A 57,671-nucleotide genomic window follows, 5' to 3' on the forward strand; every position below is an offset into this window, starting at 1 on the left:
AAAGTCTCCGCCCCCGAAGAAGTCGCCTGGCGCCGCGGCTTCCTCACCGACGACCAACTCCGCCGCGTCGCCGAACCCCTCGTCAAAAGCGGCTACGGAACCTACCTGCTCGGCTTGCTCGAGCAAGAGCGGGACGTCACTGAGCTCGGCCTCCGGGCGGCGTCCTGAGCGTCGGCTCGTTCAGGACAGAACTCGCTACGCCTCCAAAGCCTCGGCCTGGGCGTGGATGCTGTTCGCCGCAGCAAGGACGTGTTGGAACTCGTCGTCGTCCAGAGTCGGCAGGGCGGCTTCGAATTCACCATCCTGGGTCAACCTCGTCGGCAGTGACACGTAGGTCTCGGGCAGAGTGTCGATGCCCCGGGTCCAGACCGTGGTGGTCACCGTGTTGCCGGCCTCGAGTTCCCGGACCAGCTTCATCACGCCGAAACCGGTGGCCCAGCCGGACTTGCGCCCGGACTTCAGGGCGAGCCAGCGGGCGAACCACGTCTCCAAGTGATTTTCGAGCCGCTGCCGCGCCTCGCCCTCCCAGGTGACCAGTTCGCCGTCGATCTTCACGGTGGAGAAGATCGGCACCTGGCCCTGGCCGTGTTCGCCGAGGACCAGGGCCTCCACGCGCGAGGTCTCCACACCGAACTCGCGGGCAATGGCGGACTGGAAACGGGCGGTGTCGTTGAGCGCGTAGCCGATCAACCGGCGTGGGTCGAAGCCGTGGGTGCGGCTGAGCCAGTCGGCCAGGATGTCCACGGGGTTGGTTAGCAGCAGCACCAGTCCGGTCGGCGAGAGCTGTTCATGGATGGACTCAGCGAGCTTCCGCAGCAGCCCGGCGTTCGCATCCAGGAACTCCCGGCGGTCGCCCTCGGGGTTCTCCGGAATGGACGCGGCCACGACCACCAGGTCGGCGGTCCCCTCCGGCGCAGGCCCGTTGATCAGTTCCGGTGTGTCCAGTCCCAAGACGGTCTGGGCATCGGTCAGGTCGATGCGGTGGCTCTCCACCAGGTTCTCCTGCAGATCCTGCAGGTACAGTTCCTGACCGACCCCGTTGCCGGCCAACTGGGCCACCACGGAGGAGCCGACCATGCCGGCCGCTCCGATGACCGCGATTCTCTCCATCATGCGTTCTGCCCTTCCGTGCTGGTGGTGAAATCAGCGCTGGTGCGGATGAGGATCTTGGATCCGGAGCCCTGGGCGAGTCGGTCGATCGCCTCGGCCGTCTGCTCGATCTCGACCTCCTCAACCCAACCGGTGAAGTCAAAGACCCCGTCGGCCATGGCGGCGATGACGCCGTCGAAGTCCTCGGGCAGGTATGCGGAGGACCCGACGACGGCCATCTCCTTGGAGACCAGGGACATCGGCATCAGTTCCACGGGTTTGGTGTACAGCGCCAGGATGACCGTGAGTCCACCCGGTTTCACGGCCTGGAGTGCGGCGTTGAACGCTGCGCTGACGCCGGCTGCGTCGAACGCCGCGCTCACGCCCAGCCCGTCGGTCATCTCGGAGACGGCCTGGTTGACGTCGTCGCTGGTCGGATCCACCACGTCGGCGCCCAGCCGGGCCATGGTCTCCCGCCGGGAGGGGTTCGGTTCGGAGACCAGAATCTTCTCGACGCCGAAGGCTCGCAGCGCGAACCAGAGACCGATCCCCACGGGGCCGGCCCCGATGACCAGAGCGGTGTCCCCCGGCTTCAGGTTGGCCAGCTTCACGCCGTGCCAGGAGACGGCCATCGGCTGCACCAGGGCGCCCATCCGCAGGTCCACGTTCTCGGGCAGTCGGTGCAGCATGTAGGTCGGAACGGTGGTGTATTCGGCGATGCCCCCGCCGTGAGAGTGCATTCCGTGCAGTCCGCGGACGGTGCAGGCGTTGTACAGGCCCTGGGCGCACGCGGCGCACTTCCCGCAGTAGTAGGTGGGCCAGACGGCCACGCGATCTCCGACCGCGTAGTCCTCCACGCCCTCGCCCACCTCGACGATGGTGCCGGCGAACTCGTGCCCAAGGATCTGGGGAAGCGTGGCCCCGGTGACCGGATGCGGCTTCGACAGATCGCTGCCGAGGGAATCGGGCTCATTGAAGATGTGCAGGTCAGATCCGCAGATGCCGGAGTACGCGTTCCGAATCTTGACCTCCCCCGGTCCGGGCGAAGGCTCTTCTACCTCCTCGCAGCGGAGATCCTGTTTCCCATAGAAGACTGCAGCCTTCATCGGGTCATTCCCTTCGTGTCGTGCTGGCCTGTGGTGCTGTGCTCGCCTGCGGTGCTGTGCTGACTGATCACACGACACTCTCTTCCATCTCTTTGGCCTCGGCTTCCAGTTCCTCTTCCGTACTGAATTCCCGACGCCAGCCGGTCACGACCGCGAACAGCATCACCAACAGCAGGACCCAGCAGTAGAAGGCGAAGCAGGCCAAGGTGACGGGCGAGAAGGCGGTGTAGCCGGCGTCGTGCACTTGTTCCATCACCATGCTGTAGGGCACCAGCAGCGCCATCGCGTAGGGCAGGCCGCCGCCGAAGACGTTGGAGCAGGCGTCGAACAGGTTGGCCCGGCGCCACGGCGCCAGTCCGGCACTGTGACCGACGCGGCGCACGAACGGCGAGGCCATCACCATGGCCACGGGCGTGACCACCACGAGGGCATTGATGATCAACACCACGAAGACCAACACGAGCTCGGAGCGCCGCGGATTGGTGGCGTAGCGCTCGGTGGCCGCGATCAGCCATTCGACCACACCACCGCGCCGCAGCGTGCCGATCAAGGCCATGAGGAAGATGGCCACGACCACCACGCCGACAGATCCGTCGATGCCTTCGATGATGAACCCACCGGACTCGGAGGCCGCGGTGTCCACGAAGAAGATGTCGGCCGGCTGCAGCAGCCCGGTGGCCCAGCCCAGAATGATGCCCAGCACGTTGCTGTACAGCAGCGCCTCCACGAAGTGCCGACCGAGCAGCATCAGCGTGATCGTCAGCGCGGGCACCAACAACATGACCAGGCTGGCGGGGTTGGCCTCGCCGTCCACCTGGCTCACCACTCCCCCGGAATCGTGCAGCACCGCGAAGCCGATGTAGATCACCACGGTGATGGCCACAGCGACCCATGCATAGGGAAGCCGGGTCTTGACCACCTTCTGGATGGACGCGCCCTGTGAGTAGGCGGAGATGATCGTGGTGTCGGAGACCGGAGCGACGTTGCCGCCGAAGATCGCGCCGCCGATGATCGCGCCGAGCAGCAGGAACGGGTCCGCGCCGACGGCGAAGCCGGCGAAGAACAGGGTCGGAGTGGCAACCAGCACCGTGCCCATGGCCGTGCCGGTGGAGACTGAGAGGAGGCCCGACAGCACAAAGGCGATCAGCGGGAACCAGGCCGATCCGACGCCCAGCTGGGTAGCCGCCCACGCCAGTCCGTCAATGAGGCCACCCGCACTGAGCAGTTTGCCCATGATCCCGGCCAGGAACCAGGCCAAGAGCATGACGCCGAGCATGGTGGAGCTGATGCCCTCGATGAGGGAATCAATGTAGACGGACTTGTTCTTGGCCAGCAGCAGGCCGACGAAGATGGCGGCCAGAGCGATGACCCAGTACACCGGAAGCTGCGCTGCTCCCTGCAAGGCGAAGGCCGCGATGCCGACCACCAGGACGCCGAACGGGATGAAGAACGATTTCAGTCCGCCATACAGCTCCAGCACCTCCTCGTTTTCGGACGCACTGACGGTACTGGCTGACTTCATAGTGGGACTCCGCTTCTGATCACATCTGTGCAGAGTGTGGCACCGGCCACACCTCAAGGCTTCCCTTCACGGTAAGCACAGACACTGGCCGGGTCCACTAGTTATTAGCAGGGGTACCTATAGACGCCGTCGATATCGCCCGGTGCTGCCCGGTGTTGCACAACGCTGCTGGCTCAACGCGGGGGGGGTGCGTCAGGCGTTTTCGGGCGGTTGGGTATGCACGGTGGCCCGAATGGTCGTCATGGTGTGGTTGGGGATGTAGGGGTTGCCCTCGCCACCGTCGTGATCTCCCCAGAGGATCTCGACCTCGGTGCCGTCGGTGATCGATTCGTCGACCGACGCCAGGGAGACCCAGCTCGGGATGTTCCCGTTGTATGCGTGGTAATGCGTCAGCCCGACGGCTTTGCCTCCTTCGCCCCCTTGATTCCCCTGGCCCCCGGTCTGCACTGCGTCGTAGTACTCAAGCGTGGCCGGAGTGGGCAGCAGTCGTGGTCGGTTGGGGCTGTCGAGTTCTGAACCTGCGAGAACGCGCGCGGTATCCTCCCGGTTCCACAGCAGCCAGACCTTCTGCCGGTGCTTCTCCGAGGCCATCTGCTCAAGCGCCTCACGCCCGATGAAGTCATGGTCGAACTTGAGCATGTGGCCGTAGCCGAGATCCCACGGCGTCATGTAGTAATCCTCGACCGCGTCCGAGTAGTAACTGCCGCGGAACCCGAACGCGCCGAAGAAGTTCTCCACGGTGTCGTCCGGCAGCCACTCGCGGTACCGCCTCATCTCCTCGTCCTGGCCATAGATGGCCGGCAGCGGACACGGGATCCAGCCGTTCGCGGTGGCCGTGGTGCGGTAGGCCTCCGAGCCGGCCTGCTGCAGCCCGAACTCCTCCCCGGCTTTGAGAATCGTCTCCAAGAATGAACTGTGCTCCTCTTCTGGTCCGAAGAGCTCGACGCCGGTATTCGGTGACCCGGGCGCCGCGACCATCGTGTGGCCCAGGGCATGTACGGTGCGCCCGCCGAGTTCGAGATCGGCCAGGTGGAAGAACTTCACCGGCTCCACCGAGGTGCCGGCGGCTTTCTCGAGAATCTTCTGCGTGTTGGGCCCTTCGAGCTCGTAGCGGTAGAAGCGCTTCGGCGTCTCGCTCACGACTCCCCGGTACGTCAGGCCGTCGTCGCGGGTAAAGGTGACGTCGTAGTTACCGACCTCCGCTTGGAACTGGATCCAGTTGATGGCCGGCGGCTCCCCCACCAGGGCGAAGAGACCGTCAGAGAGTCCGAACAGGATGACGTCCCCGATGACGTAACCGTCCCGGTTGACCGTCAGGTATTGCTTGGCGCGTCCGCCGCCGAATGTGGCGTAACTGTTCACCGAGGTCTCAGACAGCAGCTTCAAGGCGTCCGGGCCCTCGATGTACAGGTCGGTCATGTGCCAAGACTGATTGAACAGGACGGCGGTGTTGGCCCACGCCTTTTGTTCGTCCCGCCAGTTGGTTTAGAAGTTCGGGTACGGAAACACCTGAGACGGCGGCAGTGGCTCCGAGAGCAGTCGATGGGCGGACCCAGCTTCATCAATACGATCCTGAAATGACATTGTCACGCCTCCAGCACATTCTTTGACGAATGAACGAACCACGGATTCATGCAGCCCGTGGTGTCTGCACCGTAGTCTTGCGTGGAAAGCCCCCTCAAGACTCTGCCGCCCCCACCGTTGAGCCAGCAGGGATGTGCGTTTCACGCGTCTGAAACGCACGTCGCTCCCGGCTCAACGAGAGGGTTCAGCGCACCAGAGGCGCCCCGCCGACCGTGACCTCGGCGTTCAGCTCGCCGACGTGGTCCGCATAGTTGCCATAGGCGCTCACGTCCCAGCGAATCTCGTGGTTGCCCGGCACGTGCTGGATCCGGTTCCGCGGTTCGGCCGGCACCAGGTCCAGATAGCTCTGGTACTCGGCGTCCGTGCCGTATTCGGTGACGTCTCCCGCATGCAGGACCAGCTCGGGATCGTCCGCCGCGATCGCCTTCAGCGTGGCCTGGAGCCGGGCCTGCTGTGCGATGTTCTCCGGGTCGGCGTGGGGGTCCGTGAAGAACGCGAAGGTGTGCCGTCCTGTGCGGTTGCCCTGGCGGGCGACGTCGGCCGGAGCCGCAGTGGCCGACGTCGCGCTGGCCGAAGATTCGGCATAAACAGCGACGGCGGCCAACAGTGCCGCTGTGCCCCCACCGAGCACGGAGCGCCGGGAGAGCGCCTGCGCGGACGGGGATTCAGGCAGGTTCGGAGTCATGGTCTGCACCTTCCACTGTCGGGACCTCAAGACGGGACCATGAAGACGGTACGGAACACGACGGAGGGTCACGTGAGGTCCACCTGACGCGGCCATGACTGCTCGATGAACTTTCGGTGGCCCCGTTGAGTTTCTGGCCAGACGCCCACGTTGTGCCAGGAGTGATGTGCGCTTCAGGCCCGTGAAACGCACATCGCTCGTGGCTCAACGCGCCTGGCTCAACGCGCCTGGCTCAAGGACGACTCTGGTCCGGCACAATGATTGACATGGCACAGCTGAGGTTTTGTGGACTCGAGATTTCCTATGACGAGCGCGTGCTCGAGCCGAGGCCGTGGACCGAGTCGCAATCGACGTGGGCTGCTGAGCTGCTGACGGACGCCCAACCCGGACCCGTGTTGGAGCTCTGCGCCGGCGCCGGGCATATCGGACTGGGCGCCGTGCGGGATTCGGATCGCGACCTCGTCATGGTGGACGTCAATCCCGCGGCCGAACAATTCGCCCTGGAGAATGCGGCCGCGAACGGCCTGGAATCCCGGGTCACCTTCCGGCTGTCCCGGCTGGACACCGCTCTCGACGCCGGCGAGCGCTTCGCCATGGTGGTTGCGGACCCGCCGTGGGTCCGCTCAGAGGACACGACGATGTTCCCTGAGGATCCGGTTCTGGCCATCGACGGCGGCGACGACGGCCTCGATCTCGCGCGGCAGTGTGTCGATCTGATGAGCAAGCACCTGGCCGACGGCGGCTCTGGCCTGCTCCAGCTCGGGAATCGTGCGCAGGCCGAGACCATCGCGGCCTACGCCGCGGGCCATGCGGAGGGGCCGCTCGCCGCGGTCGAGACCCGTTCCTTCGACCGCGGCGTACTGGTTCACCTGACCCGATGAGCGGTGGTGCTCAAGGAGGACTCGCGGATCAATGTCCGGGGCGCCGTCGCATCACCTTGTGCGTACCGTCGCACCACGGCTTGATCGCGGATGCCCCGCACCGGCAGACAGCACTCACCGGGCGGGTGGTCCGGTACTCGTTACCGTCCTCGTCTTGCACCACGTGATCACCGCGAAGCAGCATGGGCCCGCCGGGGCACAACACCACATCGGGGTGGTCCGTGCCCGACCCCTCCGATTCCACCGACTCCTCCGGCTCGCTGCTCATGCCGACCACCGGCGCAGCATCCGCTCAGCATAGCGGTCCTCCAGGTCCAGGCTGGTCCAGGCGCCGAGGTAGACGTCGTCGTGCAGCTCCGGCTCCTCCTCGAGGAGGGCGCCGCAGATGGTGCGCACCGCCAACTGCTCGTGCACCGCGTCGGCCTCCACGTGCTCGGTGTAGTACCCGATCATGGACGCCGGAAACCCGAGCCGTTCCAGGCCCTGGGCCATCCGCCGCGAGGGGGCCGAGCTGGTGGCCTCGAAGGCCGCGAGGAAGCCGAGCGACGCTGCCCGGAGACGGCGGTTCAGACCGAACAGGGACATCGCATTGTTCTGCTCCAGGATCTCCACGGGCGCCTCGTTGATGTACGCGCCGTAGTCGGAGTTCAGACCACTGTCATCCAGGCCGCGGCGGAAGAGGTGGGCGTGGAGGCGGTTGGGGTCGCCGTCCCCGTATTCGTCGAACTGCAGCTCCATCACGGCAGCCTTGACCTGGTCGGAGAGCCGGGGAATCACCCAGGTGGTGTGGTCCGACTCCTTCAGGTGGTAGATCGTGCGGTGCCTCAACAACTCGTGTACCTGCTCGGCCGTTGCATGCCGCTGCACGTGGGCCGCCAAGGAGGGACCGTCATGGCCGGCCACGAAGGCGAAGAACGCCTCGGCGAACCCATCCGGCTCCGGCACCTCGGGCATCCGCGCCCGCAGCGTTCGTTCGAACTCGCGCTCCAGGCCACGCCGCACGGCGATCAGCTGGGGATCCCACTCCAGGTCCCCGGCCACGTCCTCGAAGCCGCGGTAGTGCTGTTCGTATAGGGCCCACAACGTGAGCTGGGCATCCTCGGCGTCGCCGGGCTCCGGGGCGCTGGCCACGGCAGAGGTCTCGCCGGTGCGCATGGCGTCCAGGACGACGTCGCTCAGGGGGCCACGGGGCTGTGGGGTCAGCACGGGCGCACCCCCGTTGCGGGTAGCGCCGGTGACATCACAGTGGCCTCGAAAGGCGAGAGCGGCATGCAGATCCTCATCAAATCGTCGAAGGTGGGCCGTTCAGGCAGCGCCGTGTCCGCCGCCGCGTCACTAACTTATATCGAGTTCGGGCCGGTGCGGCACAACCCTCCGAGACCGCGATAAGCCAGGCCTAGCTGGTGACTTTCAGCAACCCCTTTTTCGCCAACAGCCCTTTCTCCTCCAGCGCCCGCTCCAGGTGCGGGGCCAGGGTCCTGGCATAAGTGGCCGTGATGTGGTGAGAGTCCCGGTAGAGCAGCACGCCGCCGATCACCGGCGAGCACACCTCCTCGGGGCAGAGCCGCGCCGAGAGATCCACAGAGGGGACGTCGTCGACCATGTCGAGCGCCTCCAATTGTTCCGGCAGGCCGCTCTTCTCCAGGGCCTCGTCCCGCGGAACGGCGCAGGCGTCGAGGGAATCCTCGTTCTTCACCACGCATTCGGGGACATCGAAGTCCGGCCGGGGTACGTCAAGGATCACGCCGAGGGGCAGGCCGGCGTCGCGGAGTCGCTGCCAGGCCGCAGCCGCTCCGTGGGCGTAGGGGCCGCCGTCGGGCGCGGTGTGCCGGGAACTGGAGATGAGCACCAAATCCGGCTGATTTTCCTCGAGCCGGTTCATCACGTTCTCGCCCCACTCGTGGCAGTGCAGGTTCTCACCGCCGTGCTGGGTGTCCCGGATGATCTCGGTGGAGAGCGGACAGGCGGACTTGGTGTAGGACTCCAGCCGCAGCCCACGCTTCTCGATCACCCGGCGCAGGGCCGGGATCAGGTGCATGGCGTGTGAGTCGCCCACCAGGGCCACAGTGGTCTCGGCATCCTGGTCGCCGTAGGAACAGACGCGAGCGTCGGATTCTGGGCCGTGCACGTGGCAGCCCTCTTGGGGGACCTCAGGGATGTCTTCGTGGGCGTCCTCGGCGAGCGGGGTGAATCCACCGCCGGCGTTCTCCACCAGGCCCACGGTCGGGTCCACGTCCAGGGCCTCGGCGCCGTACAGTTCCACTGTGCGTTGCTGGCCGTCCTCGTCCTGGACCGTGGCGATCGTCGCCGTCGGGCCCTGCGCGGGCTGCGGCTGAATGGTCATCAGCCCCACGCCCACCAGCGAGGCCGCGGTCATCCCCGCGAGCCCCAGCCGGATGGCGCGCCCGTTTGGCTTCACGGCCCGCCAGCTCATGTACGGCCGCTCCAGGTAGCGGTAGCTCAGCCAGGCCGGGACCACGGACAGCCCGACGACGGCCACGCCGGCCGGCACGCTCAACCCACCGAACGCTTCGCCGGCCAGGACCACCAGGGGCCAGTGCCACAGATACCAGGAGTAGGAGAGGTCCCCCACCCAGGTCATGGGTGTGGTCGAGAGCAGCCGCCCCACCCCGATTCCGTCCCGTCCGCCGAGCCCAGCGACGATGACGGCGGCCGCACCGAGGGTCGGGAGCAGCGCGGCGGCGCCGGGGAACGGGGTGCCGGAGGTGTAGAGCACCGCGGCGGCCACGATGCAGCCCAGACCGGCCCAGCCCAGGAGCACCGCCAGTCGGCTCGGGAGCCCGGCCAACCGGGTGGCGAAGACCGCGACGAACGCGCCGATCGCCAACTCGTACATCCGCGTGGTGGTCGCAAAGTAGGCCGGACCGGGTTCGACGGCGGTGTAGTACACCGCATACACCAGGGAGGGCACCGAGATGACCAGCAGCGCGGCGGTCACCCACCCCCGGAGCCGAGACCGCCTGCGTCGGGCCAACACGGCCGCGAGGACCAGCAGCAAGGGCCAGAGCAGATAGAACTGCTCCTCCACGGCCAGCGTCCAGAAGTGCTGCAGCGGACTGGCTGCCGAGCCTTCCTGTAGGTAGTCGGCTTCCGATCCGGCGAGGACCCAGTTGACCACGAAGAAGGCGCCGGAGACGATCTGGGTGCCGATCTCATCCCACCGGGTGCGTGGCAGGAGCAGCAGGCTCAGCACGCCGGTGACGGCAAGGACGACCACGGCCGCCGGCAGGATCCGCCGGGCCCGGCGGGCATAGAAGCCAGCCAGGTTGATCCGGCCGTTGTCGCGCAATTCCTTCAGCAACAGACCGGTGATGAGGAACCCGGAGATGACGAAGAAGACGTCCACGCCCACGTAGCCGCCGGGCATGAGTGGCACACCGGCGTGGTAGATGAGCACCACACCCACGGCGATCGCGCGCAAGCCCTGGACGTCAGGGCGGAAGCCCGTTCGCCGGCCGCTTTCGGCAGGGGACGTCTCGGTCCCCTGTTGTGCCACAGCGGCCACCTTGGCTTCCCCATTTCTGCTGATCCGGTGATCCTCCCTCCCATGCTAAGCACAGTGGGGAGTTTCAGCTCACTTCACCGGCTCCTCCGGGAACGTACGGGCAGCAGAACGTCGAGTGCGCGATGGACTAATCGCGTTGGAACCTAGGCAACCGAACTAGGACGCGGCGCTCTCCTGATGCAACGCGGCACACCTGTGGGAACAGAAACCGTCATGACCGGCGGCCCTTGCCGCAGCCGGCGTGTACGTATTAGGGCACCTCCAGCGAGCCCCGGCGCTGCCTCTACGCTCACAACCGAACTCCATGGTGTCCCGTCCCTGACCCCAGAAACGAAGTCGGTCAACGTACTGTGAAAATTTCATGAAAGGCAGCATAACGTTAGCTGAACATTGTTTCCATTCGAGATTCAGCTCCACAAAGGAAACCGTGACTCTCACCCGTTCAAGGTACGCCGCACAGAGTCCGCCAGCACGGACGCCCCGAAAGGTCCGCCATTTGCAGCTCGCACACCGGCCTTGCCGTGCAGCCATGACGCCGCGGCCGCCTGGACCAGTCCGTCCGTTAGCTCGGCGCGCTGCGTGCGGACGAGAGCAGAGCCCACGAGCCCAGCGAGGCAGTCACCCGTGCCAGCGGTCGCCAGCTCCGATCCGCCCTCGTTCTGTACAAACGTTTTAGCGTCGGGCGCGGCACAGACCGTCGTCGGACCTTTGAGAAGCACGACGGCGGAGAGCGCGGACGCCGCGGTCCTCGCCGCGGCCACGGGGTTGGCTTTCGCGACGTCGGCGAAGGCACCGTCCGTCTCCTGCGGCACCAGCCGATCCATCAGTCTCAGCAACTCTCCCTGATGCGGCGTCAAGACCACCGGGCATCCGGCACCTCGCAATCGCTGCAGATCCTCCACCGAGACCAGATCTAGCGCGGAAGCATCCAGCACAAGCGGCAACCCGTCGTCCACGCACGCACCTATCACCTCGTCGAACCTCGATTGGGCCTCCTCGTCGGATCCCAGCCCGGGTCCAACTACCCACGCCTGAGCCTTCCCCTCCACGCCTGGACCGGCCACCACCTCGGGATGCGCCGTCAACACCAGATCAACTGGACGCTGTGGCCCGGCGTACTGCACCATCCCGAGGCCAGAGGCGATCGCGGTGGAGCACACCAGCACGGCAGCCCCCGGATACTGGTCCGAGCCGGCACAGACACCCAGAACACCTCGGCTGTACTTGTGAGCGTTCCATGCGGGTGGTAAGAACACCGCGAGTGCGTCGTCGGATTCGAGGGAGGAGACATCCAGTAATTCGAGATCCGGTTCCACGCCAATGTCGACGACTTCCACGCGCCCCGCTGCTTGGGCCCCTGCACCGACGACGAGCCCCGTTTTCAGTGCACCGAATGTCACGGTGAGTTCTGCCGGGATCACTCCCCCGGCCACCTCGCCGGTGTCCGCGTTGACTCCCGAGGGCAAGTCACAGGCCACCACGGTCAATCCACTGGGGATCGACGGCGGTTCCCAGCCTCCGCGCGCGCCGGTCCCGAGTACCCCGTCGATCAGCAGGGTGGTTCGCTCAGGCACCTGGTCTGCAAGACGTCCCCCAGCACGCAGCAGCGCGTCCCGACCGGCATCATGTAATCGTTCGCCCATCGGCACGGCCACGGCCTCCACTCCGCGATGCCGCAGCAAAGACAGCGCCCAGAGGGCGTCTCCCCCGTTGTTGCCGGTGCCCACCAGAGCCGCCACCGTCTGACCGGCCAACGGCCCGCGAGAGCGCAGCAATCGCAGCACCTCCACGGCCAGTCCCCAGGCTGCCCGGCGCATGAGCACATCCCCGTGCCCAGCGTCCAGCAGCGGCTTCTCGGCGGCCCGGACATCGGCTCCGGTGTAGGCGTGGATCAAATCGAACTTCCCGTCAGTAGCAGTTCTCGCCTCGGTCGCGACGCCGATCAAGCGGCGGTCCCACTACACAGTTAACTGCCTACCTCGGCTATGAGCCATCAGGCAGCATGTCGTCATTCGAAGACGATACCTTCGAGCGTTTTTGTACGCGGCGCCGGGGTGCGAATCATGCGCACTCGTACCCATGGGATGTCTTCTGCACCCAGATGGGCTCGCTGGGTTTTGAGGTCCAACCGGACTCATCCACTCCCACTACGGTGAACTCTGCCCGGCCGTCCCCGGTTTCAAAGACAGTGTCGAGCGAGCTGTCTCCGTCACCGGCGAGCGTCATCGTTCCCTCGGTCGGCGGATCGAAGGTCGTGGCGGGGTCCGTGCCGTTGGCTACGTGCATGCGAAAGCTGACCGCGTCCTCGGACTGCCAACTCAAGACCGCATCGCTGGAGTTGCTTTGAGCAGTCCCATCTGTCTCGGTCGTGCAGGACAGCTGGGGGATAACCACCTCGTCGGCGGTCACGGTGCTGATTCCGGAGCTCGTCGATGAGGTGAAGGTGGCGCCGGAGAAGGGAGTCGTGGCTGCCCAGGCTGCGGCGAGCACGAGCGCCGCTGCTGAGAGCCGGATGGTTCTCGAAGTATTCACGCCTGGACCGATGTCGGTTTCAGTGCTCGAGGTTCCCGTAGCGCGGCGGTAAGTTCCCGCGCGGCGATCAGAAAAATCATGACCGCGGGTACCCCGATGAGGAGCATGCGGTGCGTCGGGTCGGCGAGCCAGATAAGGGGCCAGCCGAGGTGGTCCACGGCCAACACGACCGTGGGCTGCGTGGCTGCGTCGATCGTGAATTGCCAGGGGTCGGCGGCGGCGTTGGCGTCTCCCTTGGTCGTGAAGAGTCGGCCCTGCTCGGGGTGGGTCTCGACCTCGGTGATGCGGTGTGTGACCAGGTTCTGCACCCCACTGTCCAGGGGCGGTTGGTAGGTGATGACGTCGCCGACGCTCAGGTCTTGGACGGGAACGTTGCGTTCGAAGACAACCGCACCAGGCTCGAAGGCCCCGGACATCGACCCCCCGGTGATCACATACCGCTCGATGCCAAAAAATCCCGGGACGAGCAGGCCCAGCGCCACGAGGAGGGAAGCCACCCAGGCCACATCGACCAGACGGCGGGCGATGCTACGGCCGGTGGCACGGTAGGCGGCGGTGCGGCACACGGTTCCTCCTCGCATGGATGTCATTTCGAGAGCGGTGGCCGGTAGGACAGGGTGGGTGATTGCCCTTGCCCTGCCCTACCGGTTCTTAGCGAATGACTCAGGCGTTGTCGGTCTGGGTCGCGTTCCAGGTGTACATGGCAGACGCCGTGTCACCCTGGGCCTCGTCTCCGGCAGCGGCGTCGAAGGTCACGACGAACTGATAGGTGCGCGACTCGTTCGGATCGAGGGTGCCGAGAGTCTGGCTGTCGAGTGCCCCGATGGTGCCCTCATAGACGGGCGTCACATTCGCCGAGTCGGTGATGTCGGTGACCACGAGGTCAAGGTCGCCCTCCGGGAAGGTATTGGTGGCGTCCTCACTCTCAACCAGGGTGAAGTCACCGGCGAAGTCACCGGTGTTGGTCACTTCCGCGGTGCCGGTGACGGTATCACCGGGCTTGGCCGTGGCCATCGTGAAAATTGCCGCGTCGGTCGCCGAGTTCGTCTGCGTGAAGGCACCGGCGGTGACGACGTTCGCGGAGCTAGAGGTTGTGGAGGAGAACGTGGCGCCGGAGCCGGCGATGAGGGCTCCGGCGGCGAGCATGGTGCCCAGCGGGAGCAGGAGGCGGCGTGAGCGTCGGGAAGTGGGGGCAGCGATGGTGTCCATGAGTCAGTCCTTTGTGAGGTCAGGGTTGCGATGTGCAACATGGTCCACATTAACGCAAACGTGCGCGTCCTGCAAGTTTAGTTGTCGTGGCATTTTTGCGCCTACAGAACTTTTGCGATAGTGATGCCCACGGTGCGGCCTGAGGATTTACCCGTTCCATTGGTGCCACGCGAGCGCCCATCGTCGAGGTCGGCGTTGAGCCACGCATGTGTCAGCCAGGCGTGAGGCGTGCTGACGGCGCTCAACTGCAGTCGCGCATCCAGGGAAGGTGGCCGTCGCGGCCAGAACTTGTCAGTGCGTCTGGACGGCGGAGAGACGGGCGGGAAGGCCGTCACTGATCTGGTTGAAGGCGTCCTGGACGAGCTCAGGCAGCCGGTCGGCGGTCGCCGCCGACTGTGCCCACAGTCGTAGGGCCGACCTGATGGCCGAGACGGCGGCGGCTGCCACAAGCCAGGGGTACATATGGGCGTTGGGGTCCGTCCCGGTGCGGTCGGCGACGCCTTGCCTGAGGGCTTCTTCGAGGTTGTCGTACGCCGCGGTCTGGAGCGAGTGCAGCGTCGGGTGCTGGTCCACGAGCTCGATAGTCTGCACGATCAGGCGAAGTTGCTCACGAGTGCGGGATCGGATGAAGTTGGACATCAGCTCACACAGCGTGGCAAGCGGACGCTCAGTGGGGGGCCCTTCAGCGAACTCCTCCACGACGGCGAACCAGTCGGGCGTGCCGGCGGCCAGGACCGCCTCCTCCTTGGAGGCGAAGTAGTTCGACACCGTTCGCGGGGAGACAAAGGCCTCGTGGGCAATGTCATCGATGGTGACGTTGTTGAGCCCCTTGTCGAGAGTGAGCTTCAGAGCAGCGTTGGCGATCGACTCGTGGGTCATCTGCTTCTTGAGTTCTCTCAACCCAGGCTCCGGTGTGCTCATGGACACCATCTTAACGCACTTTGCGAAGCCAGCGAACTTGCATCGTCCGCAAGTTGGCGCGGTCGTTCAGCCTTCGGCGACAACCATCGCGGTGGCAACGTCCCCGTCGTGGCTCAGCGACAAATGCCATCTTCTGACGCCCAGGGCATCTGCCACATCAGCAACAGTGCCGGTGGCCACGACGTGCGGTGCGCCGGCGGCGTCGAGGTCAATCTGGCAGTGCTGCCAGTTCATGCCTGCCGGGGCACCCAGTGCTTTGGCCACGGCTTCCTTTGCGGCGAATCGGGCCGCGAGTGACTGGATGTTGAGTTCACGCTCGGCAGGAGTGAAGAGGCGTTCTCGCAATGCTGGCGCCTTGGTCAGCTGGTGTTTGAAACGGGTTACCAGGACAACGTCCACGCCAATGCCGATGATCATGGGCGCCATCCTAGCGGGGATCACCATGGCGGCGGATTGGCGCCGAACTACCTTTCGGCCTCCGCCAGGTACTCCTCCAAAGCATCCCACTGGTCCCGCGGGCTGAAGCCGGTGGCCTCCAGCTTGGACAGGTCCAGCACGGAGTTCAGGGGGCGGCGGGCTGCCGCAGTGTCAGCAAAGTACTCCTGTGTGGTCACCTCCGTGATGTCCGACGCCGGCCGTCCAGCGGACGCGTAAACACGTCGAGCCACCTCGGCCCAGCTCCCAGGATCGCCGGCGTTGGTCACGTTATACGTCCCGTAGTCGGCGCCGCTGGTGGTCAAGTGGATGATCGCTGCGGCAAGGTCCCGCGTAAATGTCAGTCGGCCAATTTGGTCGGCCACGACGGAGGGTTTCACTCCCCGCTCAGCCAGCGACCGCATAGTGCGAATGAAGTTCTTCCCGTCGCCGATCACCCAGGACGTCCGCAGCAGATAATGCCGCGGCACCACCCCGACGGCGAGATCCCCCGCGGCCTTGGACGTCCCATAGGCATTGACGGGGCGCAGAGCGTCTGACTCGGTATAGGTGCCCTCTTTGGTTCCGTCGTAGACGTAGTCGGTGGAGATGTGGACCAAGGTCACTCGATGTTGCGCACAGGCCGATGCGAGCCGGGCGACGCCTTCGGCATTGATCGCCCAGGCATCCAGCCCGCCGTCTGACTCGGCCTCGTCTACGGCCGTGTAGGCCGCGGCGTTGATCACCATGCCGATGCTGCGCCACTCAACGCTCCCGACGGCGGCGGGGTCGGCCAGGTCGAAACGATCCCGTCCCCACACCTCGACGTCGGAACGCCCCTCCAGTTGACGGGTCAGTTCCCGTCCCAGTTGCCCGCTGCCGCCCAGCACCACGGTGGTCGGTGGTGCCACCGGTTTCACGTCAGCCAGCCGCGGGTGGTTGCAGTCCTTTTCGGACAGTTCGGCCTCATCCAAGGAAATGGGCCAGTCAATGGCCACCGTCTCGTCGGCCAAGTTGAGGAACGTGTACCGGTCCTGAGCTTCGGCCGACCAGTGGTCGTTGACCAGGTAGGTGTAGGCGGTTCCGTCTTCGAGACACTGGAAGGCGTTTCCCACCCCACGAGGAATGAAGATGGCGGTAGACGGATCCAAGACCGCAGTGAACACCGCGCCGAACGTCTCCCCAGCCCGCAAATCGACCCAGGCCCCGAACACCGCGCCCGTAGCCACGGAGATGTACTTGTCCCACGGTTCCGCGTGAATACCTCGAGTCGTACCACGGGTGGCGTTGTACGAGATGTTGTTCTGAACGGGACCAAAGTCGCGCAGTCCCAGGTCCATCATCTTCTGGCGCTGCCAATTCTCCTTGAACCAACCGCGGTGGTCTCCGTGCACGGGAAGGTCGAACAGGGTGACTCCGGGAATGGGCGTGGCGTGGGAAGCGAGAGGTTTCGCGTAGTGCAGGTTCGACGTGGTGCTGCGCATTACTGTCCCGTCAGCTGGTACTTCGCCTCAGCAGCGGCCTTCTGCGGCCGCCACCACGGCTCATGATCGCGGTACCACTGCACCGTATCTTCCAGACCGCTGCGAAAGTCTGAGAACTGCGGCGTCCAGCCGAGTTCGGTCCGGATCTTGGTCGAGTCGATGGCGTACCGAAGGTCGTGCCCTGGCCGATCGACCACGTGGTCGTAGGCGTCCGCCGGCTCACCCATGATCTCCAAGATCGCCTCCACCACGTCCTTATTGCTCTTCTCGCCGTCCGCACCGACGAGGTACGTCTCCCCTAGCGTGCCGCCTTCAAGGATCGCCAATACTGCGGACGAGTGGTCTTGGGCGTGGATCCAGTCCCGGACGTTGAGTCCCTCTCCGTAGAGTCTGGGCCGGCACCCATCGAGGATGTTGGTGATCTGCCGGGGAATGAACTTCTCAACGTGTTGATACGGCCCGTAGTTGTTGGAGCAGTTGGAAATGGTGGCCCGCAGACCGAAAGACCGCACCCAGGCGCGCACCAGCAAATCCGAAGCGGCCTTCGTCGAGGAATAGGGACTGGACGGGTTGTACGGCGTCGTTTCGGTGAACCGTTCGGGATCGTCCAGTTCGAGATCGCCATAGACCTCATCGGTGGAGATGTGGTGGAAGCGGACATCGTGGCGCCGAGCAGCCTCCAACAGCGTGTAGGTCCCAATCATGTTGGTGTCAACGAACGGACGGGCGTCCAGAAGGGAGTTGTCATTGTGGGACTCGGCGGCGAAATGCACGACGGCGTCCGCTCGGCTCATCACTTCAGCGACGACGGACGGATCCGCAATGTCCCCGCGTACAAATTCCACCCGGCTGTCCGGGAGATCGTATAACGAGGCGCGGTTGCCAGCGTAGGTCAACTTGTCCAGCACTAGCACGCTGTGGTCGGCAGCTGCCACGAGGTGGTGGACGAAGTTGGAACCAATGAACCCGGCGCCGCCGGTGACGAGAACTGTGCTCACAGTCTCAACGTAGCCATGCACCGCCGGTGGCGAATCAGTGGCGCCTACTCATTCTCCACTCGAAGACTGCCGGGCGTTACGCCCGCCTTGCTCGGGCCGTTTAGATATCGCCCTTGATCTTCTCGATCGGCGTCTGCAGCCATTCCGGTGGTTCCGAGGAGCAGCCCGGCGTGAGGAAGGTCTTGCCGTAGGCCGCCATCGCATACACGAAGTCATAGACATAGCCACGCTTTCCTCGAACTGGCTGGAACTCGTACATGTGCAGGTCGTTGTCCCAGCAGCGGTCCACCAGCAGTCGCGAACGTTCGATGTGGTGGTCGAAGGTCAGCACGCCGAGACTATGCACACCGTGCGCTCGGGCGATCTCCGTGCCACCGATCGCCTCGCCTTGGGTGGTGGCGGGCTCGGGTGAGAAGCACTCGACGGCGACGCCGGCCGGCGGATTCCGGCACAGGCTCGCCTCTCCCTGTTGTGGTGTGGACACGATCAGCAGGTCTGTGACCCCGTCCTGGGCAAGTCGGCGAGCCTCGTCATGGGCACCTGGCTGGGTAGCCAACACCAACAGGGCGTCCACGTGGCTCACCGAATTGACCCGCGGGTTCACTGTGAGCCAGCCCAACACGGCGCCGATTCCGAGGAACACCACGATGACAAGGCCGAGGCCGCGAAGAACCCACCGTCGCCACCTCGGCCGGGATGTGCGCTTAGACATCGACGATCCCATCTACGCGCTTGCCTAACGATCAGTAGACTGCAGAATGACGACGCCGCGGCCCGGGACGGTCACTTTGTCACCGGCGGTGAAGGCCAGGACGTCCGGTGCGGCGTGCGCGGTGTCCACCACCAAGGTCCAAGAATCCGGGAAGGGATCGCCGGGCAGGGTGTACTCGACTGGCTCCCAGTACGCGTTGAGCAGCACGTAGAAGTCATGGTCGTCGTCGTCCGCACCATGCCGACCCGATGCTGGCAGGTGGTGGCCGTTGAGGAAGAAGGCGATGGACCTGGCGTAGTACGACTCCCAGTCGGATTCGTCCTTCGTCGTGGCGTCCGGTTCCAGCCACACGATGTCCGGCAGTTGCGCAATGTCCGTGGTGTCCCCTGGGGCCATCGGGCGGCCGTCGAAATACTGACGACGGCGGAACACCGGATGCAGGTGCCGCAGCCCGATCACCTTGGAGGTGAAATCGATCAGGTCTTCGTCAGCTTCATCCCAATGGATCCAGGTCAGTTCATTGTCCTGGCAGTACCCGTTGTTGTTCCCCTGCTGGGTCCGGCCAAGTTCATCGCCGTGGCAAATCATCGGCACGCCCTGGCTGATCAGCAGGGTCGTGAGGAAGTTCCGCTGCTGCTGGGCGCGCAACCGGTTGATCTCGACGTCATCGGTCGATCCCTCTTCGCCGCAGTTCCAGGAGCGGTTCTCGGATTCACCGTCGTTGTTGTCTTCTCCGTTGGCTTCGTTGTGCTTCTCGTTGTAGGACACGAGGTCGCGCAGGGTGAAGCCGTCATGGGCGGTCACGAAGTTCACCGAGGCACGCGGGGTCCGACCATCGTCCTCATAGAGATCCGCAGAGCCGGTGATCCGCGTGGCGAACTCGGCCAGCGTCCCAGGTTCGCCGCGCCAGAAGTCCCGGACGGTGTCCCGGTACTTGCCGTTCCACTCGCTCCACAGCCCCGGGAAGTTACCCACCTGGTAGCCGGCCCAGCCCACGTCCCAGGGCTCGGCGATCAGCTTGACCTGGCGCAACACGGGGTCCTGACGGACCACGTCGAAGAAACCGCCCATCATGTCCGGGCCCTGCTCACCCTCGGACCGGGTCAGCGTGGTCGCGAGGTCGAAGCGGAAGCCGTCCACGTGCATCTCCTGCACCCAGTAGCGCAGGGAGTCCATGACCAGTTGCAGCACCATGGGATGGGACAGGTCCAGGGAGTTCCCCGTTCCGGTGTAGTCCATGTAGTGGCGTTCGTCGCCCTCCACCAGGTGGTAGTAGTTCACGTTGTCAATGCCGCGGAAGGACAGCGTGGGACCCATGTGGTTGCCCTCGGCCGTGTGGTTGTAGACGACGTCGAGGATGACCTCCAGCCCAGCGGTATGCAGGTCCTTGACCATCTGCTTGAACTCGCGTACTTGTTCGCCCTGGTCGCCGGAGGACGAGTAGGTGTTCTGGGGGGCGAAGTAGCCGAGGGTGTTGTAACCCCAATAGTTCGAGAGGTCCTTGTCCTGCAAGTAGGAGTCGTTAGTGAATTGGTGGACCGGCATCAGCTCCACCGCAGTGACCCCCAGCCGGTTGAGGTGTTCGATGACCTGAGGGGACGCCATTCCGGCATAGGTGCCGCGTTGCACTTCGGGCACGTCCGGATGCAGCTTGGTCATGCCTTTGACGTGGGTCTCGTAGATGACCGTCTCATTGAAGGGAATGTCCGGGCGCTCGTCCTCACCCCAGTCGAAGGTGTCGTCGATGACGACGCCGAGCATGGTGTTACCCAGGGAGTCCGTGGTGTCGATCTCGTCGTTGTTCTCGAAGTCGTAAGAGAACTGGTGCTGGCCCCAGTTGAAGTCACCGGTGATGGCCTTGGCGTAGGGATCGATGAGGATCTTGGCCGCATTGAAGCGAAGGCCCGCCGCCGGATCCCACGATCCATGCACTCGATAGCCATAGGTCTGCCCGTGGCCGACTCCGGCGACGTGGAGGTGCCAGGTGTTGCCTGAATGCTCCGTCAGCTCGAGGCGGTTCTCCCGTCCCTGGTCGTCGATCAGGCACAGCTCTACCTTCTCGGCGTCCTCACCCACAGAGATGGCGAAGTTTGTTCCGTTCTCATTGGGCGTGGCCCCCAGAGGATAGGGTTCACCAGCGGTGGTCTCGAACATGCGTCTCCTCGGAGTAAGCCAATGGAACCCTGTCCAGTCTAGACAGTTGTTCGTGCGCTCCCGATCCGGCCCCATCAGCCGAGACCACTTCCACTGGGAGGTGTACTAGGGTTTCAGCGTCTTCGTGCGGTTGACGACTGCCTCTGCGGCCATCAAGGTGTGCAGACCATCCTCGAGGGTCACGATTCCCGTTGTGCCATGGAGGATTGCATCCCTGAAGGCCGCCTGCTCTGTCTTGAGAGGCTCGGGCTTCGGGAAAGCGAACCGCGTGACGTTGCCCTCCGTGACACCTCGAAAATTCGCCAAGGCTTCCCATTCGGCCTCGACGCTCCCGTTCTCATAGAACGTCAAGTCCGCGGTGAGGGTGTCAGCAACGAAGGCCCCTGCCTCGCCGGTGACCGTGGTGACGCGCTCCTTCATGGGAGACAGCCAATTGACCAAGTGATTGGTGATGACACCGTTGTCCAGTCGACCGGTGACCGCGATCATGTCCTCGCGACCCTCACGCACTACCGTGGCGGTTTGCGACTGAATGTCTTGGAACCGTGCGCCCCCGAGCCACATCGTGAGATCAAGGTCGTGCGTGCCTAGGTCCCGTGCAACGCCGACGTCGGTGATCCGGCCCGGGAACGGACCCTGACGACGCGTGGCGATCTGCAACACCCGTCCCAGCTCACCAGCGTCCATGCGTCGTTTCAGCTCCTGGAGCGCCGGATTGAACCGTTCGATGTGACCCACTGCTCCGACCAGCCCGCGGGCTGAGAAGGCTTCGACGAGACGCTGTCCGGCCGCCGAGTCTGCGGCAATCGGCTTCTCGATGAATGCATGCACGCCGGCTTCGGCCAGTTGCATGCCGACGGGCTCGTGTAGGGCCGTGGGCACGGCGCACACGGCGGCATCGATCCCATGACCGATCAGGCTCGCCACATCCGAGTACAAGGGGATCCCGGGCGCCGCCCCGTGGACGTCTCCCCCCGGATCGGACACGGCGACCAGGTCCACTCCCTCCAGCTGCTGGAGCACGCGGGCGTGGTGCCGGCCCATCATGCCGAGCCCGATCAGTCCTACCCGAATCATGCGGACGCCCCCGCTCCCGCGACCGCGGACACGGCCATGACGATGCGGTCGAGATCGGCTTGTTCGAGGGAAGGATGGACCGGCAAGGAGACGACTTCGTGCGTGGCGAGAGTCGTCTGCGGCAGGTCAGCCTCCACTCGGAACGACTCCAGCTCATTGACCGGAATGGGATAGTACACCCCGGCACCGACGCCGTGCTCGGTCCTGAGCGCGGAGATGAAATCGTCGCGGTCGCTCGCCGAAGCCCCGGTCAAACGGACCGTGTATTGGTGATACACGTGAGTGGCCTCGTCAGCCACAACTGGGGTCTTCACTCCGTCTACGTTGACGAGTCCGGCATCGAGAGTCTCCGCATTGGACTGGCGCCGCGCGGTCCACTCGAGGATCTTAGTGAGCTGGACCCTGCCGATGGCCGCATGGATGTCGGTCATACGGTTGTTGAGCCCCGCGACCTCGTTTTGGTACTGCTTCTCCATTCCCTGGTTCCGAAGCAGTCGGATTGTCCGCGCAATCCCCTCATCAGAAGTAGTGACCATCCCTCCTTCGCCGGAGGTCATATTCTTCGTCGGGTACAGGCTAAAGGCCGAGAACGTTCCGAAGGATCCGACGGGCTTGCCCGCCCACGACGAACCATGCGCCTGGGCGGCGTCTTCCATGATCAGCAGGGCGTGCTCATCGGCCAGCTGCTGGAACGCCGTCATGTTGGCTGCCTGCCCGTAGAGGTGAACGGGCATGATGGCGCGAGTCCTGTCCGTGATCACCGCGGCGGTCGCTTCCGGATCAAGGCAAAAGGTTGCAGAATCGATGTCAGCAAACACGGGGGCGGCGCCGGTCAGCGCCACCGAGTTTGCAGTCGCGGCGAAGGTGAAGGCTGGCACGATCACCTCGTCCCCCGGCCCGATCCCAGCGGCAAGCAATCCCAGATGCAATGCCGAAGTTCCGGAGTTCACCGCCACGCTGAGCGAGCCTGGGACCAGAACGTCACTGAACTCCTGCTCGAAGGCCGCAACCTCAGGTCCCTGGGCCACCATTCCGGAGGCAAGCACTCGGTCTACGGCCTCTCGTTCCCGGTCTCCGATGAGCGGTTTCGCCACCGGAATGTCCATGCCTTCAAAGGCCATGCCGTTCCCCCATCTCGAGATGTCCATTCCGTTCCACAAACCGCTGGCCGGTCTCCGGGCAAACCCACTGGTGACCATCAGCTTGAAGCTTGCGCCCTGCAGGGCCCACCCAACCCAGCTGGCGGGCTGGAACCCCGGCCACCAACGCGTAGTCAGGAACGTCCTTCACCACAACGGAGCCTGCGGCCACCATGGCCCACTGGCCGACGGTGACTGGAGCCACGCATACAGCTCGTGCGCCCACGGAGGCTCCGCGCTTTAAGGTGACACCAACGGCATCCCAGTCGTCCGCAGACTTCTGGCTGCCGTCCGGAGCGATCGCTCGCGGGTAGGTGTCATTCGTCAGGACTGCCGCTGGACCAACGAAGACGCCGCCCTCGACTACCGCCGGCTCATAGACCAGCGCGTAGTTCTGGATCTTGCTGTCTGCACCGACACGGACACCGGTGCCGATGTAGGCCCCGCGCCCCACCACGGTCCTCTTCCCTATTTCGACACCTTCGCGGACCTGAGCGAGGTGCCAGACTTTCGCACCATCCTGAATCCTGGCGTCATCTGCAACGTCCGCAGAGGCCGCGATGAAGGCGCTGTTCTCCACGCTCATGCCTCGCGGTCCAGGGGTCGACCGATAGTTCGCACCGTCACCCCGTTCCATTTGGCGGCGTCGAGGACGCTCCTGCCGTCGACCAGCGTGCGAATCCCTGGCAGATCTGCCGGGGCCCAGTCACGGTACTCAGTGTGGTCCGCCTGCAGGACAGCCGCATCGACCGGGCCGGATCCCTGCGAGTACGCCATGAACCCGAACTTGGAAAGTTCCTTTTCCGAGTACAGCGGATCGTGAACACTCACTCTCGCACCTCGCGCTTCCAACCCCTGCACGGTGTCGAAGACCCCTGAAAATGCAGTCTCCTTCACCCCGCCTCGATAGGCGGCGCCCAGAACGACGACGTTCTGGCCCTCCAACTCACCATGGGCCCCTTCAAGGAGACCAACGGTGTAGGTGGGCATCTCCGCGTTCGCATCGCGGGCGGAACGGACGATGGTTGCCGCGGGGTCGTTCCATAGGTACAGCCTCGGGTATACCGGAATACAGTGTCCTCCGACGGCGATACCAGGCCGGTGAATATGCGAGTACGGCTGGGAGTTCGACGCCTCAATGACCTTGTATATGTCGATACCTTGCTCCGCCGCATACCGAGCGAACTGGTTGGCCAATCCGATATTGACGTCTCGATAGGTAGTCTCGGCCAGTTTGGCCAATTCGGAGGCCTCAGCGGATCCGAGGTCCCATACTCCGTTGGGGCGGGCCAAGTCACCGCGGTCGTCGAAATCGAGCACCGCCTCGTAGAACTGCCGCGCCTCAGTGGCTCCTTCGTCGCTGAGACCGCCGATGAGCTTCGGGTACTTACGGAGGTCTGCGAACACGCGCCCGGTCAGAACTCTCTCGGGAGAAAAGACGAGATGGAAGTCCTTACCCTCCTTAAGTCCAGAATCCCCCTCCAGCATCGGCTTCCAACGGAACCGCGTTGTTCCCACGGGGAGAGTCGTTTCGTACGAAACCAGCGTGCCGGGGGTCAAGTGCTTTGCGAGCTCTGCAGTAGCGGCATCCATCCAGATGAAGTCCGGTCGGGCTTCTTCGTCTACAAAGAGTGGAACGACGACAACTACCGCATCAGAGTCCGGAATGGCCTGCCCATAATCGGTCGTCGCACTCAGCCGCCCAGACGATACCGCTTCAGACATCTTGTTCTGAAGCCCTGCTTCGCCTGGAAAAGGTTCTTGTCCGGCGTTAACCAAGTCGACGACCGCCCGGTTAATATCGACTCCAACGACTGAATGCCCTTTCGAAGCAAACTGGACTGCCAATGGCAATCCAATCTTGCCTAGAGCAATGACAGCGATCTTCACAGGCGGTCCCCTAGCAGGTGGGCGGCATTTGAACTCAAACGAGAAGCACTCGTCGTCAGCCATAGTAGTTCCCAAACCCAATAGATCAGCTCACAATGCGAGGTGACACGCCCCGGGCACCAGTCTGGATGCCCATACTCAGCCCATAGCCGTCATTCATCGCCGAGCGGCGCAGTTAGATGGCGACAACTATCTACGCGACGTACCATGCATCACCATTCCAACAAAAACCGCATAACTCAAGGAGAACGCCAGAGACAATACCCAAGTCATAGTCTCTGCGTCTAGCCCCATGCACCCCGCAACCACCGCCGAGACTCCTATCAAAAGGAACCGCGATGAATCCCAGAAAAGCTGGCGGCCTGTGGAGCCAATAGCCACAAGCACTTGTCCCAAAGGGCCCGCAACAATCTGCGTAGCAATAAGAGGAGCCAGTGCATTCATATACCCACCGACCCCCTCGAACTCTCGACCGAGGAGTGAAACCAACAGTTCTTCTGGAATTAGGAAGACAGCAAGCCCAACCACGATTGAAAGCGGGATCAGCATCTTCAACCAACGAGCCATTGTGGGTCGCGGAGAAGCACCATCTCGAATCGCCTGCGCAACACCGCCGGTCACGACGGGGAGCAAGCCGGCAGTGATCAAGCCAGCAGGAGTCACAAGAAGCCTCTGAAGGGCGGCAAACAGTCCTGCCTCCTCAGCCGAATGAAACGCGCCAAGCGCTAAGAGAATCGCCCACACACAAACAGCATTCATCAGTCCTGCTACCGCCAGTTTGACCGTCGACCGGACCAGAACCTTGCGCCGAGCTGGCAAGATCTGCCCGCGTCCAAGAGGACGGGCTATACCGAAGCTCTGAATACCCCAAGTAACCAAATATCCGATAGCATAACCGTACTCGAGCCCCTTAGCCGATGGCAGTACCACCCCGAGCGGCAACTGTACAGCTACCTGCACGCTCCCGTTGGCGGCCTTTCCGATCCCCACTCTCCGATAATTGTGAGCACGAACTAGCAGCTGGATTGATACGGCAGCCGCAGCAATAGATCCACAAGCGACCCAGAAGGCGATCACAACTAGCAGGTCAAACGGTCGATACACTACGGCGAACACTGCTGCCGATAAACTTGATCCAATAGCTACCGTTAATAGGACGCGCCTATTTATCCAACCGACTTCATCATCGCTTGCCGACGGTATGAGAAATTCCATTCTCATCGTCAGAATCGGCGTCAGAATGCTAGCCACAGCAAGAAAGAGCGACGCGCGCCCCAACGCCTCAGGTCCGTATAGGCCAGCTATCCATGGAGTCGAAATGAACACGACCCCTTGCCCTACTAACGTCCCTGCGGTTATCCAACTAGCGCCTCGAAGGTCGCGACCTGGCTTATTCAACGCTTGCCGCTAGCTAGTACTGACACGCGGTCCTCCTTGTTCGTTCTGTGGATCACTTCGACTTCTAGGAGCAAGCAGGAGAAGGATCAGGGCATAAGCGAACCCGTTCGTCAAAAACGCAGCAAAGATCCCAGAGTTGGCCAAAGCAACCGCAGGCAAGAGCAACGTCGAGTACACGGCCGCCCGGTCGACCCTCTGCGTACAAGCCTTAACCGCAAAGAGAAGTAGGGCAAAGACAAGCAACTCGACCACTATGCCGACCCAGCCAGCGTTCGCGAAGCCGCTAGCGTAGATATTCGCATTCGCAGTGGTCTCCATCCCACCAGTCAGTGCATGCCCAACCAGAAACGCAGAGGAGGTCGGGTACGGTGCGGAAACAAAAGACGAAAGTACACTGTCCGACCATAAGTACTTCGGCGCATCCGTGAACAACCACACGTGCACACCAGTAAGAAATCCCGGAATTACAAGCAAGCGATTTATGAAGATCTCGGAAACGATTGGCTGGTCCAGTATCCGGTCTACTGACGTTCCAACAACAAGGATTACTGTCATTGCAAAACCAACAACCGCAAACGAGACGCCGCGGCCCCTTCGGAATAGCACCAAAAGGATAATTATAACAGGAACCGACAAAAATACAATCTTATAGGCAGTAAGCGAATATATCGCGACCTGTCCAATTACTGCCAAAGCGACCCCAACCCAGTTATTGCGCTGGAAGGCAAAGGCCAACAAGGCTGGCCCCAAAACATATCCCTGGAAACGTACGAGGTACCCAAGCAAACCCGATCCCTCGGAGACGACGTCGCGATATTCGAACCGAGTTTCTCTGGTTTCAAAGAGCGAGGCAACACTGAACGATAAATTGCCGGAAAGTCCTAGGTAAACCAACGATAAAAGACTCGCCGCCATCAGAAGCCACACAAACACTCTTGGCGATAGACCTGTCCAGTTGGGAAAGAGGTCCGGGCTCCATGTCGCTGCGACGCGACAAATCACAACGTAGCTAACGCACGCCACACTGCTTAGAAGCAGCGCTGTGGACGCGTCTACTCCTTGGGCGAAGTGCGGGACAAGGGCGACGGAGGCAACGACGAGATAAAAGAATACCCAAAGAACAAAGTCCGAACCGGACCGCAAACGATACGGCCCTGTGAGCCACGCTAGAGACAATAGCAAGACAGAAATGGCATAGTAAACCAAGTTGGGCTCTTGATAGACTTGGCCATTATAGGCGAACTTAGGCGAGATAACTTCCAAGTAAACTTCGTGGAGCGCCCATGCGTAGACGACGAGACAAGCCAAGCCGAGAACCCGCCCAAAGGAGAAGCGAGCCATCCTTGATCTCGCAACGTTGTCCGCACCTCTCGAAGCGAGTACCTCGCTACGGGGTTCGGCTCCTGCATCCATACTCACTAAGGGTTTCTCCGAATCATCTCAGTGTCGCTAAAGGGGCGCCCTGCCGGGCCGTCCGACCCTGCGCAGGCTAGCACAACGGGTCACACGAACCGCCGGCCCCTCGTGCGTCCTGGAAATTACACCACATCCCGGCAATTTGAGGATGGATTCAGGAAAAGTCAAACGCTTGCCCAAACTAGCACTCCGACCCGGCAGGGCTTTCTAAAAGCTCTCTCAAAATCCATCACAATAGACATTACAGGCTCAGCCTGCGAAGGCAGTCGCATTCCAGGAGACTCCGGAAGATCTCTGACACATCGCCTACCATTACTCGTGGTGAAGCATACTGCGGTCACGTTCGTGGCTGGCCGTACCTGAACGTCGATCTACCTGAGAGAAAGCGATTGAGACCCAATGGGAATTTCTCGGCGAAGCCGCTTATACATAGCTCTCCGCACCGCAAGGAATATCGCAAGTCAGCGGGTGGCGGGGCTAAAGCGGCTGTCTGCAACAGTTTCAATTCATCCGTCGACTTCCGTGCCGAGAGACCTCGAGGCAGAAGAGTTCGTCTTCATTGGCAAGCGGTGCGAAATTGCTCCAGGAACAACCATTGGACGTTACAGCATGCTAGCTTCTGGCACAGCTGTCGTTGGCGCCGACCATCTATTTGATGTGATTGGGCTGCCAGTACAGTTCTCAGGAAGGCCCAAACTCGAGCGCACAGACATCGGCCGAGACGTTTGGATTGGACGAAATGCCATAATTATGGCTGGAGTGTCTATCGGTGAAGGAGCTATTGTGGCAGCCGGTGCAGTCGTAACAAAAAATGTGGATCCCTATACGATCGTGTCAGGAGTTCCAGCCGCATTCCTTAAGAATCGATTTGATGACGCTGACGCTGTTGCTCAACACAGCAGCATAATCAATGGCCCAATAATTCAACCGCGTTTCTCTGGGCCGCGCGTACTGGATGCTAGGTAGCATTGTCATGAAAATACTTCTCGCGTGTGGCTACTTCGACTGGTTCAGCGGTTACCAAGAGACCGGTCTCGCAAAATCTTTCAGCTCAATCGCTGACACCTATGTAGTAGCTGGAGACCGGGTGAATCCCATCTTTTCGGATTCGCACCTTGCTGATCGTGACCACCCACGTAATTATTCCGTCGGCACCTCCAGGGAGCACGGTGTTACAGTCAAGCGTGTAGGTGTGACTGAAAAGCGGTCCATGTTGTTTTCGTCGAATTATCGTGAAGCCGTGGAGAGCGTAGACCCAGACCTAGTCATACAAGTCATGCCCGGACAGATCCTCCCTGCACTCGCCACGAAGGCAGCACCTGATACCCCCCACTTGGTGCTTTACGGCGACAATTCCGCAATGTGGTCGAATTTGACTGACCTCCAACGTAAAATTAAGTGGCACGTTTTTTCGCAGACCAAAGGCAGGCTCTATTCCTGGGTCAATGCTCCCGCTACCAAGCTGTTCGGCTACACACCGGAGACGGTAGATAGGTTGAGTCCCTTTTCGGCAGGGACGGATATGGAAGTTCTACCCTTGGCGTACCGGCGCGATCATTTCTACTTTGATGAAACGCTGCGGTCAGACACTAGGGCAAAGCTTGGCATACAAGACCACGAGATCGCAGTACTTGTGGCGGGGAAGATCCAGCCACAGAAGCGAATCGACATTGTCGCCGCTGCAGTATCCAGGGCGATATCGACGGGATCGAGCGTCAAGTTCATCGTAGCTGGCGGTACATCCTCCCCGGACGCTGCTAAGGTTTTGGAGCCAGTTTTTGAGCTTCCACAAATGCGAAGTAGCATAATCCAAACTGGCTTTCTTTCTCAGCAGGGGCTTAACGAGGTGTTCAACGCAGCTGATGTGGGAGTTTGGCCGACAATGCCAGCCATCACAATTCAACAGGCAATGGGAACCGGCTTGCCTGTCGTTATTCCCGACAATACGATCGTCGGCCATCTCCTGAAGACGGGGACAGGCTGGTTTATCGATTCGGGGTCCAGTATAGAAGATCAAGTGTTGGACATATTACGCGGGCTGCCTGATCTAAGTATCGACCGCCCGGACTATGCCAAAAGAAATCAGTGGTTGAGCTCTGACTTGGTGGCCAGAGAGCTCGCCAGATACGCCCGTCTCACTCCCTAGAGCCCTGCAATCTTGTAACACTGGTCGCGCCAGCAGTTTGGTGGCCCGGCGTCTAGTATCTGAATACGCGATTCCTCGCCAATGCCGTGTGCTGGGGATTGGCAACTATGGCGTCTAGGTTGTGGGGGATGTACAGGCTATTGCCTCGAACCGAGTTGCCAGTTGAATCAACTGTCGTTCCCACAAGCGGTCCGACTTGAATGACGGCGCTCTCCGTTCGGTCCAGTGCGACAACCGTGTTCGACAAAATATGGTTACCTGAGTAGCTCTTCGATCGCTGTCCTACGCGAATTATTGGCAACCCACTTCCCGACATGAGTATTGTGTTGTCTTCAACAATGTTGCCATCGACGCTGTCATTGCTTGCCGAGTCAAGAGAAATCCCAATATTTGCGGCGCTCGAGCGACCAACTATTGTATTCGACTGAACTGTGTTCGACTTGGCCTCTCGCACGTCGATGCCGGTAAGTTGTTGGCCATCCTTATCATTCGTTATATCGGTGGCCCATAGTTTGTTATTGCTGATCTCGTGACCGTTTCCAGTGACTACAATCGGAACCTGGCAATCCGTGAAGACGTTCTGCGCCACCCTGTGCTGTTCACCAGACATCGCGTAGACTCCGTGATTGTGGCAACCTGAAAACTCATTATTCTTAATATGCGCTTGAGCCCGACCCTCTCGAGCAAAGTTTCCTATTCCGACACCCTGGACCAAGTTTCGCAGGGTACAACCATGGACGTCCAAGTACGATGTTGAGTCACCTCCAGGAGGGTCCCAAGCAACTCCAAAATGCCCGGTCTCAGTACCTGTCCATTTGTTTGCTGGGTATTGGCCATCAAGATCACAGTCGGCAATGGTTGCTCCGGCACCGCGGATACCTATTCCTACTCGAGACACCCCGTCTATTCTCGCCTGCCTAATAGAGCAGCGAGAGCCTATGACATGCACGACCGCAGTTTTCCACGGAGAGTTCTCCCCGTTCCATGCTCCCTGCGAGATAAACCGACCACCTTGTATGGTGATCCGATCTCCTAGGAGTACGAGCCCGTCGCTGGACGGTTCAGAGAAGCTAATTTTGGAGTGGTTGCCAAATCTAATGGTCACCTCGCTCTGGCGAATCACCAGCGTCTTTCCGTTGTAAACTCCCTCTACGTCGATAACGTCTCCAGGACTCAGACGATCGAACCTAGCTTGCAGTTCTTGTTCGGTCGGTACTTGATCCTGATCTGCGCTGGTATTGGTATGGTACCTGGCCAATGAGACTCCGACCATCCCGCCGGCAGCAATTGCTGTTCCAACAAGGAGTGCCCTTCTCGGAATCTTTCGCCCGTTCGCCAGGTCTTGCCGTTCTGTCTCCAACTCAGCGACGAATCCCGCTGACTTCGTGGTGACTAGCTACCTTCGATCGGATATAGTTGATCACGCGACGTGAGGAATCGGTAATCATATAATCATAGGGTATGACGGGCGCGCCCTCTTGACGGTGCTGCTTGATCGTTATATTGACCGAATCAACAACATCCTCCGGCTCGAGGCCAGTTGTAATTATTGCGCCGGTATCCAGCGCCTCCGGCCGTTCGATGGCGTCCCGCAATGTGATTGCAGGGAATCCGAGCATCGAAGACTCCTCGGAGATCGTCCCCGAATCGGAAATCACACAACGTGCGCCGAGTTGAAGCTTGTTGTAGTCGTGGAAGCCCAACGGTTCATGCAGGCGGATAGTGCTGTGCGTATCGAGTCCGTACTGTTCGATACGTTTGCGGGTACGGGGGTGAGTGGACACCAAAAACGGCACATCCTGGTCTGCCGCTACAGCTTTGAGTGAGGAGAGGACTTGTTCAAGTCGTTCCTTGCTGTCTACATTTTCCTCGCGATGTACGCTCGCCAACAGGTATTCCCCGCGCTGGAGACCCAGGCGTTCTAACACGTTGGAGGCATCGATCTGCTCTCGATACGTGGTGAGGACCTCCATCATGGGAGACCCCATCACCATGACATTGCGAGGGTGGAGGCCTTCGGCGAGAAGGTTGCGCCGGGAATGCTCGGTGTAAACGAGGTTATAGTCGCTGACGTGGTCGACCAGGTGCCTATTGATCTCCTCTGGAACGTTGGGGTCGAAGGAACGGTTGCCAGCCTCTAGATGGAACACGGGAACCTTCATCCGTTTTCCCATGATGGCGGAGACACAACTGTTGGTGTCCCCCAAGACGACCATGGCGTCCGGCTTTTCCTCAAGTAGCACCTTTTCGGTGCCGCGCAGCACGTCCCCCAAGACGGCTCCCAGGGATGAGGTATCCGCATTGAGAACGTGGTCCGGGCTGCGTAATCCAAGGTCTCGGAAGAAGATCTCGTTGAGCGTGTAGTCATAGTTCTGCCCCGTGTGGACGAGGACGTGGTCGGTCGACTCTTCAAGCCGGCGAATGACACAGGCCAAGCGGATGATCTCCGGCCGGGTGCCCACGACGGTCATTACTTTCAGCTTCTTGGCCACAGTGGTCTCAGACTTCCTGGTAGAACGTATCGGTGTCGTCCGGATTGAAGATCTCATTCGTCCAGAACTGGGTCAGCACGTTCCCTACACCCGTGTTGCGGATGTTGTGGACCCAGCCCACCGGCATGTCCACGGCCTGTGGGGTGTCGCCGGTGACATCAATCGTGACGACCTCGTCCGTGAACATCCTGCGAATACCGAGCCTTGCCTGTCCCTCCAAGACTACAAACCTCTCGATTTTGCGTAGGTGGTAGTGCTGGCCCCGGACCACACCTGGTTTCGTGGTCGAAAAAAACGTCTGCCCCTCTCCCCCATGGCTCTTGACTGTCTCTACCAGCTGCCCCCGTTGGTCCGTGCGTGGTTCCAGAGACATTGCCGGATTGGCCACGAAGGCGAAGGACCGGTACGTGTTGAATAGGTCACGGTCAAACCGGTCAGCCAAATCAGGAATCTCTGCCCTCGCGTAGAGTGCATGGAACCCGGCAAGCTTCTCAGCAATGCCTGACACAGTGATCTTATTCGTCCTGTAACGGGAGAGATCTTGCTTTGTGGACGCGTCCAGCAGCGCTTCAGCGGCGACCTGTGCGTGCATCAAATCTAATTCCTTGTCCTGATGCACTTCCACTGGCTTGCCCTCGACCGTCAAGTGGCAAAAGGTCGCAACCACTGAGTTGTAGAACGGTTTCCCGTGTTCCCCGAATAGATTGGGTAGCAGGAGGTCAACGAAATCTAGCCCCCGTTCGCGGCAGACCTCAGAGAGCACAACTGCTGCCGCCTCCTTGGACGCTCCGTAGTTGGAACCGTTGCCGGCCTGAATGGAATTCGCAAACACGAGGACGCGTGGGGGATTCTCCAGGTTACGAATAGTCTCCGCGAGCTGCTCCGCCATCCTGACATTGCCTTCCAAGACTTCCTGGTCGGATCCGCGGTTGACTCCGGCTAGGTGCACGAGACGGTCCATGCCCTCGCAGGTCGCGATTGCTTTTTCCTGTGAGAACCCATCGCCCAATGACAAGGAGCGCACGTCCTCACCGGTCCGCGAGAAGTGGCGGATCCTCAGGTGCCAGCCGAGGAAGCCCCCACCACCCGTGACAGCGATTCCACTCATGCGAGGCCCCATGCATTCCGCTCACGCTGGATCTCCGGAAGGCTCAAGAGCAGTTCCTTGGTTTCTTCGACGTCCATATGCCGGGCCGTGTGCGAGTCGTAGTCCTCATAGGCATTGACCGTCTTGCTGCCTTCCTCGAAGAATGGCTTGTAGTCCAGTTGCCGCTTGTCCGCCGTGACACGGAAGTAATCTCCGTGGTCCACTGCACGTGCTAATTCCTCTCGGGTCGCCAACTGTTCGGATAATTTCTCCCCGTGACGAGTACCAATGGTGCTCATGTCCGGCTCACGATCGAACAGTTCACAGACAGCCGTGGCCAACGTAGCTATGGTGCAGGAGGGAACTTTACGGATGAATAAGTCACCTTGTTCGGCATTGTTCATGGCGTAGTGAACAAGGTCAACGCTCTGGTCCAGGCTCATCATGAAGCGAGTCATGTTCGGGTCCGTGACCGTGATGGCCTTCCCGGCTTTGAGCTGGTTGATGAACAGAGGCACCACACTCCCGCGGGAGTACAGGACGTTTCCGTAACGGACGCACGAGACTACCGTATTCGCCTGTGGATTCTCGAGACCGTGCGCCTGGGCGAGTTTCTCCATCAGTGCCTTCGTCATGCCCATGGCGTTGACGGGATAGACCGCCTTGTCAGTGCTAAGGCAAACAACGGATTGCACGCCGGATACCTCGGCCGCTTTGATGACGTTCTCACTGCCCGTGACGTTCGTCTTGACCGCCTGCATGGGGAAAAACTCCGCCGAGGGAACTTGCTTCAGGGCCGCGGCATGGAAGACGTGCGAAATGTTCTGCATAGCCGCACGGATGCTATCGAAATCTCTGACGTCGCCAAGGAAATAGCGAATGCGGTTGTCGCCTAGATCATGACGCATCTGATCCTGCTTTGCCTCGTCCCGGCTCAGGACATGAATCCTCTCGCACCCCTGATCGAGCAGGTAGCGGACCATGCGGTGCCCGAAGCTACCGGTGCCGCCGGTAATGAGTACTGATTCGGGCACCGTCAAGTCGGTTTCGGTTGTGTCACTCACTGTTGTTCTCCATGTGTTGTGCTCCTAGTCCTGGTTACTGGCGTCGTAGTGCGCTGCCGGCTAATACCGCTTTGGCCGTGTTACCCAGGATCCTCAAGTCGCCTGTGAAAGAACGGCTGTGAACGTATTCGACATAGGCAGCAGTCTTTCGGGGAAGAATCGAGTTGACGTAGTGCGATTCCGGGTCCGGTGCCAGGGCCAGCTCGTCACCTTCATTCCGGAATTCAATGGAAGCCGGGTCAGTAATGCCTGGCCTCACCGAGAGGATCACTGACACGGCCGGATCCGTCCATTGGGCAACGTACTCGGGAACTTCGGGTCGCGGTCCCACGAGAGACATCCGGCCACGAAGGACGTCGTAGAACTGGGGGATCTCGTCCAACTTGGTACGACGGAGTACGGCACCAACGCGTGTGACTCGAGGGTCCCCCGTTCCGGAAACCGCTAGCCCATCGTGGTCCGTCCGCATGGTCCGAAACTTGTGGATCCTGAATGGTCGTCCATGAAGTCCAACGCGCTCCTGTGTGAACATGACTGGTCCAGGGGAGGATGCCTTGATGGCGACGGCTACAACAGCCATGACGGGGCTGGAAACGACCAGTGCCCCGGCAGACACCACGGTGTCGAAGACCCTTTTGATCACGGGGCCAGCACCCTCTGAGTAGCCCTGATCACCTTGTCCACGTCTTCTGTCGTCATAGAGGAGAAGATCGGGAGGCTGACCGCTCGTTCGAACTCCCGCGATGCAACGGGGAAATCTGCCGCGGCCAAACCACAGGCATCCTTCCAGTACGGATGCAAGTGGAGCGGGATGAAATGAACGGAGGTACCAACGCCCTCTTCGCTCATCCTCTCGATGAATTGATCACGGTGATGACCAGCGCGCTTTGGGTCTACCCTCACGATGAACAGGTGCCACGCGTGACCGTCTGGGTCGTCCGGCACCGACGGCAGGTCTACCGGGAGATCCATGAAAGCGTCGATATACCGCATGGCGATGTCGCGTCGCTTGTCCCGCATTTCCACGGCGCGACCGAGTTGCACCCGCCCCATCGCGGCAGCGGGGTCCGGCAAGTTGTACTTGAATCCAGGTGCTACAACGTCATAGTGCCAGGACGGAACAGTGGACTGGTAGCGATTGAAGACGTCTCGGCTAATCCCATGCAGACGCATGGTGCGCATACGCTGGGCAAGCTCCTGGGACTTGACCATCACCATTCCGCCCTCGCCCGTGGTGATGGTCTTGGTCGCGTAGAAGCTGAACACGACGGCGTCCGAGGTGGAGTTGCCGACCAGTTTCCCGGCTGACGTCACCGGAAAAGCGTGGGCCGCATCCTCGATGACGCGAAGCCTGTGACGTGACGCGAACTCGGCCAGAAGGTCAGCGTTCACGGGCACTCCTGCCATGTGAACCGGCATGATCGCCCGAGTCCGTTCAGTGACCCTACGTTCCGCGTCATCGAAGTCGATGTTCAGCGTGTGCTCGTCAACATCCACCATGACTGGATCAGCCCCTACGTAGCGCACCACTTCGGCCGTTGAGGTAAAGGTCCACGTGGGCAAGAGAACTTCGTCTCCTGGTCCAATGCCCAAAGCTTCCACTGCGAGGTGAAGTCCAGCAGTCGCAGAGTTGACCGCCACGCAGGTGAGGTCGCCGCCACCGAGAAAATCGGCCATCTCCTTCTCGAAAGCGGCGGCATTCGGTCCTGTGGTCAACCATCCCGAACGGACGGTTTCCGCAACCGCATGGACCTCAGCGTCGGTGATATCGGGCCGAGCGAAGGGCAAGAAGGCGTCCTGCGCCGCGGATTCAGTCATCGTCATCGGTCCTTCCAGACACAGGGCGTTCTAGGTTCTTCACGTATCGATTCATCCGACGGTCCTCCGGAGTGGAATAGGCATCGTGGAGTTCCCACCCCAGCCGTTGGTAGAAGGCATTGACGGCGTCGTTCCCATCCGCGTCAGTGGTCAACATGGCTGCCTGGGCCCCTTGTTGGCTAGCCTGCTCGGTCCATCCACGAAGCAGCACGCCTCCCACGCCTTGTCCTTGGGACTCTGGGTCGACGCAGATGGAACTCAGCAATGCTGCGCCCGGAAGGTCGGGTGGAACCTCCCCACGGTAGGCCACCGCACGCAGAAGTCTGGGCGCACGGGCAGGTTCTCGAAGGGCGATCGAGGCACTGCGAGCGACGAATCCGAAGAGCCGTCGTTTGAGTAGCCGCCTAAAGAAGCCGGGGGGTTCAGTCGTTCCCACTGCGGCGCCTTTGACCTTACCCCCAGCGTCCACGACGACAGCCGTCACGGCAGAAGGATCGTCCAAGAAACCCCGGTAGAACTCGCGCAGAAAACCCTCTCCGAGTTCGGAAAGGAAGAACCTGGGAAAGGACCGCCGGTGTAGGGCCGCCACGGTGTCGATATGGGATCGCTGAAGTGGCACAGTCTGAAGGGCATTCCCCTGGGGCCGCTGTGCAAGAGGTCGACCTGCCACAAGCCCCAACAGTTGCTCGGCTTTGTCCGTGGTTTTCTCAACGCTGAATTGGTCCTCATAAGTCCGCCGCGCGGTGGCGCCCATGGCAGCGAGTCCAGCGCGTCCCAATGAGACCAGTTGCTGAAGCCCTCGGGCGATGTCGGCAGGATCGTTTTGGTCGACTGCCAAACCCGCTCCCGCAGATTGGACGACATCGACGACGTCTCCACTGGCGGCCACCAGCGTGGCAGTCCCGGACGCGAGGATCGCTTGGGTTTTGCTGGGCATGGTCAGAGGCGTCAACGGATCATCTACCAAGCTGATATAGGCAATGTCAGCGCTGGCCATAAGATTGGACATCCGTTCTTGGGGTACACGACCAATGAACCGAACAGCTGGGGCATCTGCGGCTAGATCCCGAAGACGCTCTTCGTCATTGCCTCCACCAGCCATGATGCACACTATTTTTTCTGGATCGAGCGAGCGGCTTGCCACCATGAGTGTTTCGAGACCTTGTGCCGCACCCATCGCGCCCGCGTAGAGCAAGACGACTTGATCCTCCCCGACATTCAACTCATCTCTTATCGAGCGACCGAACGGATGAAAGACGTCCTCATTGGCTGGTTTGGGGATGTAGTGGGTTTTCGCGGACGGCACACCTCGCTCGGCCAAGATCCTGCCGACACTGGGGGCGATGTGGACCACAGCGTCTGACGCGCGGTACATGGACCCGACCCACGCGTCCAGCACTGGTCCGGTGACGCGACCAGCGGCGCTTCCGGCTGTGAAGCCCGACACCATGACCGTGTCAGGCCAAAGGTCCGCGACCTCACTGATGAGAGGAGTGCCGCGGAGGTATCGCTGCAGGAACATCGGCAAAGCCACGGTGATGGGTGAATAGTTGACCCACACGGCGTCGGCCCCACGCAGGGAATCGAGTCCCAACGCCGCAGCGCTGGCCCCGAACGATCCGTAGTTCAGGAGCCTCTTCGCGAGAGAACCGTCGTGGCTCGGGAATAGGTAGGTTCGCGTGACGTTGACACCATCCAGTGTCTCTCGCATGCGAGGTTTGAGCTTGTATCCGTCTACTATACGCCCGTCGGGATAGTTCGGAAAACCCGTGACCACATTGACATTGTGGCCGCGTTTAACAAGCTCGCGGGCAAGTACACCGGGGAGCGCAGCCGGGCCTGGTTCAGGGTCGTACCACTGAGTGATCATGCCGATTTTCATGGCGTGACAATGCCCCCGTTACGGATACTCTTCGTGCGGCAAGATCGGCTCGTCTGACAGGGTTCAGGCGACATCGTGGGTTTCAGACGTCCTTGAGAGCTTCCCACAACGCTTCAACCAGACATCCATATTGATATCAGCTGGCGCCAATGCCTGGACGTGCGCGTGAGAAATTTTCGGGTGGAAAGGCCGTTCGTCACCCTCTCCCAATCCGACAAGTTCCTCGTGGAGCTTCTCACCCTCGCGAAGACCGGTGAAGGTAATTTCCACATCCTTACCGGACATCTCGATCATTCGCTGGGCGATATCTAGAATCTTGACTGGCTCGCCCATGTCGAGGATGAGCACCTCAGCAGGAGCACCGATGGCTCCGGCCTGAACCACCAGCTGACATGCTTCAGGGATGGTCATGAAGTAACGGGTAACATCCGGGTGGGTAACCGTTACCGGCCCCCCTTTTTCGATCAGCGACCGGAAGGTCGGCAACATTGACCCACGGCTACCGATCACGTTGCCGAACCGTACCGACAGATAAGGTCGGCCGGTTTCCTGCGCCATCCACGCGGTCAACTTTTCCGCGACCCGTTTTGAGTGCCCCAGAACACTCGTGGGGTTCGCAGCCTTGTCGGTGCTGATATTGATAAAGTTCTCGACTCCGGCATTCCGCGCAGCGTTCAGAACATTGAGCGTCCCTAGGACGTTGGTCTTCCACGCTTCCTCGGGATATTGCTCCAACATGGGGAGATGCTTGAGTGCCGCGGCATGGTAGACGACCTCAGGCTTGCGCTCTTGGAATATTCTCTCGAGCGCCTCCGGCTCACGAATATCGGCCAGGACCACGTCCCGAGTATGCAGCAGTCCGTGGCCGACGACTCCGAGCTGTGCCATCTGCAGGCCGGTCTCATCCCGGTCCACCATCATGAGTTCAGCTGGCGCCCACTTGGAAATCTGACGGCACAGTTCTGACCCGATGGATCCGCCTGCCCCAGTGACCAAAACACGCTTGCCAGCGATGTAGTCGGCGATGGATTCGACCTCCGTATCCACGGGATTGCGCCCGATGAGATCTTCAATGGAGATGTCCCGCAGGTCTGAAAGTCGGGTTCGTCCCTCCATGATCTGTTCCAGCAGCGGCAGCACTCGGACGTGCAGCCCGGCGTCACTGGCGGCGTCAGAGATCTCCCGAACCAAGACGGAGTCCGCTCGGCCAATGGCGAGGACCAGCTCTTTGGCACCAGTTTTCGCCGCCACCTTCTGAAGATCGTCGAAGCCTCCCATGACCTTGACCCCGCGAATCTCGAGGTTGGACAGCTGGGGATCATCGTCCAGAAGGGCGACTGGCCGGTACTCTGACTCCGCATCAGTCTGCATTCGGCGGATAACCGTTTCCCCGAGGTATCCAGCACCATAGACGATGGTGGGAATGGCCCGGGATCCTGGCTTACGGCGCCTCTCCAAAGCGAGTCGGACAATGTATCGAGCGCCCAACATACAAATCAGAGCCATCGGCGTGGCCAAGAGGGCCGTACTACGAGGCGTGCTGAAAGCAGTACCCATGACCAGCATCACGATGGTCGTCACTAGTCCGACAACGACGACGATGTATGTCAGAGTCCTGACCTCTTCGAAGGTTCCGAAAACGTGACGTCCTCGATAGATGCCGATCAGTAGCCCCAACACGGCTTGCAGCACACCTGCAACCAGCGCGAAGACAGCAAGCCAGCTCCACGCCATCTGCGCAATGTCGAACTCGTAGCGCAACCACGCGGCCAGGGGGATAACAGCTAGCCAACTCACCACGTCCACGGTGAGGAACGCCAATCTGGCGACGCGCGTTCGAGTCTTCCGGTTCACAAGACCTCTCCCATGCGAGTTGGCCGGGGACTCTCGTCCCCGGATATATCGTGCTCCGCCATCGTCGCCTCAGACCGGTGACAGAGTGACAAATAGAGACTACGTCACGGCGAGCAGATCAATGCTATCCCGATTGTGAAATACCCATCGCGCATCTCAACAGCTATTTCCGCCATGAAGCAGACTCGATTCTTAACAGAAGGTTAACTACCGTCTTCGAATTAACCGGCAAAGGTGTTCTACTCCACCGTCACCGACTTCGCCAGATTCCGCGGTTGGTCCACGTCAAACCCCTTAGCGGTAGCCAGCTCGCAAGCGAAGATCTGCAGGGGCACGGTGGTCAGCAATGGCATGAGCATCGGTTGGGTCTCTGGAACGTAGAACACCTGCTCGGCATACTCCCGAACGGTCTCGTCACCGGCCTCCGCCACCACGATCGTCTTAGCACCCCGGGCGCGGACCTCTTGGATATTGGAGACGACCTTGGCGTGGAGAGAATGCCGGTCCAGCGGGGACGGCACCACCACGAACACCGGCTGACCTTCGTCGATCAGCGCGATCGGGCCGTGCTTGAGCTCTCCGGCGGCAAATCCCTCGGCGTGAATGTAGGCCAGTTCTTTGAGCTTGAGAGCGCCTTCGAGTGCTACGGGGTAACCCACGTTGCGCCCCAGGAAGAGCACGGAGGAAGCCTTGGCCATGGACTGGGCCAGTTCCTTGATGCTGTCCGCGTTGTCCAGGATCTGCTGCACCTTGGCCGGGATCTCGGCAAGGTCGGCAAGAATGTCCTTGATCTGCTGGCTGTACAGGTTCTTGTTCAGCTGGGCCAAATACAGACCGAGCAGGTACGCCGCAGTGATCTGGGCAAGGAAGGCCTTGGTGGACGCCACGGCGATCTCCGGGCCGGCGTGGGTATACAGCACCGCGTCAGACTCGCGCGGGATCGTGGAGCCATTGGTATTGCAGATGGACACCGTCCGGGCGCCCTGCTCCTTGGCGTAGCGCACCGCCATCAGCGTGTCCATGGTTTCCCCGGATTGCGAGATGGACACCACGAGCGTGCTGGGATCGATGATCGGATCGCGATAGCGGAACTCATGCGAAAGCTCCACTTCCACTGGAATCCGGCACCAGTGCTCAATCGCGTACTTCGCGACCATGCCGGCGTAGGAGGACGTGCCACACGCCAGCACAATGATCTTGCGGATCGATTTGAGCTCTTCCTCACTGATGCGCAGTTCGTCCAGAATGAGGTTGCCTTGAGCGTCGCTGCGCCCCAACAGGGTGTCACCCACGGCGTGGGGCTGGTCGTTGATCTCCTTCTCCATGAAGGTGGCGTAGCCACCCTTCTCCGCCGCGGAGGCGTCCCAATCGACGCTGAACTCCTTGCCCTGGGCCGGTTTGCCGTAGAAGTCAGTGATTTCCACCGTGTTTGCGGTGATGGTGACCACTTGGTCCTGAGCGAGTTCGATCGCTCGGCGCGTGAAGTCGATGAAGCCGGAGACATCCGAACCGAGGAAGTTCTCCCCCTCCCCCAGACCAACCACCAACGGTGAGTTGCGGCGTGAGGCGACCACGCGGTCCGGGTGATCAGCGTGGACGGCCAGCAGCGTGAAGGCACCTTCCAGTCGCTGACTGGCCAGCTGCATGGAGCGGGTCAGGTCCTGTCCGCCCTTGTGACGGTAGATGTGACCCAACAGGGCTGCAGCCACTTCGGTGTCGGTCTGCGAACGGAAGGTGATCCCGTCCGCCGACAGTTCCTTCTTCAGTTCGGCGAAGTTCTCGATGATGCCGTTGTGGATGACAGAGAGCTGATCACCGTCCGCCAAGTGCGGGTGTGCGTTGAGATCCGTGGGCCCGCCGTGAGTGGCCCACCGGGTGTGCCCGATGCCCACCGTCGCCACCGGCACAGGGCGTTCTTCCAGCTCCGCCGTGAGATTGGCCAGCTTGCCGGCCTTCTTGCGATGTTCCACCGCGCCGCCTGAAACAACAGCGATGCCCGCCGAGTCGTAACCGCGGTACTCCAGGCGCTTCAGGCCTTCCATGAGCACGTCCAGCGACGAATGCTTGTCCAGCTGAGAGGGCAGGCCGATATAACCAACGATTCCACACATGAGGACTAGGTTATCCCGCATAATCCAGGAGTCCGTGCACGCGCGCCAGAACCCGGATCTTCACAGAGAGCCACGTGCCGCCATACCGTGGCCCGCATGAAGGCACTCACATGGCAAGGCAAGCGAAACGTCAGCGTCGAGGACGTTCCGGATCCGATCATCCAGGAGCCGACGGACGCGATCATCAGGATCACCTCCACCGCCATCTGCGGCTCGGATCTGCACCTCTACGAAGTCCTCGGTCCGTTCATGGACAAGGACGACGTCATTGGTCACGAGCCCATGGGCATCGTCGAGGAGGTCGGCTCCGCGGTGACCAACCTCTCCCCCGGAGACCGGGTGGTGATCCCCTTCAACATCGCGTGCGGTCACTGCTGGATGTGTGAGCACGGGCTGCAGTCTCAGTGCGAGACGACCCAGGTGACCGAGCAGGGCTCCGGCGCGGCGCTGTTCGGCTACTCCCGTCTCTACGGTTCGGTCCCCGGCGGGCAGGCTGAGTACCTGCGCGTTCCCCACGCCGACTATGGCCCCATCAAGGTTCCCCACACCGGCGAGGATGAGCAGTGGCTCTACCTTTCGGACATCCTGCCCACCGCGTGGCAGGGTGTGAAGTACGCCCAGGTTCCCGAGGGCGGCACGCTGGCCGTGCTGGGACTCGGCCCGGTCGGGCAGTTCGCCGCCCGCATTGGCGTGCACCTGGGGTACCGCGTGCTGGCCGTGGACCCGGTGCCCGAGCGCCGGACCATGGCCGAGCGCTACGGCGTCGAGGTCCTCGAACAGGACAAGGACGTCGTCGAACGCCTGCGCCTGGCCACCGACGGCCGCGGGCCCGACTCGGTGGTGGACGCCGTCGGGATGGAGGCCCACGGTTCCCCGGGGGCCGGCTTCGCGCACCAGGCCGTGAGCATGCTGCCGGACGCCATCGGCCGGATGGCCATGAAGACCGCCGGCCTGGACCGTCTGCACGCCCTGCAGACCGCGATCAAGACCGTCCGGCGCGGCGGGACGATCTCCCTGTCCGGGGTTTACGGTGGCACCGCCGATCCCCTGCCGATGCTCACCCTGTTCGACAAGCAGATCTCCCTGACCATGGGCCAGTGCAACGTGAAGCGCTGGATCGACGACATCATGCCCTTGGTCGATGATCCCTCCGATCCGCTCGGCACCCTGGACCTGGCCACCCACCAGGTGCCCCTGGACCGGGCGCCGGAGATGTATGACACCTTTCAGAAGAAGCAGGACGGCTGCATCAAGGTGGTCCTCAAGCCCGGAAGCCCGAGCTGATGCGCGTCGTGGTGCTCGGGGCCACCGGCAACGTCGGCACCGCGCTGTTGCACCGCCTGCAGCGGGCGCGGACCGCCGGTGAGGTGGACTCGATCGTCGGGGTCTCACGGCGCGGCCCCGAGCGCCCGGGCGCTCCCTTCGAGGACGTGGAGTGGCACCGGATCGACGTCCGGGATCCCGACGCCGGCCCCCGGCTCGCGCAGGTCATGCGCGGCGCGGATGCCGTGGTGGACCTGGTCTGGGTGATCCGCCCGAACCGGGTTCGCGGCTTCCTGCGCTCCATCAACGTGGAGGGCAATCGCACCGTGTTCCAAGCCGTGGCCCAGTCCGGTGTCCCGCACCTGGTCTACGCCTCGTCGATCGGCGCCTACGGCCAAGGTTCCAAGACCCACCTCGTCGATGAGTCCCACCCCACCACCGGGACGCCGACCTCCCACTACGGGGCGCAGAAGGCCGAGGTGGAGGGTCTGCTGAATGACTTCGAGCGGGAGAACCCGGGGGTGCTCGTCACGCGGTTGCGGCCGGGGCTGATCTTCGGCGCGAGGCCGGCACCTGAGATCAAGGACTACTTCATCGGAGATCTCATCCCCGCCCGGTTGCTGACCTGGCTGCTGGCCGTGGGGCGGCTGCCGGTGCTGCCCTTCCCGGCCGGCATCCGGTTCCAGGCGGTCTCCTCCCCGGATATGGCCGAGGCGTACTGGCAAGTGGTGCGGCAGCGGGCGCCAGGGGCCTTCAACGTGGCCGCGGATCCGGTGTTGGACGCCCAGACCATGGGCCAGCTGCTCGGCGCACGGCGCTACCTGGAGTTGCCGGTGCAGGTGTTCAAGGCCTTGGCAGCCGCCACCTACGCCGCACGCCTGCAGCCCACCGACCCCGGCTGGGTGGACATGGCCGCCGTCGTGCCGATCATGTCCACCGCCAAGATCCGAGAGACCGTGGGCTGGAAGGAGACGCTCACCTCGCAGCAGGCGGTGCGGGAACTGCTCGACCACTTCTCCGGAGCCGAGGGCTTGGGCAACTTCAAACATCGCTCGAGTTCGCCGTTGGAGTAGGGGCGCCGCTTACGACGGCCTCTCGTCCGGCGTCGAAGGACCAGCGAGCAAGGACATGACAGGAGCGGCGGGGTATGTGCCCGCCGCTCCTGCTCGTTGTGCCGGTTAGCTACGCCGGTTCATGCGCTGCATGAGCACCATGCCGCCGCCGATCACCAGCAACACCATGGCACCGCCGATCAACCAGAGCTGATCCGAACCGGTGCGGGCCAGCCGATCCGAGTACCTGGGACCGTCCGTGTCGTCGTCCCAATTCCCGTCGAGGACCGTGTCGCTCCCCGGACCGCCCGGACCCCACGGACCGTCTGCGGGATCGTCCGTCGTGCCACCGCCATTCGGGTCATCGGCCGACCCGGCAGCCTGCACCTCGAGTGGCGCGACCGCACGAACGCCACCGGACACGGCTTCCACGTCGTAGTCGCCGGGTTCGATGCCTTCGGGCACCGTGATCATGGTGGCGAAGGCACCGTCCTCGTCCGTCGTCGCCGTCGTCGCGGTCCCCGGAACCGGGTCGCCGGCCGGATCCAGCAACTGCACCTCGACATCCTCGTTCGGCGGGTAGCCGGAACCCGTCAAGGTCACATCATCACCAGGCTCCACGGACCCCGGTGACACCGACAACTCCGCCGGCCCAACCTCATCGGCCGCCTCAACGTCAAGCGGCGCGGTCTCACGGGTATCGCCCGACACGGCTTCCACGTCGTAGTCGCCGGGTTCGATGCCTTCGGGCACCGTGATCATGGTCGTGAAGTCACCGTCATCATCCGCCGTCACCGTGGTGGCGGTGCCCGCAACCGGGTCGCCCTCGGGATCCAGCAGCTGCACCTCGACATCCTCGTTCGGCGGGTAGCCGGAACCCTCCACGGTCACGTCATCCCCTGGAGCCACAGATCCCGGCGTCACCGACAGCTCAGGTGCCGTGGCACCATCCTCTGCTTCGACATCGAGCGGCGCGGTCTCACGAACCTCACCGGACACGGCCTCAACGTCATAGCGGCCCGACTCGGTGCCTTCCGGGACGGTGATCGTGGTGGTGAAGTCACCGTTCTCGTCCGTCGTCGCCGTCGTCGCGGTCCCCGCAACCGGGTTGCCCTCGGGATCCAGCAGCTGAACCTCGACATCCTCGTTCGGCGGGTAGCCGGAACCCTCCACGGTCACATCATCACCAGGCTCCACGGACCCCGGTGACACCGACAACTCCGCCGGCCCAACCTCATCGGCCGCCTCGACCTCCAAGGGCGCCGTCTCACGGACCTCCCCGGACACGCCCTCCACCTCGAAGTCACCGGACTCGGTCCCCTCCGGGACCGTGATGATCGTGGTGAAGTCACCGTCATCATCCGTGGTCACCGTCGTCGCAGTCCCCGGAACCGGGTCGCCGGCCGGATCCAGCAGCTGGACCTGGACCTCCGCGTTCGACGGGTACCCGGAGCCGCCCACGGCTACCTCATCGCCGGGCGTTACCGTGGCAGGATCCACGGTCAGTTCGGCCGGTCCCACCTCGTCGGCCGCCTCCACCTCTAGCGGGGCCACATCCCGGAATTCCCCGGACACGCCCTCCACCTCGAAGTCACCGGACTCGGTCCCCTCCGGGACCGTGATGGTCGTGGTGAAGTCACCGTTCTCATCCGTGGTCACCGTCGTCGCGGTCCCCGGAACCGGGTCGCCGGCCGGGTCCAGCAACTGGACCTCGACCTCCGCGTTCGGCGGGTAGCCAGAGCCGCCCACCGTCACGTCATCGTCCGGGGCCACCGTTCCCGGCGTCACCGTGAGCTCGGGGGCGATCTCGGCCACGCGGACCGTCGATGAGGCGAGGTTGAGGTCCACCGCTTGCGCGTCAGGCAGCAACTCCAGGCTGACGGCGTTCACGGTCGTGGACTCGGCACCCAGTAAGCCGGGCTCCGGTTGCTCGTTGATCGTGATGTCCACGATCTCGTCGAGCACCTCGGTCAGGACAGGGTCAACGGTCTCGAGCACAGGATCGACCAGTCCGATCACGGCGCCGGAAACGTCCTCGACGCCGGCCGTCAGGATCGGCTCCAGCCCCTCCGCCAGCGGGGCCAGGAGAGCATCATCCAGGAAATCGGCGATGGGGTCCAAGACGGTGTCGAGGGGAACCCCGAGCAGGTCGATGTCCAGGCTGATGTCCGGGCTGCCCTCGGCGGTTCCCGCCAGTTGGCCAAGGGTCCCGTTGACCAGGACCTGGCCGTCAGCAGCAGGAATCAGTCCGCCGACCAGAGACAATTCCAGTGGAATGGCCACCGTGACGTCGGCGGCATTGAGCACGTCGGTCACGGCGTCGTTGACTCGCTCGTCCACGGTCCCCAGTGCTTCCGCCAGCGCGTCCGTGATCAGGCCAAGGGTCTCCGCGGTCAGGAGCTGGGTGTTCGGTGCCAGACCGTTGAGGCCGCCGTCCGTGCCACCGGCCAGTTGGGCCACATCGACCTCGATCGTCCCGTCCGTGAGATCCACGGAGACCAGCCCGTTCGCATCCTCCAGGGGCTCGGCCAGCACCGTGGCCGACGCCTCCTGGAGTGCCTCATCCAGCCCGTCGATGCTCGCCGTGCCACCGGAGAGCTCCAGGTCGGCAAGGCCGGCAGCGTCGAGTTCCGTTTCGAGCCCTGCCACCGTGCCGCCGATGAGTCCGTCGGACGCCACCAGGTCGTCCGCGATGGTGCCGGAGTCGGTGATGGCGGTCTCGAGATCGCCAGACAGGGCACCGACCACAGGGCTGTCGATAACCAGGTTGCCGTCCATCACCAGGTAATCCGTCGCGGCGTCTGCCGGTGCGGTCTGGGAGGCTGTCGACGCCACGGCGCCCAGCTCAAGGCTGATCTCCTGGACCACGTCATCCGTCAGGCCGGTGACCTCTAGCTGATCCAGCAGGTCGGTCAGGTTGACGGTGGTGTTGGCCGCCGGGCCAGCGGCCTCCGCGGCGTCCACGCTCAGGGAACCGTCTTCCCCCACGACGCCGGCGCTGGCCGTGGACGAGTACGCCGACGGCGAGGTGGCAAAGGAGTTGAGCAGGCCGAGGTCACCGATCTCCAGCAGCCCCGGGCTTCCCTCCGTTCCCAGCACCGGAAGTTGCACGGTGCCCAGGTCCAGTGCGAGCGTCTCCAGAACCGAAGCGTCGATCGCGCCCGTGTCCGGCCCCGGGGCGCTCGGGTTTCCGCTAGCGGCCTCGCCGAGAGCGACCAATTCGGTCTCGAGCAGCGTTGAGTCGATGATGCGGGCCAGCGCCTCGGAATCGTCAGTCGGGGCAGCCTGTGCCCCGCCCAGCGGTGCCGCGATCATCGCCATCGTCATGGTCCCTGCGGCAAGGGCCCCGAGCCTGTGCCTCCTGGATCGGTCGTGCTGGTGCGCCATTACGTCCCCCACTCTCAAAGGTGCCAATGATGACGGCCCTCGTCTTCGGCAGGACCCAGCACCTCCGACGTGCTGAGCATCCGTCCCCCCAAGGACGAAGACACTGTCACATCTTTACTCGAAATGTGAGGAGATTCATAGGGTTCGTTCAGAGTCCACCGGTGGCGATCGGTTCTCAGCGGTCGATAAAGCGGGTGCCGAGGGTCTCTTCGCTGATGCGCCGGACTTGGGCTTCTTGGTCCTGTGCCCGCTGGTAGAGGACCTCCATCTCCTGCCGGTCCAGGCCGGCGTCGGGAAATTGCACGGCCAGCAGGCCGAGGACGTGCCACATGCCCGATTTGGCCTGTAGGGCACCCTGCAGAATGTCCATCTCCACCTGAGTCATGCCCCGAGTCTTGGACCGCGTGAGGTTGACGGGATTGAGCCGGCCGGCCACCTGTGCTGCCTTGCCGATGGCCTTTCCGGTGATCGGGACTTTCATGCCGAGCCGGTCGATCAGTTTCTCGACGGTTTGCTGGTCCTGGTAGACCTGCTCCGCTAGGTCGGTGAACTGCTGCTCGTACTCCGTACCGCGCCAGGTATCCGAGGCGGTCTGGAACATTCGAACGCCGCTCTGCGCGCCGAGCAGATGGTGATTGAGGTAGTCCTCGAGGCGGTCTCGGTCAATGGTTTCGTCAGCAGAGTCCATGTGCCATAGGTACGCCAGCGGCCATCGCACGGCAAGGGATGGCCGACCGGTTCAGCTGGCGAAGAAAGAGCTGACCGTCTCGGCCCAGACTTGAGACCCCTGCTCGCTGGGGTGAATGGCATCCACCATCAGGGACGCCGGGTCGCCGGTCTCCTCGAAGGCGGCGTGGACGTCGATCAACGGCAGACCCCGCTCCTCGGCTGCGGCGCGAACCACCTGCTCGTTGGCTTCAGAGCTTTCGGCCCAGTCACCCGTGGCGGGGTTCTGCGCCGTCAACACGACCGGGGCAGAACCTTCGGATCCGGCTCCCAGAGCATCCAGGAGTTCAGTGAGAGAGGATTCGACCTCCTCGGCCGATCCGCGGTGCCCATAGTTGAGAATCACCAGGTTCGCTTCTTCCGGCTGCAGTAGATCGTGGGACAGTGCGAACTCGGGAGTGGCTTCGGCTTCAGAGCCGTTCCAGATGGTCACGGTGCGCTCGCCCTGGCCGAACTCCCGGGGCTGGGCGTACCAATCGCCGATCTCCGCGTTCCAGCTGTACACCGAGACCCGGGCGTCCGCGCCGAGCTCCTCGGCCCACAGGTAGACCCATTCATTGCTGGTGTTGCTGGTGGAGTCACCGAGGACACTGATCACGGCATCGTCGGTGCCGTTCACCACGTCCTGGGCGGCGGTGGTGTTCGCCTCGACCGGGTCGTCCGGTGCTTCGGAGGTCTCCGATGCGGACGACTCTGGCGATTCAGAGGACTCAGATGATGAGGGATCGGCCGTGGCCGTCGACTCCTGCGAGGGCACCGCGGTGCCCCCGCCCCGGGCCGCTTCAGCATCCGCCCGGTACGACCGCTGCTGGGTGAAGAGGACCACCAGCAAGGCGATGATGGCCACAACCAGGACCACCAGCGCCGCCCACTGAAGCTTCTTCGTCACACCGTTATTGCTCACAAGGGCAGATCCTACCTGCAGCGAACGGAGAACCTCACGGAAACACCGCTCTGGAGGAGATGAAATAGAGGAGGAGGAAACACAAAGAAGACACGAAGGAGAGGGATTGGACCATTGCCGTGAACTGTCCGGGATATCGACAATGGGTCTTCCAGCACTGACCGATTCGAAAGGGCTCCCCATGTCGACTCGACAGCCGTTGACTCCGGGTCAGTCGACTTCAGGGCTGCACTCGGCACGGCGGACGGTGGCCTCGGGCTTCCTGTTCGGGTGCGGGATCGCGGCATCCATCATCGACCTGTTCGTCTTTCACCTGGCCCTGCAGTGGCACCACTTCTACGACTTATCCACCACGGAGGTGGCATTGACCATCGACGGGTTCTTTCACGCGTTCGGCTGGTTCATCACCGTTTGGGGACTGTTCCTGTTGGCGCTCGTTCGGCGTCAGGAGGGAATGGCCTGGGGCCGGTGGGCCGGGGCGGTGCTCACCGGCGTCGGGTTCTTCCAGCTTTTCGACGGCATCATCAATCACAAGGTGCTGGGCATCCACCAGATTCGTTATGACGTGGATCTGTTGGCCTATGACCTGATCTGGATCGGCTCGGCGGTGGTCGTGCTGCTGGTCGGCCTGCTCGTGCTGTGGCGCGCCCGAGCATGAGCGCCATGGACGGGTTGGTGCTGCTGTTGGTTGTCGCCGGCGCAGTTGGGTATGCCATCGCCCTAGGGGCCGCCCGGCACCGCGGTCGGTGGCCGGCGCTGCGGACGCTCTGTTGGTACGCCGGTCTCGTCTGTGCCGGAGCCGGGATGGTCAGTCCGGTCGCGGCGGCCGCGCACACCAGCTTCACCGCGCACATGGCCGGCCACCTGTTACTGGGGATGCTCGCTCCACTGCTGCTGGTGTTGGCCGCGCCCATCACGGTGGTGCTGCGGGCACTGCCGGTCGACGCGGCGCGGGCACTCAGTCGCGTCTTGCGCACCTGGTTCGTGCGGACGCTGACGCGTCCGATCGTGGCGGCCACGCTCAACGCCGGCGGGCTGTGGGCGCTGTACGCCACGCCCGTGTACCACCTGATGCACCATTCCATGCTGCTGCACGTGGTGGTGCACGCGCACATGTTCGTGGCTGGGTGCCTCTTCACCGCCTCACTGGTGTCGCCGGATCCGATGCCCCACCGCGCCTCCTTCTGGATGCGCTCGTCGGTGTTGATCGTCTATATCGCGGCCCACTCGATCTTGGCCAAGTGGCTCTACGCCCATCCTCCGGCCGGCGTCGGGCTGGGTGATGGTCAGGCGGGAGCACAACTGATGTACTACGGCGGCGACGTGGTGGACGTGGCCTTGATTGTGCTGCTGTTCGCCGGGTGGTACGCCGCCGCACGTCCCAGAGCTCCCAGAGTGACTGTCCCAATCGTCACCGCCACGGATGGATAATGGACGGGTGAATCCACCTGATGCTGCCGGATCAGGGCTCTCGCAGGCCAGTCCTGTGCCGTCTTCCGGCCCTACCCGCTGGGCCGGGTCTCCGCCGGAGCCCCAGACCAACGAGAACCATTACTCACCCTTCGTCGAACACGAGCGCGACACCTGGGCCAGGCTGGCCAATGAGATGGAACAGCCCCTGGACCAGTCGGACATCGAGCGCTTGCGGGGTATCGGCGAACACCTCTCTCTGCGCGAGGTCGCCGAGGTCTACCTGCCGCTGTCTCGTCTGCTGAGTATCAACGTGGACGCCGCCGCGCACTTGCGCCGGGCCAGCAACGAGTTCCTTGGCGAATCCACTCGGCGCACGCCTTTCGTCATCGGCGTGGCCGGATCCGTGGCCGTCGGCAAGTCCACCACCGCCCGCGTGCTCCAGGAGATGCTGCGGCGCTGGCCCAACACCCCGCGCGTCGAGCTGATCACCACGGACGGTTTCCTCTACCCCAACGCGGAGCTGGAGCGCCGCGGCCTGATGGAGCGCAAGGGCTTCCCCGAGTCCTATGACCGACGCCGGCTGATGCGGTTCGTGGCCGATGTGAAGTCGGGTGCCCCGGAGGTCCGGGCCCCGCTGTACTCACACCTGACCTACGACATCGTCCCGAATGAAGAGGTCGTGGTGCACCGCCCGGACGTGCTCATCATCGAAGGCCTCAATGTGTTGGCCCCACCGAGAGTCCGCTCCGACGGGACCGCCGGTCTGAGCGTCTCGGACTTCTTCGACTACTCCATCTATGTGGACGCCAAGACCTCCGCGATCAAGCAGTGGTACACCGAGCGCTTCATGCGCCTGCGCTCCGGAGCCTTCGCCGACCCCAAGAGCTACTTCCACCGCTACTCCACCTTGACTGACTCCGAGGCCATCGCCACCTCCGCCGACATCTGGGACCGGATCAACGGCCCCAACCTGGTACAGAACGTGCTGCCCACGCGCGGCCGAGCCAAACTCGTCATGTCCAAGGACGCGGGTCACACGGTCACGCGCGTGCTCCTGAGGAAGGTCTAACCATGCCCCTCTCCCCGCGCTCTCCCCTCTCCCCGCGCTCTCGGCGCAAAGTGACCCCACCCCCACCAAAGGGACGTGGTCTCGTCACTTTGTGCCGGCGGGGTTTGGGCCGGAGGGGTTTGGGCCTGCGGGGTGGCATGGTGGCCGGGGTGGCGGTCTTACTGCTGGCCGGATGTTCGACGCCGCAGGCCACGGACGCACCGGACGGCGCGGAGACCGCTAGCCAGTCTCCCTCCCCCTCCGGCGACGTCTCGGTATCGGTCTCGCCGGATCACTCGGGAAGCCCTTCAGTGGCGCCCGCCCCGACAGACTCGCCCACCGTGGGCTTCTCCCCACCCATCATGTCCAGCCGTGCCAGTCCATCCGGCGACCACAGTTCACCCAGCTCGATCCACGTGCTGGTGAACAAACAGAACCCCTTGCAGCCCCTCGATTGGGCGCCGGAGGACCTGCGCGTCCCGGAGGTGCCGTCGTCGAAGGGTGGAATGGAGTTGCGCGATGAGGCGGCCCGCGCTGCCGAGGACCTCGCGGCAGCCGCCGCAGACGACGGCGTGAGCCTGAACCTGGTCAGCGCCTACCGCTCGTACCCCTATCAACAACAGACCTACGCGGGCTGGGTGGATCGTTACGGCCAGGCCGAGGCCGACCGGATCTCCGCCCGCCCCGGCTACTCCGAGCACCAAACCGGGTTGGCCATGGACGTCGGCGCCGCGGACGGAACCTGCAACCTGGAGCAGTGCTTCGGGGACACTCCGGAAGGCCAATGGGTTGCCGAGCACGCCGCCGACCACGGCTGGATCGTCCGCTACCCCGCCGGCGCCGAGGACACCACCGGCTACTCCCCCGAGCCCTGGCACCTGCGGTACGTGGGCACTCAGGCCGCGGCCGACGTCGTCCGTCAGGGTGGTGTGCTGGAGACCGCCTGGGGCTTTGACCCGGCGCCGAGCTACTAGCTCTGGGGTGAGCCGGCGGCCACCCCGCTTTCCATTTGCCCGCTTTCCGTCAGCGCCCGGGCGACGGCGAACAAGGTCGACTCCGCACCGGGGCGCGCGATGATCTGGACGCCGATCGGCCGCCCGTCGGGATGCGGGGCCACGGGAACCGACATCGCCGGATAGCCGATGGCATTCACCCACGCAGTGTAGGCCCCCGGGAACGACGGTGCCTCGTAGCTCCCGCCGGCATCGGCGCTCCATGCGGGTGTCGGCGTGACCGGGGCGAGGACGAAGTCGAGATCTCCCCAGTGGTCCGCCACGGAGGCCCGGAGGCCATGGCGCTCGTCGAGTGCTGACCACAGCTCGGAGGCGGAGACGGACCGACCACGACGTTCCAGTTCCGCCATCCCGTCCGTCAGGACCGCAGCTGCGGCGTCCGGATCGGCCGCCCGTCGAGCCGCAATGACCTCGGCGACACCGATCGAACGCATCACGTCCCAGATCCGTTCGACGACCGCCCGGTCGAACAGCGGAGGAATCCGATCCACCGGGTGACCGGCATCGCTCAGGGCGAGCGCTGCCGCCTCCACCCGTTCAGCGATCACGGGATCGAGCGAGACGCCGGGGAGATCAGTGAACCAGCCGCCTCGGCCCAACACGGATCGCGCGTCTTGACTAGGCGAGAACAAGGAGACCGGATCGCGCCGGTCCGGGCCGGCGAGGTGCTGGAAGACCAGCTCGAGATCCTCCACGGTGCGCGTCACGGCCCCGACGACCTGGAAATCCGAGGCCAGCGCCGGAAACCCCCAGCGGCGCGGAACCCGTCCGGTAGTGGGCCGAAGACCGTACAGGCTGGTCAGGGCCGCCGGCAGACGGGTTGACCCTCCGGCATCGGTGCTCAGGGCGAAGGGCACCGTACCCGAGGCCACGGCCGCCGCAGAACCGCCACTGGAGCCGCCCGGCGTCAGGCTGAGGTCGGCAGGATTGCGCGTGGTGCCGTGCAGTCGGTTGTCCGTGGTGAAGGACATGGCCAGCTCGGGCGTGTTCGTCATCCCCAGCACGACGGCGCCCACGGCGCGGAGGCGTTCCACGGCGATGTCATCCCGGTCCGGCACATGCGACCGCCAGAGCTCGCTGCCCCAGGTCGAGGGAAGGCCTCGGACGAACAGATTCTCCTTCACGGCGAACGGGACACCATCCAGGAACCCGTGCGCCGCCCCTTCCCTGCGCCGACGGTCGGACTCTCGCGCCGCTTCCAGCGCGGCGTCCGTGGCCACGTGCGTCCAGGCGCCGACCGCACCATCCACTTCGGCGATGCGGGCCGTCAGCCGCGTCACGGTGTCTTCTGCTGTGGTCTCTCCCGACGCCAGCGCCCGAGCAAGTTCGGCCACCGTGAGGAGCGATTCCTTTTCCATGTTCACCCTTCGATTCGAGAGTAACGCCGTCGTAACGCGACCGTTCCGTAGCGGAAATGACCCGAGTTGTAATCTGTGATCACAAGTTACAGCAGGAGGAACGCATGAGTGAGACAGGACCGATCGAGGTGACGAACGTCGGCCACGAAGTTCTCCGTCGGTTGCGGCGGATGATCACGTCCGGCCGACTGCAGCCCGGCAGCGTGGTCACTCTGCGCTCCATCGGTGAGGAACTGGGCGTGAGCACGACTCCCGTCCGTGAGGCACTCCGCGTCCTCCAGGCCGAAGGGCTCATCAAATACGATCGCCGTAGCGTCACCGTTGCACAGCTGTCGAGCGACGACGTTCGAGAGCTGTTCGCCATCCGACTCCGCCTCGAACAACTCGCCGCCGAGTGGGCGATCGACCGGCTCACCGCGGCCGACGTCGCGGACATCGAGGAGATTCTCGGTCAGCTCGACGACGCGGTGGAGAGCCCAGAACGGTGGCGGGTGCTCAACCAGGATTTCCACCGCCGCTTCTACGACTGCGCCCAGAGCCCACGCTTACTCGACTACATTGCTCGGATCTGGGACAGCGTCGAACCATATATGGCGATCTACTCGTCCTCGATGGAAGCGTTCCACGGGGCGAACGCTGAGCACCGACGCATGTTCGAGGCGATCCGGGATCGCGATCTCGAGACGCTGCTGGTCCTGACGACGCAGCATCTCGACTCAACCGCTGAGCTCGTGATTCGCGAACTGGATCGCGCGGCCGGCCGTTAGCCGAGCGCACCGCGCGCCTTCTTCCCCTCACGCTTCTCACCCTTCCCTCACGCGCCCCTCACGCCGTGTCGACACGCGGCGCATCCACCGGACGTGGCCTTCTCAGTCGATGGCTGCTGCCCTCGTACGCCCTTGCCACGCCCCTCCTCACATTCCTCTTCACATACCTCTTCACATCCCTGCTCACATCCCTGCTCACATCCAGCGAGACGGAGAACCGATGTCCCACCACACCGTCACCACCACACCGCCGGCGACGACGGCCACTTCCCCGACCACTTCCACTACCGCGCCGGACGCCCACTCGGAGTACGAGAACGAACCCGTACCGCCTTCCCGACGCCGGTCCCTGCTGTCGGTCACGAGCGTCTGGGCCGGATTCCCCCTGGTCATCACCAGCTCGCTCAGTGGCGCCACCATCGTCCAGGGGCTCGGCTTCGGACCAGGCGTGCTCGCGATCCTGGCCGGGTGTCTCCTGCTCTTCGGATACGTCGGAGCATTGAGTGTCCTGGCTGCCCGCACCGGCACGAACTTCTCGCTGCAGGCATCGGCAACCTTCGGACGTCTTGGCTACGTGATCAGTTCCGGCCTGCTCTCGACGCTCGTCCTCGGGTGGTTCGCGGTGCAGTCGGCCTTGGTCGGTTCCTCCATGGCCGAATCGTTCGACGTGAACGTGCCCATGATCTCGATCTTCGCCGGCCTGTTGTTCACGGGGCTCACCCTGCTCGGAATTCGCGCCCTGTCCATCATCGGGATGGTCTCCGGGCCGCTGTTCCTCGTGTTCGGCGTCATCGCGATCATCGCCGGCACCGCGAACGGAGCCGATGTGTTCTCCTACGAAGGAGGTGGGGCCGCCACGGCGATGTCATTCGGTGCCGCCATCACGCTGGTCTTCGCCCTCTTCGCCGACTCCGGCACCATGACCGCCGATTTCACCCGATGGGCCAAAACTCCTCGGCACGCTCTCATCGCCACGGCCTCGGCGTTCCCCGTGGGACACTTCATCACCATGCTCTTCGGAGCGGTACTGGCCGCAGCAGCGCAATCCGCCGATGCGAGCATCTTCTCCACGGTGGTCGGCATCGGCGGCCTCTTCCCCGCGATCGCCATCATCCTCCTGGTGCTCAACCTGGCATCGGTGTGCACGCACTGCCTGTACAACTCGGCCATCGGGTGGGCGTTCATCACCAAGGGCCACATGCGGGTGCTCACGCTTGTCCTCGGCCTCATCGGCACGGTGGTGGCAGGACTCGGCGTATGGGCGTACTTCGTCGACTGGCTCAATCTGCTCGGCATCATCGTCCCGCCGATCGGCGCCATCATCATCACCGACCAGCTCATCATGCGCCGACGCCGGCCCACGGCTAAGGCCTTCCGCTGGCAGCCCTTCGCGGCCTGGGCCATCGGCTCGGCCACGGCACTGGTGGCCAACGAACTCGCGCCCGGCCTGTCCAACGTGATCGTGGGACTCGTCGTCGCCGCACTCGCCTATTCCGTGATCACCCGCCTCGTCCGCGAGCGCGATGAGGTCACCGCATGACCAACACCGACGCTCGGAAAGGATCCGAACTGATGACCGAGACCGACCATCGCTTCGAAGAGCTGACCATTGCAGAGTTCCAGGCCGCCGTCCGGCGAGGAGCAGTGACCAGCCACGAGCTCACGCAGTGGTACCTGGACCGCATCGCGACCGTGGACCCGGAGCTGCGTTCCATCGTCACGGTGAGCCCGACCGCGCTCGATGAAGCTCGTCGTGCCGATGAGCATTTCGCCGTGACCGGTCAATTCCTCGGAGCATTGCACGGCGTCCCCGTGCTCGTGAAAGATCAGGCGGACACCGCCGGACTGCGGACGACGTATGGATCGCAGCTGTTTGCCGAGCACGTCCCCACCGCGGACAGCACCCTGGTGACCCGCCTTCGGGAGGCCGGCGCCGTGATCCTCGCGAAGACCGCCATGAATGACCTGGCGTGCGGGTACAGCTCCCACTCGACCGTCACCGGCACGACGGCGAACCCCTACGATCTCAACCGTGACACGGGTGGCTCCAGCGCCGGCACCGGAGCCGCCGTGGCAGCGAACCTCGGCCTCGTCGGGATCGGCGAAGACACCGGCGGCTCCATTCGCGTTCCGTCCTCGTTCTGCAACCTGTTCGGCATCCGGGTTGCGGTCGGCCGTATCAGTCGCCACGGTCTGCAAGGGCTCGTTCCCAACCAGGACACCCCGGGGCCGATGACGCGGACCGTGGCGGACCTGGCCACGCTGCTCGATGTGCTCGTCGGCTACGACGAGAACGACCCGGAAGCGGGTTCGGTGCCACCGCGAACCAGTGACCGCGAATATCGCTCCCGGGCCATCGCCGGTCTCGACTGGACCGGCCTGCGCGTGGGCGTGCTCGAGTCCGGCTTCGACCTCAGCGATGATCCGGAAGCTGCCCCGGTGACCGAAGCCGTGCGCGGGGCGATCGAACGCCTTCGGGGGCTGGGGGCTGACGTCGTTCCGGGGATCACCATCCCGGATCTCGACCGGTGGGCGGCCGAGACGTCCCT

50 protein-coding genes and 1 pseudogene (2 of these 51 running past the window's edge) are annotated in these 57,671 nt (G+C 63.0%); 13 read left to right on the forward strand and 38 right to left on the reverse strand.

Translation table 11 applies throughout. The annotated features are described in order from the left end of the window. Positions 1–168, forward strand: partial view of a glucose-1-phosphate thymidylyltransferase RfbA gene (rfbA, locus tag ACFQQD_RS01370; protein WP_378085427.1) — the 3' portion only. The gene continues 735 nt to the left of window position 1, outside the view; only the last 168 of its 903 coding nucleotides appear in the window; the start codon falls outside the window, past its left edge; its stop codon occupies positions 166–168. A gap of 27 nt (positions 169–195) precedes the next feature. Here the strand turns inward: rfbA and ACFQQD_RS01375 are convergent, their stop codons facing one another. The 5 genes and pseudogenes from ACFQQD_RS01375 to ACFQQD_RS01395 all read right to left on the reverse strand — a co-directional run bounded on the left by ACFQQD_RS01375 (position 196) and on the right by ACFQQD_RS01395 (position 5,986). Next, entirely contained in the window at positions 196–1,113 is a 918-nt protein-coding gene (locus ACFQQD_RS01375) for a malate dehydrogenase (RefSeq protein ID WP_378085429.1), read from the reverse strand. Continuing rightward, complete coding sequence (locus ACFQQD_RS01380; protein ID WP_378085431.1) at positions 1,110–2,195, reverse strand: 2,3-butanediol dehydrogenase; 1,086 nt, start codon at positions 2,193–2,195, stop codon at positions 1,110–1,112. The genes ACFQQD_RS01375 and ACFQQD_RS01380 overlap by 4 nt, the downstream gene beginning before the upstream one ends. Positions 2,196–2,262: 67 nt before the next feature. Next, positions 2,263–3,717: a Na+/H+ antiporter NhaC family protein gene (locus ACFQQD_RS01385; protein WP_378085433.1), complete on the reverse strand. Its 1,455-nt coding sequence runs from the start codon at positions 3,715–3,717 to the stop codon at positions 2,263–2,265. Between the two features lie 192 nt (positions 3,718–3,909). Next, positions 3,910–5,178 (reverse strand): annotated as a pseudogene (locus ACFQQD_RS01390) (aminomethyl transferase family protein); the annotation flags it as partial. Positions 5,179–5,485: 307 nt separating this feature from the next. Next, on the reverse strand, positions 5,486–5,986 hold the full coding sequence (locus tag ACFQQD_RS01395) for a metallophosphoesterase family protein (protein ID WP_378085435.1): 501 nt from the start codon (positions 5,984–5,986) through the stop codon (positions 5,486–5,488). Positions 5,987–6,252: 266 nt separating this feature from the next. On the opposite strand from ACFQQD_RS01395, the gene ACFQQD_RS01400 reads away from it, so the two are divergent. Continuing rightward, positions 6,253–6,867: a methyltransferase gene (locus ACFQQD_RS01400; RefSeq protein WP_378085437.1), complete on the forward strand. Its 615-nt coding sequence runs from the start codon at positions 6,253–6,255 to the stop codon at positions 6,865–6,867. 28 nt (positions 6,868–6,895) lie between these two features. On the opposite strand, the gene ACFQQD_RS01405 is transcribed toward ACFQQD_RS01400, so the two are convergent. From ACFQQD_RS01405 to ACFQQD_RS01495, 19 genes are all read right to left on the reverse strand, one after another. Further along, on the reverse strand, positions 6,896–7,135 hold the full coding sequence (locus tag ACFQQD_RS01405; protein ID WP_378085439.1) for a CDGSH iron-sulfur domain-containing protein: 240 nt from the start codon (positions 7,133–7,135) through the stop codon (positions 6,896–6,898). After that, the gene (locus ACFQQD_RS01410) at positions 7,132–8,073 is read right to left on the reverse strand and encodes an iron-containing redox enzyme family protein (protein ID WP_378085441.1); all 942 of its coding nucleotides are present in this window, start codon (positions 8,071–8,073) and stop codon (positions 7,132–7,134) included. The genes ACFQQD_RS01405 and ACFQQD_RS01410 overlap by 4 nt, the downstream gene beginning before the upstream one ends. Positions 8,074–8,263: 190 nt before the next feature. Beyond that, positions 8,264–10,384 (reverse strand): acyltransferase family protein, encoded by a 2,121-nt coding sequence (locus ACFQQD_RS01415; RefSeq protein ID WP_378085443.1) that lies wholly within the window; start codon positions 10,382–10,384, stop codon positions 8,264–8,266. A gap of 443 nt (positions 10,385–10,827) precedes the next feature. Next, complete coding sequence (locus ACFQQD_RS01420; RefSeq protein ID WP_378085445.1) at positions 10,828–12,339, reverse strand: NAD(P)H-hydrate dehydratase; 1,512 nt, start codon at positions 12,337–12,339, stop codon at positions 10,828–10,830. Between the two features lie 115 nt (positions 12,340–12,454). Continuing rightward, positions 12,455–12,925, reverse strand: coding sequence for a hypothetical protein (locus ACFQQD_RS01425; RefSeq protein ID WP_378085447.1), 471 nt, complete (start codon positions 12,923–12,925; stop codon positions 12,455–12,457). Further along, complete coding sequence (locus ACFQQD_RS01430; protein ID WP_378085449.1) at positions 12,922–13,491, reverse strand: signal peptidase I; 570 nt, start codon at positions 13,489–13,491, stop codon at positions 12,922–12,924. Before ACFQQD_RS01430 ends, ACFQQD_RS01425 begins: the two co-directional genes overlap by 4 nt. 97 nt (positions 13,492–13,588) lie before the next feature. Beyond that, on the reverse strand, positions 13,589–14,134 hold the full coding sequence (locus ACFQQD_RS01435) for a hypothetical protein (RefSeq protein ID WP_378085451.1): 546 nt from the start codon (positions 14,132–14,134) through the stop codon (positions 13,589–13,591). A 291-nt stretch (positions 14,135–14,425) separates the two neighbouring features. Next, positions 14,426–15,055: a TetR/AcrR family transcriptional regulator gene (locus tag ACFQQD_RS01440; protein WP_378085453.1), complete on the reverse strand. Its 630-nt coding sequence runs from the start codon at positions 15,053–15,055 to the stop codon at positions 14,426–14,428. 66 nt (positions 15,056–15,121) lie between these two features. Further along, a complete protein-coding gene (locus ACFQQD_RS01445; RefSeq protein ID WP_378085455.1) occupies positions 15,122–15,472 on the reverse strand; it encodes a holo-ACP synthase in 351 nt (116 codons plus the stop codon). Positions 15,473–15,519: 47 nt separating this feature from the next. Next, complete coding sequence (rfbD, locus tag ACFQQD_RS01450; RefSeq protein ID WP_378085457.1) at positions 15,520–16,953, reverse strand: dTDP-4-dehydrorhamnose reductase; 1,434 nt, start codon at positions 16,951–16,953, stop codon at positions 15,520–15,522. After that, entirely contained in the window at positions 16,953–17,951 is a 999-nt protein-coding gene (gene rfbB, locus ACFQQD_RS01455; protein ID WP_378085459.1) for a dTDP-glucose 4,6-dehydratase, read from the reverse strand. Before rfbB ends, rfbD begins: the two co-directional genes overlap by 1 nt. 100 nt (positions 17,952–18,051) lie before the next feature. After that, positions 18,052–18,663 (reverse strand): YdcF family protein, encoded by a 612-nt coding sequence (locus ACFQQD_RS01460; protein WP_378085461.1) that lies wholly within the window; start codon positions 18,661–18,663, stop codon positions 18,052–18,054. A gap of 24 nt (positions 18,664–18,687) precedes the next feature. Further along, positions 18,688–20,817, reverse strand: a complete 2,130-nt coding sequence (glgX, locus tag ACFQQD_RS01465; protein WP_378085463.1) for a glycogen debranching protein GlgX — start codon at positions 20,815–20,817, stop codon at positions 18,688–18,690. A gap of 105 nt (positions 20,818–20,922) precedes the next feature. Beyond that, positions 20,923–21,894: a Gfo/Idh/MocA family oxidoreductase gene (locus ACFQQD_RS01470; protein WP_378085465.1), complete on the reverse strand. Its 972-nt coding sequence runs from the start codon at positions 21,892–21,894 to the stop codon at positions 20,923–20,925. After that, the gene (locus ACFQQD_RS01475; RefSeq protein ID WP_378085467.1) at positions 21,891–23,042 is read right to left on the reverse strand and encodes a DegT/DnrJ/EryC1/StrS family aminotransferase; all 1,152 of its coding nucleotides are present in this window, start codon (positions 23,040–23,042) and stop codon (positions 21,891–21,893) included. Before ACFQQD_RS01475 ends, ACFQQD_RS01470 begins: the two co-directional genes overlap by 4 nt. Next, complete coding sequence (locus tag ACFQQD_RS01480) at positions 23,005–23,619, reverse strand: acyltransferase (protein ID WP_378085469.1); 615 nt, start codon at positions 23,617–23,619, stop codon at positions 23,005–23,007. Before ACFQQD_RS01480 ends, ACFQQD_RS01475 begins: the two co-directional genes overlap by 38 nt. Then, entirely contained in the window at positions 23,616–24,923 is a 1,308-nt protein-coding gene (locus ACFQQD_RS01485; RefSeq protein WP_378086076.1) for a nucleotide sugar dehydrogenase, read from the reverse strand. Before ACFQQD_RS01485 ends, ACFQQD_RS01480 begins: the two co-directional genes overlap by 4 nt. A gap of 189 nt (positions 24,924–25,112) precedes the next feature. Beyond that, entirely contained in the window at positions 25,113–26,249 is a 1,137-nt protein-coding gene (locus tag ACFQQD_RS01490; protein ID WP_378085471.1) for a lipopolysaccharide biosynthesis protein, read from the reverse strand. Positions 26,250–26,330: 81 nt separating this feature from the next. Next, positions 26,331–27,662: a hypothetical protein gene (locus tag ACFQQD_RS01495; RefSeq protein ID WP_378085473.1), complete on the reverse strand. Its 1,332-nt coding sequence runs from the start codon at positions 27,660–27,662 to the stop codon at positions 26,331–26,333. 474 nt (positions 27,663–28,136) lie between these two features. Here ACFQQD_RS01495 and ACFQQD_RS01500 point away from each other — a divergent pair, with 474 nt between their 5' ends. After that, complete coding sequence (locus ACFQQD_RS01500; protein WP_378085475.1) at positions 28,137–28,703, forward strand: CatB-related O-acetyltransferase; 567 nt, start codon at positions 28,137–28,139, stop codon at positions 28,701–28,703. 7 nt (positions 28,704–28,710) lie between these two features. Next, positions 28,711–29,883: a glycosyltransferase family 4 protein gene (locus ACFQQD_RS01505; protein ID WP_378085477.1), complete on the forward strand. Its 1,173-nt coding sequence runs from the start codon at positions 28,711–28,713 to the stop codon at positions 29,881–29,883. Between the two features lie 52 nt (positions 29,884–29,935). Here the strand turns inward: ACFQQD_RS01505 and ACFQQD_RS01510 are convergent, their stop codons facing one another. The 9 genes from ACFQQD_RS01510 to glmS all read right to left on the reverse strand — a co-directional run bounded on the left by ACFQQD_RS01510 (position 29,936) and on the right by glmS (position 42,191). Beyond that, a complete protein-coding gene (locus tag ACFQQD_RS01510; protein ID WP_378086078.1) occupies positions 29,936–31,156 on the reverse strand; it encodes a right-handed parallel beta-helix repeat-containing protein in 1,221 nt (406 codons plus the stop codon). A gap of 88 nt (positions 31,157–31,244) precedes the next feature. Then, positions 31,245–32,354, reverse strand: a complete 1,110-nt coding sequence (gene wecB / locus ACFQQD_RS01515) for a non-hydrolyzing UDP-N-acetylglucosamine 2-epimerase (RefSeq protein WP_378086080.1) — start codon at positions 32,352–32,354, stop codon at positions 31,245–31,247. Between the two features lie 28 nt (positions 32,355–32,382). Further along, a complete protein-coding gene (locus tag ACFQQD_RS01520; RefSeq protein ID WP_378085479.1) occupies positions 32,383–33,483 on the reverse strand; it encodes an NAD-dependent epimerase/dehydratase family protein in 1,101 nt (366 codons plus the stop codon). Beyond that, positions 33,480–34,526: an SDR family NAD(P)-dependent oxidoreductase gene (locus ACFQQD_RS01525; protein ID WP_378085481.1), complete on the reverse strand. Its 1,047-nt coding sequence runs from the start codon at positions 34,524–34,526 to the stop codon at positions 33,480–33,482. The genes ACFQQD_RS01520 and ACFQQD_RS01525 overlap by 4 nt, the downstream gene beginning before the upstream one ends. A gap of 34 nt (positions 34,527–34,560) precedes the next feature. After that, positions 34,561–35,169 carry a sugar transferase gene (locus ACFQQD_RS01530; RefSeq protein WP_378085484.1) on the reverse strand — a complete coding sequence of 203 codons (609 nt, stop codon included), beginning with the start codon at positions 35,167–35,169 and terminating at the stop codon, positions 34,561–34,563. After that, entirely contained in the window at positions 35,166–36,350 is a 1,185-nt protein-coding gene (locus tag ACFQQD_RS01535) for a DegT/DnrJ/EryC1/StrS family aminotransferase (protein WP_378085486.1), read from the reverse strand. The genes ACFQQD_RS01530 and ACFQQD_RS01535 overlap by 4 nt, the downstream gene beginning before the upstream one ends. After that, positions 36,337–38,226, reverse strand: a complete 1,890-nt coding sequence (locus ACFQQD_RS01540) for a GNAT family N-acetyltransferase (RefSeq protein WP_378085488.1) — start codon at positions 38,224–38,226, stop codon at positions 36,337–36,339. The genes ACFQQD_RS01535 and ACFQQD_RS01540 overlap by 14 nt, the downstream gene beginning before the upstream one ends. Before the next feature lie 63 nt (positions 38,227–38,289). Next, complete coding sequence (locus tag ACFQQD_RS01545; RefSeq protein ID WP_378085490.1) at positions 38,290–40,080, reverse strand: polysaccharide biosynthesis protein; 1,791 nt, start codon at positions 40,078–40,080, stop codon at positions 38,290–38,292. A gap of 239 nt (positions 40,081–40,319) precedes the next feature. Then, positions 40,320–42,191: a glutamine--fructose-6-phosphate transaminase (isomerizing) gene (glmS, locus tag ACFQQD_RS01550; RefSeq protein WP_378085492.1), complete on the reverse strand. Its 1,872-nt coding sequence runs from the start codon at positions 42,189–42,191 to the stop codon at positions 40,320–40,322. Between the two features lie 96 nt (positions 42,192–42,287). On the opposite strand from glmS, the gene ACFQQD_RS01555 reads away from it, so the two are divergent. Together ACFQQD_RS01555 and ACFQQD_RS01560 are read left to right on the forward strand one after the other, a co-directional pair. Beyond that, entirely contained in the window at positions 42,288–43,475 is a 1,188-nt protein-coding gene (locus ACFQQD_RS01555) for a zinc-dependent alcohol dehydrogenase (RefSeq protein WP_378085494.1), read from the forward strand. Then, positions 43,475–44,527 (forward strand): NAD-dependent epimerase/dehydratase family protein, encoded by a 1,053-nt coding sequence (locus ACFQQD_RS01560; protein ID WP_378085496.1) that lies wholly within the window; start codon positions 43,475–43,477, stop codon positions 44,525–44,527. The genes ACFQQD_RS01555 and ACFQQD_RS01560 overlap by 1 nt, the downstream gene beginning before the upstream one ends. 105 nt (positions 44,528–44,632) lie before the next feature. On the opposite strand, the gene ACFQQD_RS01565 is transcribed toward ACFQQD_RS01560, so the two are convergent. The 3 genes from ACFQQD_RS01565 to ACFQQD_RS01575 form a co-directional block, all read right to left on the reverse strand. Beyond that, positions 44,633–47,833 (reverse strand): choice-of-anchor G family protein, encoded by a 3,201-nt coding sequence (locus tag ACFQQD_RS01565; protein ID WP_378085498.1) that lies wholly within the window; start codon positions 47,831–47,833, stop codon positions 44,633–44,635. A 235-nt stretch (positions 47,834–48,068) separates the two neighbouring features. Then, on the reverse strand, positions 48,069–48,581 hold the full coding sequence (locus tag ACFQQD_RS01570) for a hypothetical protein (protein WP_378085500.1): 513 nt from the start codon (positions 48,579–48,581) through the stop codon (positions 48,069–48,071). Positions 48,582–48,632: 51 nt separating this feature from the next. Further along, entirely contained in the window at positions 48,633–49,523 is an 891-nt protein-coding gene (locus ACFQQD_RS01575; RefSeq protein ID WP_378085502.1) for an SGNH/GDSL hydrolase family protein, read from the reverse strand. Positions 49,524–49,704: 181 nt separating this feature from the next. Between ACFQQD_RS01575 and ACFQQD_RS01580 the strand changes: the two genes are divergently transcribed. The 3 genes from ACFQQD_RS01580 to coaA are packed head-to-tail and all read left to right on the forward strand — an operon-like array spanning position 49,705 to position 52,005. Then, positions 49,705–50,181: a DUF2243 domain-containing protein gene (locus ACFQQD_RS01580; RefSeq protein ID WP_378085504.1), complete on the forward strand. Its 477-nt coding sequence runs from the start codon at positions 49,705–49,707 to the stop codon at positions 50,179–50,181. Further along, positions 50,178–50,954: a cytochrome c oxidase assembly protein gene (locus tag ACFQQD_RS01585; protein ID WP_378085506.1), complete on the forward strand. Its 777-nt coding sequence runs from the start codon at positions 50,178–50,180 to the stop codon at positions 50,952–50,954. Before ACFQQD_RS01580 ends, ACFQQD_RS01585 begins: the two co-directional genes overlap by 4 nt. A 55-nt stretch (positions 50,955–51,009) precedes the next feature. Continuing rightward, the gene (gene coaA / locus ACFQQD_RS01590; RefSeq protein WP_378086082.1) at positions 51,010–52,005 is read left to right on the forward strand and encodes a type I pantothenate kinase; all 996 of its coding nucleotides are present in this window, start codon (positions 51,010–51,012) and stop codon (positions 52,003–52,005) included. Between the two features lie 271 nt (positions 52,006–52,276). Here coaA and ACFQQD_RS01595 read toward each other — a convergent pair whose 3' ends face one another. Next, positions 52,277–52,414, reverse strand: a complete 138-nt coding sequence (locus ACFQQD_RS01595; RefSeq protein ID WP_378085508.1) for a hypothetical protein — start codon at positions 52,412–52,414, stop codon at positions 52,277–52,279. Here ACFQQD_RS01595 and ACFQQD_RS01600 point away from each other — a divergent pair. Continuing rightward, entirely contained in the window at positions 52,407–52,958 is a 552-nt protein-coding gene (locus tag ACFQQD_RS01600) for a M15 family metallopeptidase (protein ID WP_378085510.1), read from the forward strand. The genes ACFQQD_RS01595 and ACFQQD_RS01600 overlap by 8 nt on opposite strands. Here ACFQQD_RS01600 and ACFQQD_RS01605 read toward each other — a convergent pair. Next, positions 52,955–54,355, reverse strand: coding sequence for an amidase (locus tag ACFQQD_RS01605; protein WP_378085512.1), 1,401 nt, complete (start codon positions 54,353–54,355; stop codon positions 52,955–52,957). The two genes, ACFQQD_RS01600 and ACFQQD_RS01605, sit on opposite strands and share 4 nt — an antisense overlap. Before the next feature lie 104 nt (positions 54,356–54,459). Here ACFQQD_RS01605 and ACFQQD_RS01610 point away from each other — a divergent pair, with 104 nt between their 5' ends. From ACFQQD_RS01610 to ACFQQD_RS01620, 3 genes are all read left to right on the forward strand, one after another. Then, a complete protein-coding gene (locus ACFQQD_RS01610; RefSeq protein WP_378085514.1) occupies positions 54,460–55,122 on the forward strand; it encodes a GntR family transcriptional regulator in 663 nt (220 codons plus the stop codon). Positions 55,123–55,342: 220 nt separating this feature from the next. Further along, on the forward strand, positions 55,343–56,662 hold the full coding sequence (locus tag ACFQQD_RS01615) for a cytosine permease (protein WP_378085516.1): 1,320 nt from the start codon (positions 55,343–55,345) through the stop codon (positions 56,660–56,662). Positions 56,663–56,694: 32 nt separating this feature from the next. Continuing rightward, positions 56,695–57,671 carry the 5' portion of an amidase gene (locus ACFQQD_RS01620; RefSeq protein WP_378085518.1) on the forward strand. The gene runs 523 nt beyond the window's last position, so 977 of the gene's 1,500 nt are visible here — the first part of the coding sequence; it begins with the start codon at positions 56,695–56,697; the stop codon falls past the right edge of the window.

Source organism: Citricoccus sp. GCM10030269 (genome assembly GCF_042665635.1).
In the GTDB taxonomy this organism is placed as follows: domain Bacteria; phylum Actinomycetota; class Actinomycetes; order Actinomycetales; family Micrococcaceae; genus Citricoccus.

Coding starts and splice junctions, on each gene's coding strand:
- ACFQQD_RS01375 (WP_378085429.1), bottom strand. CDS start 1,113: ATGATGGAGAGAATCGCGGTCATCGGAGCGGCCGGCATGGTCGGCTCC.
- ACFQQD_RS01380 (WP_378085431.1), bottom strand. CDS start 2,195: ATGAAGGCTGCAGTCTTCTATGGGAAACAGGATCTCCGCTGCGAGGAG.
- ACFQQD_RS01385 (WP_378085433.1), bottom strand. CDS start 3,717: ATGAAGTCAGCCAGTACCGTCAGTGCGTCCGAAAACGAGGAGGTGCTG.
- ACFQQD_RS01395 (WP_378085435.1), bottom strand. CDS start 5,986: ATGACTCCGAACCTGCCTGAATCCCCGTCCGCGCAGGCGCTCTCCCGG.
- ACFQQD_RS01400 (WP_378085437.1), top strand. CDS start 6,253: ATGGCACAGCTGAGGTTTTGTGGACTCGAGATTTCCTATGACGAGCGC.
- ACFQQD_RS01405 (WP_378085439.1), bottom strand. CDS start 7,135: ATGAGCAGCGAGCCGGAGGAGTCGGTGGAATCGGAGGGGTCGGGCACG.
- ACFQQD_RS01435 (WP_378085451.1), bottom strand. CDS start 14,134: ATGGACACCATCGCTGCCCCCACTTCCCGACGCTCACGCCGCCTCCTG.
- ACFQQD_RS01440 (WP_378085453.1), bottom strand. CDS start 15,055: ATGAGCACACCGGAGCCTGGGTTGAGAGAACTCAAGAAGCAGATGACC.
- ACFQQD_RS01445 (WP_378085455.1), bottom strand. CDS start 15,472: ATGATCATCGGCATTGGCGTGGACGTTGTCCTGGTAACCCGTTTCAAA.
- rfbD (WP_378085457.1), bottom strand. CDS start 16,953: ATGCGCAGCACCACGTCGAACCTGCACTACGCGAAACCTCTCGCTTCC.
- ACFQQD_RS01460 (WP_378085461.1), bottom strand. CDS start 18,663: ATGTCTAAGCGCACATCCCGGCCGAGGTGGCGACGGTGGGTTCTTCGC.
- glgX (WP_378085463.1), bottom strand. CDS start 20,817: ATGTTCGAGACCACCGCTGGTGAACCCTATCCTCTGGGGGCCACGCCC.
- ACFQQD_RS01470 (WP_378085465.1), bottom strand. CDS start 21,894: ATGATTCGGGTAGGACTGATCGGGCTCGGCATGATGGGCCGGCACCAC.
- ACFQQD_RS01475 (WP_378085467.1), bottom strand. CDS start 23,042: ATGGACATCTCGAGATGGGGGAACGGCATGGCCTTTGAAGGCATGGAC.
- ACFQQD_RS01480 (WP_378085469.1), bottom strand. CDS start 23,619: ATGAGCGTGGAGAACAGCGCCTTCATCGCGGCCTCTGCGGACGTTGCA.
- ACFQQD_RS01495 (WP_378085473.1), bottom strand. CDS start 27,662: ATGGCTCGCTTCTCCTTTGGGCGGGTTCTCGGCTTGGCTTGTCTCGTC.
- ACFQQD_RS01500 (WP_378085475.1), top strand. CDS start 28,137: ATGGGAATTTCTCGGCGAAGCCGCTTATACATAGCTCTCCGCACCGCA.
- ACFQQD_RS01505 (WP_378085477.1), top strand. CDS start 28,711: ATGAAAATACTTCTCGCGTGTGGCTACTTCGACTGGTTCAGCGGTTAC.
- ACFQQD_RS01510 (WP_378086078.1), bottom strand. CDS start 31,156: ATGGTCGGAGTCTCATTGGCCAGGTACCATACCAATACCAGCGCAGAT.
- wecB (WP_378086080.1), bottom strand. CDS start 32,354: ATGACCGTCGTGGGCACCCGGCCGGAGATCATCCGCTTGGCCTGTGTC.
- ACFQQD_RS01520 (WP_378085479.1), bottom strand. CDS start 33,483: ATGAGTGGAATCGCTGTCACGGGTGGTGGGGGCTTCCTCGGCTGGCAC.
- ACFQQD_RS01535 (WP_378085486.1), bottom strand. CDS start 36,350: ATGACGATGACTGAATCCGCGGCGCAGGACGCCTTCTTGCCCTTCGCT.
- ACFQQD_RS01540 (WP_378085488.1), bottom strand. CDS start 38,226: ATGAAAATCGGCATGATCACTCAGTGGTACGACCCTGAACCAGGCCCG.
- glmS (WP_378085492.1), bottom strand. CDS start 42,191: ATGTGTGGAATCGTTGGTTATATCGGCCTGCCCTCTCAGCTGGACAAG.
- ACFQQD_RS01555 (WP_378085494.1), top strand. CDS start 42,288: ATGAAGGCACTCACATGGCAAGGCAAGCGAAACGTCAGCGTCGAGGAC.
- ACFQQD_RS01560 (WP_378085496.1), top strand. CDS start 43,475: ATGCGCGTCGTGGTGCTCGGGGCCACCGGCAACGTCGGCACCGCGCTG.
- ACFQQD_RS01565 (WP_378085498.1), bottom strand. CDS start 47,833: ATGACGATGGCGATGATCGCGGCACCGCTGGGCGGGGCACAGGCTGCC.
- ACFQQD_RS01570 (WP_378085500.1), bottom strand. CDS start 48,581: ATGGACTCTGCTGACGAAACCATTGACCGAGACCGCCTCGAGGACTAC.
- ACFQQD_RS01580 (WP_378085504.1), top strand. CDS start 49,705: ATGTCGACTCGACAGCCGTTGACTCCGGGTCAGTCGACTTCAGGGCTG.
- ACFQQD_RS01585 (WP_378085506.1), top strand. CDS start 50,178: ATGAGCGCCATGGACGGGTTGGTGCTGCTGTTGGTTGTCGCCGGCGCA.
- ACFQQD_RS01605 (WP_378085512.1), bottom strand. CDS start 54,355: ATGGAAAAGGAATCGCTCCTCACGGTGGCCGAACTTGCTCGGGCGCTG.
- ACFQQD_RS01610 (WP_378085514.1), top strand. CDS start 54,460: ATGAGTGAGACAGGACCGATCGAGGTGACGAACGTCGGCCACGAAGTT.
- ACFQQD_RS01615 (WP_378085516.1), top strand. CDS start 55,343: ATGTCCCACCACACCGTCACCACCACACCGCCGGCGACGACGGCCACT.